We start from the raw sequence: 56729 nt of genomic DNA, 5'->3' as shown, positions 1-56729 counted from the left end.
GGCTACGGTGCAATCGTTTACCTTCGCGATCACCGTGCTGTTCGGATTGCCCGTGTTGGGCGTCGTCTTCTTCAACCCCTTCACCGACCTGCAACCACAGTGGGCAGCATTCATCGTGGGTGTAGCCCTCGGTCTTGTCGTGCTCCTCATCGGCGTGTACGGGGGCGGGCGAATCATGGTCCGCCGCGGCCCCGAACTGCTCGCACTCTCCTCACAGAACTGATCCAGCACATCCCAAGCCACCTTTGCGGAAGCAAAGACAACGGCTTACGGCGACGGAAGTAGAATCGATCCATGGCTGACACCGATAGCACTGGCGGCGGAACCGACACGCTCGACCGCGAACTCGAAGAACTGCTCAACCAAGAGCAGGTTGAAGAGGGCGACCACGAGCGCTTCTCGCACTACGCACCCAAAAACAAGATCATGGAATCGGCGCTCTCGGGCAAGCCGATTCGTGCCCTGTGCGGAAAACTCTGGACCCCAGGCCGCGACCCCGAAAAGTTTCCCATCTGCCCGACCTGCAAAGAGGTCTACGAAAAGATGAAGGGCTAACGCTCAAGCTTTTTCGCTCGGCACACAGCCCTAGCGGTAGACCGTGGGCAGTACAGGTTCTCCGCGCGACAACCGGAACGCGGTTTGCGGCAGTTCTGACATGGCCGTTTCGCAGTGATCGCGGGCAGCAAGCGTGCCACCATCACCGACCCACTGGTGATCGGCAATGCCTGCGGTCATGAGCGGAACGTTGAGGTCTCGGCCCTCGACATCCGGGCGTCCTTCGGACTCTTGATAGATAAGTTCCATGGATGCGACGCCATTGTCGAGAGCGCGCACCGCCGCCTTGTGACCGCCAATGGTGGCCTTCGCCGTCGACTTCTTGGCGACGGAAACCCATTCGCCCGCATCGTTGTGGTGTGCGACAAGCTTGTAGACCATGCCGGCGGCGGGAAAACCTGAACCGGTGACCACGGAAGTGCCGACGCCGAATGAGTCGACAGGGGCAGCGCGCAGCGCTGCGATCGCGTGTTCGTCGAGGTCGTTCGTCACGGTGATGCGTGTTTTCGTTGCTCCCAGCGCGTCCAGTTGGGCTCGAACGGCAGCGACTTGAACGGCAAGGTCACCAGAGTCGATGCGCACAGCGCCCAATCCGGTTCCGGCGACCTTCACGGCCAGCTCGACCGCAGTCTCGACGTCGTACGTGTCGACCAGGAGGGTTGTCGAGGGGCCGAGGGCGTCGACCTGCGCTTGGAATGCTTCTTCTTCGGAGTCGTGCAGCAGCGTGAACGAGTGCGCTGCGGTTCCCATCGTGGGCACGCCCCAACTGCGCCCTGCCTCAAGGTTGCTCGTTGCGCTGAAGCCGGCGATGTAGGCGGCGCGAGCGGATGCCACGGCAGAGCGTTCTCCAGTGCGGCGTGATCCCATCTCTGCGATGGGTCGCCCGTCGGCGGCAGACACCATGCGCGCAGCAGCGGAGGCGACAGCGGAATCGTAGTTCAGCACGCTTAACGCGAGTGTCTCCAGCAGCACAGCTTCGGCGAAGGAGCCCTCAACGGTGAGCACGGGGGAGCCCGGGAAGTAGGCGTCACCCTCCCGGTAACCGCTGATATCGCCGGTGAAACGATAGTTGGCGAGCCAATCGATCGTGGTGGGGCTCACGATCGCATTGCGCGAAAGGAACCCGAGCTCGTCGTCGCCGAAACGGAACTGTTCGATGAGTTCGAGAAGGCGTCCGGTTCCGGCAACAACGCCGTAGCGGCGGCTGTCGGGAAGGCGGCGGGCAAACACTTCGAACACACACTGGCGTTCGTGGCGGCCACTGCCGATAGCGGCGTCGAGCATGGTCAGCTCGTATTGGTCTGTTAGCAGAGCGGTACTCACCCGACCAGAGTACGCGACAGTCCCTCAACGCTGTCGGGGAGAGTGTGGGCATCCACCACTACGATTGAAGACGTGACTGATGCACCTATTGGCGTTTTCGACTCTGGAGTCGGTGGCCTCACCGTAGCCCGAGCGATCATTGACCAGTTGCCGCACGAATCGATTCTGTATGTGGGCGACACTCTGCACTCGCCGTACGGCCCCAAGCCGATTGCCGATGTGCGTCGCTATTCGCTCGAAGTAATGGACCGCCTCGTTGACGACGGCGTGAAGTTGCTCGTGATTGCCTGCAACACGGCCTCCGCTGCAATGCTGCGGGATGCCCGCGAGCGGTACACCGAGGCGTACGGCATCGAAGTGGTCGAAGTGATCCAGCCCGCCACGAGGGCGGCAGTGCGTCAGACCCGCAATGGTCGCGTCGGAGTGATTGGCACCGAGGGCACGATCAAGTCGCGGGCTTACGAAGATGCCTTTGCTGCAGCATCCGGCATCGAATTGTTCACGCAGGCCTGCCCCCGTTTCGTCGAGTTCGTAGAAGCCGGCATCACAACTGGGCCAGAAGTTCTTGCTGTTGCCGAAGAGTATTTGGCGCCGCTCAAGGCCGCCGAGATCGACACTCTCGTGCTCGGCTGCACGCACTACCCACACATTTCGGCGGCGATTCAGTATGTGATGGGGCGGGATGTCACACTCGTCTCGAGTGCGGAAGAAACCGCCTACGACGTGTACAGCACTCTCGTCGCTCACAACTTGCTGCGCGAATCCACGGCACCCGCTCGTCATGCCTTCGAAGCGACAGGCCCAGACAAACAGGGCTTCACCAGTCTGGCCTCCCGTTTCATGGGACCAAACATTGTGAGCGTCGAGACTTTTGAGACCGGCGCGATCAGCCTGCCACCGCCTTCCTAGCGAGCCCCCCACCGCTTACGACCACCAGACTTCACCGATAGACCGATAGAGAGTAGAAACATGACCCGTCACGATGGCCGCGAAAACAACGAACTGCGCGAAGTAACAATTGAGCGTGGATGGAGCGACCAGGCTGAGGGTTCAGCACTAATCTCCTTCGGTAAGACCAAGGTGCTGTGCACGGCATCCTTCACCAATGGTGTTCCGCGCTGGATGGCAGGCAAGGGCAAAGGCTGGGTTACGGCCGAGTACTCGATGCTTCCCCGCAGCACGAACAGCCGCATGGACCGCGAAGCCGTCAAGGGCAAGGTCGGCGGACGCACCCACGAAATCTCGCGTCTCATTGGCCGCAGCCTTCGCGCTGTCGTTGACATGAAGGCGCTCGGCGAAAACACCATCGTGATCGACTGCGACGTTCTTCAGGCCGACGGCGGAACCCGCACGGCAGCGATCACGGGGGCGTACATCGCGCTCGCTGACGCCATCGAGTGGGGCCGTGAGAAGAAGTTCATCGGCAAGAACTCGAAGGCTCTCTTCGATTCGCTCGCCGCAGTGAGCGTCGGAATCATCGACGGTGAGCCGATGCTCGACCTCGCCTACGTCGAAGACGTCCGTGCCGAGACCGACATGAACGTTGTTGTTACCGGTCGCGGTCTCTTCGTTGAAGTTCAGGGCACCGCCGAAGGCGCACCCTTCGACCGTAGCGAACTCGACTCGCTGCTCGACCTCGCTCTCGCGGGCGGCACGCAGCTCACCGCGATTCAAGCTGCCACTCTCGGCCAGAGCAGCACCACCCTCACTGGCGCGTAGTCGTGCGCATCGTTCTCGCCACCCACAACGCTCACAAAGTTGCTGAGCTGCGCCGCATCCTTGGCCCAGCACTCGATGGCCTCGAGCTCGTCGCCTACGACGGCCCTGAGCCGGTTGAAGACGGCGACACGTTCCAAGCCAACGCGCTGATCAAAGCGCGGGCCGCCGCTGCCCACACCGGGCTGCCGGCGCTCGCAGACGATTCCGGAATCTGTGTTGATGCGCTGGGCGGTGCCCCCGGCATCCACTCGGCTCGGTATGCGGGAACCCGCAACGACGTCGACAACCTTGAACTTCTGTTGGCCAACATGGTTGGCACGGATGACCGCGCCGCCCAGTTCGCGTGTGCGGCAGCGTTCGTGGTGCCGGCCGGTGTTGCTGGCACAGCCGACGCTGCTGGTGCCTCCACAGCAGAGGCTCACGAGTTCGTGGAGCTCGCACTCTGGCCGGGCACTGTCGCAACCGAGCGGAGCGGAACTGAAGGGTTCGGCTACGACCCGATTTTCTGTCCGGATGGCCAGCCGGGAACATCCGCCGACCTCACCTCTGACCAGAAGGATGCGCTCAGTCACCGTGCTCAGGCATTCGCCGCGATCATGCCGATCGTGCGCACTCAGCTGCTTGGCAACTAGTCGTCGCCTGCCGATCGTCGGCGAGTATGTGCGCTGCGGTCTCGGCGTCGGGCGCAACAACGTAGGGTTGAGGCGTGTCTGAACATGATGATCCCCACGCAGTAGATCTTGAACTCCCCATCGCAGCCCGCATTACGGCCGCGAGCGAACGCCATGGCGAAGCCGTCATTGTCGAACGTGCCGTCTCTCTTATCGAGGGCAACAACGAGGGCAAAGAGTTCCTGCTGATTGTCGGTGGCGAACATGCTCAGGGCATCCTCGACGGCGCTCCGGTGCTCTACTGGCCTGAGCTGTGGGGAACGCGCGCGCTACTGCACGCCTGGAACGACAGTGCTGCGGATGCCGTACGCGCCGCTCTCAGTAACCAAGCGTGGCGTGTGCGCGAGATGGCAACGCGTGTTGTCGCTACTCGTCGACTCGACGCTCGCGAGCAGCTTGTGGCGCTCCTGACGGACGACACTGCCCGCGTTCGCGCGTCGGCAGCTCGCGCCCTCGGAACGGTCGGTTCGCTCGATGTCGTTGAGACGATCTCCGAGCTCGTAAAAGACGAAGACATTGAGGTCCGTCGCGCTGCTCAGCAGGCCGTGACCGCCATCCGTAAGCGTTCGCCTCAGGAATAGCGGCTTCTGGCCTAGTCGTCGAAGTCTTGGTTGAAGTCTTTGGGGTGCAGGGCTAGCTTTTCTGCTTCGGCATCGTCGAGAGCCTCGGCGCGGCCAGTTTCGCGCGCCTTTTTCGCTTTGTAGGACGAGCGGAAGTAGTGGTACGCCGTCGGTAGCACGGTGAGGGTCACAGCGGCGAGCAGGATCAGGTCGATGTACTCGACGATGAAATCGCTAAGCCAGGGAATGTAGCCGAGCAAGTAGCCGCCGAAGGTGAGCCCAGAGCCCCAGATGAGGGCGCCAATCGCGTTGTAGAGCGAGTACTTGCGGTAGTCCATGTGGCCAACGCCCGCCGCGACCGGTGCGAAAGTGCGCACGATCGGCACGAAGCGCGCCATGATGACGGCGAGACCGCCGAAGCGGGTGAAGAAGGCATTGGTGCGTTTGACATTTTCGACGCTAAAGAGACCTGTCTCTTTGCGTTCAAAGATCTTGGGGCCCACTTTGTGCCCAATGAGATAACCGACCTCACCGCCGAGGAAGGCGGCAAGGCTTATAGCCAAACAGACCCACCAAATGTCATATTCGATGACGCCGGCAAAGGTGAGAACGCCGGTGATGAGAAGCAGAGTATCGCCAGGAAGAAAGAATCCGACGAGGAGCCCGGTCTCGGCAAAGACGATGAAGGCAACGCCCAGCAGCGCGAAGGCCCCAAAACCGGTGATCAGGTTTTGGGGATCGAGCCAAGGGATAAGGGCGGTGCCTACCAAGGGGGTTCTCCAGAATCGTCGGCTAGGTGCGCGTAGTCGGCGACGTTAGCTATGTACGTCACAGAGTAACGCGTGCTGGAGGGGCCTCGCTGTGGGGGATACCCCCGGTTCTGCGTAAAACTGCGTATTCTTGCTTTCCTAAGGAAAGTAACTATCAAGGAGTGGGAATGAGTCTCGAACCCAGCACCGATCATGACCATGTGCACCTAGGTAACGTTTTCTCGGCCACGTGTCCGTGCCGCGATTTGCTGGATGTCGTCGCGAGCAAGTGGTCAGCCCTCGCGATCGGTGCCCTCTTAGGTGGTCGGATGCGCTTCGGTGAACTTCAGCGTCACCTCGATGGGATTTCGCCGAAGGTGCTCACGAGCACGCTGCGCAAGCTCGAAGACTACGGAATCGTCGATCGCGAAGTCTTTGCCGAGGTTCCTCTTCGCGTGGAATACACCCTGACCCCACTCGGCCACGAAGCCGGTGTTCCTCTCGAGGCATTGCGTGTCTGGGCCGAGTCACAACTCGAGCATGCGCAGCGCACTGAGGCAGCGCGCGCACTCGTCTAGACACTTACCTCGGGGTAACTTGCCTCCCTTGCGGGTCACCACTATGAGCGGTTTAGCGTGGTGGCACACGCCAGCGATCACGCAAAGGACCCCATGAACACGTCAGCTCCCTCCCCTTTCAGCATCGGCTCAGTAGCCCCCGCCGTCATTACCCGCACTGGCGGACCGATTGAGAGCGAGGGAAGCCTGGTCGACGCAGAACTGACCGTTGACGCACCAACCGGCCACGACATCCTCGTGGAAGTCGCTGCAGTTTCGGTGAACCCCGTTGATGTGAAAGTGCGGGCCGGCGGAGAAGTAGCCGATCGTGTTCTCGGCTGGGATGCCTCCGGTGTTGTTGCCGCTGTCGGCCCCGACGTGACACTGTTCCAGCCGGGCGATGAGGTTTGGTACGCCGGCGACATCACTCGCCCCGGAACCTATTCGCGGATGCACCTGGTCGATGAGCGCATCGTCGGCCGCAAGCCGTCGAGTCTGAGCCACGCTGAAGCGGCAGCAATGCCGTTGACGACCATCACCGCCTACGAGGCGCTCTTTCACAAGCTCAAGCTCACGAGCGCCAGCACGGGCACTCTGCTCGTTCTGGGAGCCGCTGGGGGAGTGGGGTCGATCCTCATCCAGCTCGCCAAGGAACTGACCGGCGTGCGCGTGATCGCCACGGCGTCGCGCGACGAAACCCGAGCCTGGGTCACCGAAATGGGGGCGGATGCTGTGGTCAACCACCGTGGCGACCTCGCGGCCAACGTCGCCGACGTTGCACCAGAGGGCGTGGACTGGGTCTTCACGTCGCACACAGGCAAGAACCTGCCCGCAATCGTGGAACTGCTCAAGCCGTTCGGCGAGATCGTGGCCATCGACGACGAGGCCGGGCTCGACCTGCTGTCGCTCAAGGCAAAGGCGCTCAGCTGGCACTGGGAACTCATGTTCACTCGCTCAGCCCAGCACACCGCCGACATGGTGCTGCAGCACGACCTGCTGGGCGAAGTGGCCGATCTGGTGGATGCCGGACGGATCCGCACGACGCTTACGCACACGTTCAGCCCGCTCAACGCAGAGCAGCTGCGGGCCGCGCACGCACTCGTGGAAACCGGCGGAGCCATCGGCAAGACGGTAGTCGCTGTCTGAGCGAGCACTACGCAGAGTGCTCTATGTGGTGCGGAAGGCGGGACTTGAACCCGCACGCTCGAAAGCACAGGAACCTAAATCCTGCGTGTATACCAATTTCACCACTCCCGCTGGCCGGATTATCTTATCGCGACTGGAGCGGTTGTGTTTGCGCCTATGGGATTGCTTCAACTTTGCTGTGCACGGCCCCGTCGGCCCCGCCATCCTCGTGTTTTTGGAGGTGGAGGGTGTAATTTATGAAGTGTCTTCCCTATGGAGACGATGTCCGCGATTGCGCCTTCCAAGAGCCCTGTGAGCCACAGCTAGCGCATCGCACGAAGCAAGGAGAGCGACATTACCGTTCACGAGCTCCAATCGAGCCTGTTCACCCTCGACTCGGCCACTGCCGAAGCGATCCGTACCGCTGCCGAGCGCATTACTGCGCACCCTAATGAGAACCCGGATGACTTCGGTCGCCAAGCTCTCGCTGCAGCGTTCAGTTTGCCTGAAGAGGTCCGTGCGGCTGTTTTGAATTTTGCTGAGGTCGGCTCCGAAGCCGGCATCATGGTTGTGCGTGGCCTGTATGTCGACGAAGACCTTACAGATACTCCGCTCGACAACAAGAGCGGCCTGGGCGCCGCCACCATCTTCGCGAAAGAAATGGGCATGCTTGCTCACCTCCTCGGCAGCATGGTTGCCTACGAGGCTGAGGGCAACGGCCACCTCATTCAAGACATGGTCCCCAACCCGAAGCTTGCTGTAACTCAGCAGTCGCAGGGCTCGAAGGTCGAGCTCGAAGCTCACACCGAGCAGTGCTTCTCTGACTTCAAGCCTGACTATGTGATCCTCGGTGCCCTTCGCGGTGACGAGAACGCGAAGACGTATGCATTCTCGGGTCGCAAGCTTGTTGCCCAGATGACTCCTGAAGAGGTTGCCAAGCTGCGCCAGCCGCTGTGGGCAACCACGATCGACGAGTCGTTCCAGCCATACATTCCTCGCCCGGATGCCGTTCGTGGTCCGTTCCCGATCATCACCGGTCCAGAGGACGACCCGTACATCCTCGTTGACCAAGACCTCATGCACGGCATCACCGCTGAAGCTCAGCGTCTGCTCGGCAAGGTCGTCGAGACCTACATTGAGCACCGCGACGCCCACGTGCTGCAGCCGGGCGACCTGCTGATGCTCGACAACCTGCGCGCCATGCACGGTCGTTCGATGTATGCCCCTCGCTTCGATGGCAAGGACCGCTTCATTGCGCGTGGCTTCGTCGTGCGCGACCGCCGCAAGCTCTGGCCACAGCTGCTCGAAGACCGCCGCACTCTTGCTGCGGTTCACAGCTAAGACGCTCAGCGAAAGCTAGCTAGTTCGTAACGACGCGGGTCGTCTGCTCCGGCAGGCGGCCCGCGTTTGTGCGTTTTGGGGTGATGGCGAGGAAGAGCGCGGCGACGGCGAGCAGCTGCCCGAGAATGCTGAGCAGCATGCCGGGGCTCGCGGCATCACCGCCACTGACGAAGAAGGTATCGGCCAGCCCCATGCCCATCGAGAAGCCGGCGAACCAGTGGAAGAAGATCGCCACGCTCAGAATTACGCAACTAAGGATGAGCATCCCGCGCACGGTGATGATATTCGCGAAAGTGGGCAACGCCGTGAGGCCCGCGAAAGCGAGTGCGACGAGGGGCCAGAAAATGGCCCAAATCCAAGGGAACGGGTCGGGCCCGAGTTCTCCCGCCGCAGTCATGGCTGCGTAGATCTCGTCAAGCGTGAGCCCGGGAGCTTTGGTCAGCGGATTCCAGATAAAGATATTCAGTATTCCGATCGTGACTACGGCCATCATCGCCACGACGGTACCGGTGCTGATCGACAATCGCGTTCGACGTGAGAGCGGCGCGGTCGCCGGCGGATCGAGAGTGTAGCGGCGGTCGCCGGCCGTCTCTGCGGTGGTCTCTCGCGCAGGCTGTGAACGAGCGCTCCATCCGGCTTTGATCGCGAACCCCGTCATGACCACGGCGAATGCGAGCAGCACGATCGCAAAAACTCCGACCGCGGCGCCAACGACGGTGACTAAGACGGGAAACTCTGCCGGAGCTGTGCCGACTGCGCCGTAGGCGCCGAAGAAGAACTGATTAGCGCCCAGAAGTCCAGCGCTGAGATAGGCGGCGGTAGCCCACCGCGCGAAATGGGACGCGGGCGACGAAAACGGAGTCATGCCGACACTCTAAGCCAGCGGCATCCGAAATCAAGGATTATTCAGTCGAGGGGTGAGCCGGGCAATATGCCCACCCTCTCGGCTGAGATCGTTAGCGCTTGTGGCGTCCGCGGAGTCGTGCGAAGAGGCCCTGAGGTGCCGGCGCTGGTGCCGGAGTGTCAGTTTCGTCTTCGCGGGCACCGGGAAGGATGCGCAGGATGTTCATGAGGCTCAGCGCCGCAAGGAGTGCGTGTGCTGCAGTGGGCAACGTCTCGGCAATCGCCGAAAGTTCCTTCGCCGACAGCGGTGCATGGCTCAGGATCGAGGTCATGCGCAGCTGGTCAGCATCGTGCGGAAGGTTGGTGATATTCGGCCAGCGACGCAGACGGTAGCGGGCACCATCGACGAGCCACGGTGCGGGAGTGTGAGCGTAACCGGTGTTGCCGATCATCCACAGCAGCGGGTTGAGGTCGAAACCGGCACCCGTGGGCATAATCACTTCTTCGCGGATGTGGCTACGCACGTTGATGCTGACCGGGTGCGTCGGGAAGTCGGTGATTTCAGCTTTCCACCAGTAGGCGCGCTCGTTCACATCGATGACGAGCATTGGGAAGCTGGAGGAGGTGATCGCCAAAACGGTTGGTTGCGCGCTGCTCGAGGCGATCTTGATTGCTTCAGCAACCTGCGCCCACTCTGAAACGAGAATCGACGGATCGAAGTCGTCATTCGAGGGCTCGCCCATGAAGCCGACAGTCGGGTCGCCGGCGGTAGCCGAGTCAACGGCCTGCTCGGGCATGGGGGCTTCGAGCTGGCGGAGCGTGCTCGCCAAGGTCGGCTCCGGTGTCGTTTCGCGGCCGATCGGCGTCGTCGCGGTGGCGGGCTGGACGTGATCGTCGAGCTCGTCGTCGGTGGGGTCGGCAAAGTCGACATCGACCAGCTGGTGCACGAGCGGTGCGCGTGCTCCAGAGATCTGGTCAGTCCAGGTGTGGTTATCCCACCAGCGCAGCTGGGGGAGGCCAAGCGGGTCGGGGTACCAGCCGGCGGGGATGTTGGTTGCGTATGTAGTCATCTTCACGCCTCCTGCGTGAATTGGTGTGCGGTGCCGAGGGTGCATCGCGGTGGTGCTTCGGGTAAAAATCCTCGAGTCAGAATGTGATCTGCGGGTTAGACAAGTGATCGCGTTCTGTTCGTAGTTCCTGGTCCTACTGCGGGTGTTTCGGGTCGTGCATGCTCAGGTACTGCTTGTGTTGCTTGCGGGTTAGTGCGGGTTAGTGCGGGTTAGTGCGGGTTACGCGGGTAGTTCGGGGCCAGCGGGTTTTCGGTTTGTACTACTTCGCCATCAGGAGGGTTGTGAGCCTTCGCGCGGTTCGGCGCGCAGCGGTCAACGACCCGCCAATGGTTTCTCGATCGGTGAAAAGTGCGGCGAGTACCAGCGGGTGGCCTTGGACTCGTACTTGTACGACGTGGCCTTGTTCAGCCGCGACGATCACAAACTCGTTGTCTCCGAGCTGCAATTCTCTAGCGACAGCGTCGGCGAGGGCCTGAGTGGAACTGGCCATGCTCGCGAATCGATTGCTGTCAAATTCTTTACCGGCTACCGAAACGACGCTGAATCCGTCTTCTGTCAGAAGGGATGCGTAGCGAAGCGACGGTGCTAGGTCGCGAAGTCCACCCAAGGCGAGTTCGCCTCGGACGATGTACTTGGAGTCGAGGTGGGGCGCGAGAGTCATCGTGCCCTCCGTCCACCGGAACCGACGCCGACACCGATACTGTCGGCGACGGCTTGCTTGAGCTCGATGTTGGCGATGAGGGTCATGAGGAGCGTCATCATCTCTTCCTGGGAACGAGCATCCACGGTAAGCACCGGGATCATCACGTCAGGCATTTCATCGGCAAGAGCGTTGGCGTATTCCTCGATCAGCGCGCGGGGCACGAGGTCGGCCCGTGTGAGGCCGATGACGATTCCGCCGCGCTCGTAGAGAGCGAAAAATTCTTTGACGTATTCGATGGCGGTCTCGACAGGGTTGTCGGCATCCGCATTCACCAGCAGCAGTACGCCCTCGGCTCGTTCGGCGAGAATCGTCCACATGAAGTCGAATCGACGTTGACCGGGAACGCCATACAGGCGAACTTTCTCGGCCTCGTTGATGCCGATTTCGCCGTAGTCGAGAGCCACCGTGGTGGTGGGTTTGTCGGCGACGCTTCGGTCGCTATTTGCGGCCTCCGTGCTGACGACATCGATCTCGCTGAGGGCGCGAATAGCGGAGGTCTTGCCGGCGCCCATTGGCCCGGCAAACAGGATTACGTGCTCTGCCATCTGATCCCTCCCCCAGGAGTTCGTTCTACGGTTCTTTCTCACTGAAGCATGCAAGCCCCCGAAGCGGGGTAGTAGACCCCCGTTTGGGTGTCGTTAACAATTGCCCCCATAAATGCTGACCAGAACGTTCTGTCTGTCCCCTCAAGACGTGCCGTGTTCTCGGGGAAGTCGGACGATTTTCTAGACCAATTCGGCGCTGGTCTCGACCGCGGCAGGGGTCATCGAGAGGGGATTGGGGTGGGTGTGCGAGAGGGAATTTGTGCCCCGACTATTGCCGCAAGAGCCAGCCCAAACCCGAGTAGTTGGAGTGCGCTAAAACGTTCGCCAAGGAGGAGTGCGCCGAGCGTGGCTGCAGTGAGGGGGGAGAGTAAACCGAGCACGGCGAGTGATGAAATCGGCACGATTCGAACGCCTCGAAACCAGAGTGTGTAGGCAACGATGCCGCCGACGATCCCTAGCCACGCATAGCCGGCGATAGCGGGCCCGCTGAGCGTTGCCGGAATGCCCTCTGCGAGCAGTGTGATGGGGAGGAGGAAGAGCCCGCCGGCGGTGAGAAGCCAGCCGGCATAGCTGAGTGCCGATACCTCGGGCGGTTTTCCCCAGTGCTTTGAGAGAAGCACTCCGAGCGCCATGGATGCCGTGCCGGCGAGCCCGGCGATGAGGCCGAGGGTGTCGAGTTGAGCACTCGCCCGCAACATAACGAGGGCAACGCCGAGTGCGCCGATGATGCCCCAGATCACGAGTCGCCAGGGAGCGCTTTGGCGAAAGGCTACGACGATGAGCACGGCAACGATGAGGGGCTGGGCGGCGCCAAGGGTGGCGGCGACTCCGCCGGGGAGGCGGTAAGCAGCGATGAAAAGCAGGGGAAAGAAGGCGCCGATGTTGAGCACGCCGAGCACGAGGGATTTCCACCACCAGGCGCCGTGGGGCAGCTGACGGGCGATGGCGAGGGCGATCAGGCCGGCGGGCAGCGCGCGCACGAGGGAGGCGAAGAGGGGGTGCCCGGTCGGCAGCAGCTCGGTGGTGACGATGTAGGTGGTGCCCCACGCGATGGGCGCAATGGCGGTGATGAGAGTGTCGCGCAGCCGCATGAGAACTCCTTAGCATTGAATAGTTGAACGTTAAACAATCTAGCGGGGTTATGCTGGATTCGTCAAACAATTCAACGTTGAGGGATTCTGAGGCATCATGACAGACAGCGTCGATCGCATCCTCGCCCAATGGGCCGCGGTGCGCCCCGACCTCAACGTCTCGGCCATGGGCGTGCTCGGGCGACTGTCCCGCCTCACCCGACTCCTCGAGCGCGCGCAAAGCGACGTCTTCGAGACGCACGGTCTGCAACCGGGGGAGTTCGACATTCTCGCGACCCTGCTGCGAACGGATGCCGGACCACGCGGCCTCACCGCGGGCGCGCTTTCGGCCAGCGCCATGGTCACCTCGGGAGCGATCACCAATCGGCTTGATCGACTCGTCACGAAAGGGCTCATCTCGCGCGACGTCGATCCCGAGAACCGGCGCACCATCCGTGTTGCGCTCACCGCTCAGGGAGCGGAGGTGGTCGAAGGCGCACTCGCTGCCCATCTTGAGAACGAGGAACGCCTACTGGAATCACTCAGCGCAAGCGAGCGAGCCCAGTTCGAGAGCCTGTTACGTGGCCTGTTGACCGTGCACGAAAGTGAGCCGAATCACACCGCGTAGCGGGCGTACTGCTCCCGAATAATCGGGTGGAAGTCGGATGCCGGCTCCGCCACAGTGGCGATAGCCCAGTCGGGGCGTGTGCCGTCGAGCACCCACGCCGCCTGGGCTGCGGCGCCCAGCGCGACATACTCTGCGGGCTCGGGAACCACGACCGGCACCGCAAACACCTGAGACGCGATGGTCGACACTGCGGGGTTTTGGGCGGCGCCACCGATGAGGAGGATGCGCTCGGCGGAAACTCCTTGGCGACCGAGAGCGTCGAGGCCATCCGCGAGCGCACATAGCAGTCCCTCGACGGCGGCGCGCGCGAGTGACGGGCGGGTTGTGGAGGCAAGCGTCATGCCGAAGAGGGTTGCTGTGGCATCCGGAAGGTTGGGGGTTCGTTCGCCTTCGAAGTAGGGCTGCAGCACGAGTCCGCTAGCGCCGGGGGCCGCTTCGAGCGCGAGAATGCCGAGCTCATCGTGGGTGACGCCCAGAAGTGTTGCGGTGCTGTCGAGCACGCGGGCGGCGTTCATGGTGGCGACGAGGGGCAGGAAGATGCCGCTGGCATCGGCGAAGCCTGCCACGGTGCCGGTGGCGTCAGGAACCTGAGTTTCGGTAACAGCGAAGACGGTTCCGCTGGTGCCGATCGAGACGACGACATCGCCTGCTCGTGCGCCCAAGCCGAGTGCTGCTCCGGCGTTGTCGCCAGCGCCGCAGCCAATCTCGATGGCGGTTCCCGCGACAGTGCCTGCGGTTTCACCTGGCGCGACGATGCGGGGCAACACCACGCCATCGGTCACGGAACTGCGCCCGAGTGCTGCCGTGAAAACCTCGTCGTCGTAGGTATTGGTGACGGAGTTGAAGTAGCCGGTGCCGCTCGCGTCAGAGCGGTCGGTCACCAACTCAGTCAGTTCAGGATTCTCGGGGCCGAAGCCGCGCAAACGCCAGGTCAACCAGTCGTGCGGCAGGCACACGGCGGCAACAAGGGCGGCGTTCTCGGGCTCGGCATCGCGCAGCCAGCGCAGCTTCGTTGACGTGAACGACGCAACCGGCTTCGAGCCGGTGCGCTTGGCGAGGTCGGGAAACTCGGTGCTGAGGGCGTGAGCCGCGGCAGCAGAGCGGGTGTCATTCCACAGCAGGGCTGGGCGGATGACCCGGCCGGCGGCATCCAACACGACCATGCCGTGTTGTTGGCCGCCGACCGAGATCGCGGAGACGTCATCCAGCCCGCCCGCCTCGGTGATGGCGTCGTTGAGAGCCACCCACCAGGCATTCGGATCAACCTCGGTGCCGGCCGGATGGGAAGCGCGGCCGGTGCGCACGAGTGCGCCGGTCGCGGCATCCACGATCACGATCTTGCAGGACTGGGTTGAGGAGTCGATCCCCGCGACGAGGGTCATTTAGCGGGCGCCCATGAGGTGCTCGGTTGCGAGCTGCTGCAGGCGAACAAAGCCGAAGCCCTTGCCATTGAAATAGGCCTCGTAGTCGAAGTCTTCGTACGAGGCGCGGTCTGCCAGCAGGTCGTCATAGCTTTCATTCTCGCCGAGAGTGTTCTCGGCCAGTTCGAAGACGCGCGCAGCTTCAAGAGCTTCTTGCACATCGGGGTCGGCGCGGAATGCGGCTGCGCGCTCCTTGAGGAGCAGGTAGGTGCGCATGTTGGCGGCCGCGGAATCCCAGACGCCGGTCGAGTCCTCGGTGCGGCTCGGCTTGTAGTCGAAGTGACGCGGGCCGGTGTAGCTCTGACCTCCGCCGGGGCCACCGTTTTCGAGCAGGTCGACGAGCGAGAACGCGTTGTGCAGGTCGCCGTGACCGAAGACGAGGTCTTGGTCATACTTGATTCCACGCTGGCCGTTGAGGTCAATGTGGAACAGTTTGTCTTGGTACAGCGCCTGAGCGATGCCCGAAGTGAAGTTCAAGCCAGCCATCTGCTCGTGGCCAACTTCGGGGTTCACGCCGAACAGTTCAGGGCGCTCAAGAGTTTCGATGAAGGCAATCGCGTGGCCGACGGTCGGCAGCAAGATGTCGCCGCGGGGCTCGTTGGGCTTGGGTTCAATCGCGAAGCGGATGTCGTAGCCCTTTTCGGTGACATGGTCACCAAACAGGTTGAGAGCTTCGCGGTAGCGCTCCAGGGCGGAGCGAACGTCTTTCGCGGAGTCGTACTCTGCTCCCTCGCGGCCGCCCCACATGACGAAGGTCTTGGCGCCGAGCTCTACGCCGAGTTCGAGCTGACGCATTGCTTTGCGCATAGCGAAGCGGCGAACACCGCGGTCGTTGGAGGTGAATCCGCCGTCTTTGAAGACGGGAGCGCTAAAGAGGTTGGTGGTGACCATCGGCACGATGAGGCCGGTGTCGCTGAGTACTTGCTTCAGGCGGTCGATCTGCTTCTGGCGTTCGGCATCCGTCGATCCGAAGGCGAAGAGGTCATCGTCGTGGAAGGTAAGACCGTAGGCGCCGAGCTCGGCGAGCTTCTCGACGCCGTGAACGACATCGAGCGGGGCGCGAGTGGGGCCACCGAAGGGGTCGGCTCCGTTGTAACCGATAGTCCAGAGCCCGAAGGAGAACTTGTCGGCGGGGGTGGGTTGTGTAGGCATTGAGGCTCTCCGTTGACAGCGTTGGCAATAAGTTATTGAGAACAACATACTTCGGTAAAGCAGTCACGTCAATCTCGGAACGCAAAAGAAGATCCATGTATTTACTGACTTGAGGCATCAATTTGACGAAAGTTTTCGAAAGTTGTTGCATTCAACGTATGAAGCAATATAAGTTCGCTCTATCAACAAAACGGGGCGCTTACCGCTGCCCCTCGCGATACAACGAAGTAGCGCTCCACGGCGCTGGTAATCCGGCCCGTGCTCTTCGTCTCTCGTGAGGACCGCAGCCAAGCCCCGGCCGGTCATCCCCCCGTGTGGCTGGCTTGTTGCCCGGCAATCACATTTGAAAGGGACAACACGATGTCAATGAAGAAGATAATTGCGGTCGCAGCAGTGACTGTAATGGCTTTCGGACTCGCCGCCTGCAGCAGCGACGACGCAGGAACTGGCGGCGGCAGTGAAGGTAGCGTCGGTATCTCGATGCCTACCCGCAGCCTCGAACGCTGGATCAACGACGGCGAAGGCCTCAAGGCCCAGCTCGAAGATGCTGGCTACTCGGCAGACCTGCAGTACGCGGACGACAAGGCCGATACTCAGATCAGCCAGATTCAGAACCAGATCGCTTCGGGCGTTGACGTCCTCGTCATCGCGGCAATCGACGGAGAGCTTCTGGCCCCGGTGCTCGCCGATGCGGCAGCACAGGACATCGCCGTCATTTCTTACGACCGTCTGATCAACGGCACTCCCGACGTCGACTACTACGCGACGTTCGACAACTACAAGGTTGGCCAGCTTCAGGGTGAGTTCATCGAAGAACAGCTCGGACTTGCTGATGGCGCCGGCCCGTTCAACCTTGAGCCTTTCGCCGGTAGCCCCGACGACAACAACGCCAAGTTCTTCTTCTCTGGCGCGTGGGATGTCTTGCTTCCTTATGTAGAGAACGGCCAGCTGGTTGTTCCCTCGGGCAAGGCTCCGGCGAGCAACGATGACTGGGCAAGCATCGGAATCCTCGGCTGGAAGTCTGACTCGGCTCAGTCCGAACTCGACAACCGTCTTGGTTCGTTCTACACCGGTGGCGAGAAGATCGACGTCGTTCTTTCTCCCAACGACAGCCTCGCTCAGGGTATTGCCGCTTCGCTTCGCAGCGCCGGTTACACCGCAGGCACCGACTGGCCGCTCTTGACCGGTCAGGATGCCGACAAGGCTAGCGTCGTCAACATCCTCGCTGGAGAACAGTCGATGACGGTCTGGAAGGACACCCGCGAGCTGGGCAATGTTGTCTTCGGTTTCATCGAGGCGATCATGGCCGGCGACGAGCCGGAGATCAACGACACCGAAACGTACGACAACGGCGAGAAGGTTGTTCCCGCATTCCTCATTGCGCCCGAGGTCGTTGTGAAGGATGACGTGCAGTCGAAGCTCATCGACTCCGGCTTCATTCAGGCCTCAGACGTAGGTCTCTAGCTCCGGCTAGATCCCAGTAATACGATTCGACGATCGGGGGACGGCACGGTAGCCGTCCCCCGAAAGTCACTGCGAGCGGAGCACACTCATGACTGCCATCCTCAGCATGAACCAGATCACAAAAGACTTTAGCGGCGGTGTTCGTGCCCTCGATGGCGTAAGCCTCGAGGTGGAACGCGGACACGTGCACGCCATTTGCGGCGAAAACGGCGCCGGCAAATCAACCCTCATGAAGGTGCTGAGCGGGGTCTATCCCGTCGGCAGCTATGGCGGCAGCATCACCTTTGAGAACCACGAGACCGCGTACCGGTCGATCAACGATTCCGAGGCCGACGGTATCGTCATCATTCACCAGGAGCTCGCGTTGAGCCCCTACCTCTCTATTGCAGAGAACATCTTCCTCGGTAACGAGATTGCCACCCGCGGTGTTGTCGACTGGCCCAAGACCAACCGCGAAGCAACTATGTTGCTCGCGCGCGTCGGTCTCGATGAACTTCCCAGCACGCCCGTTCTCGAACTCGGTGTCGGTAAGCAACAGCTTGTGGAGATCGCCAAGGCCCTCTCTAAGCAAGTGAAGCTGCTGATTCTGGATGAGCCCACGGCGGCCCTCAACGATGAAGACTCGGCACACTTGCTCGACCTCATCAATAGCCTTCGTGGCCAGGGCATCACGTGCATCATCATTTCGCACAAGCTCAAAGAGATTCGCCGTATTGCGGATACCGTCACGATCATCCGTGATGGCCAAACCATCGAAACCTTCGAGATGAAGGAAGCGGATGCCACGGAAGCGCGCATCATTCGCGCGATGGTCGGCCGTGACCTCGACAGCATGTTCCCGCCGCACACCCCAGAGATTGGCGATGAGCTATTCCGGGTGGAGAACTGGACGGTGCATCATCCGGTCGACACCACGCGCAAGGTTGTCGATGACGCCTCGTTCTCGGTGCGGGCGGGCGAGATCGTCGGCTTCGCCGGATTGATGGGCGCCGGGCGGACCGAGCTCGCGATGAGCATCTTCGGTCGCTCGTATGGCAGCCACATCAGCGGCACCGCTTTCAAAGAGGGCACAGAGATCTCGGTCAAGACGGTCAGCGAGGCGATCGGCCACGGCATCGCCTACGCCACGGAAGACCGCAAACATTTCGGCCTCAACCTGATCGGCAGCATCGCCGTCAATATCTCAGCGGCAGCGCTCTCGAAGCTCTCACGCTTCGGCATCGTCGATCGTTTCGCGGAGAACAAGGTCGCCGAGGACTACCGCGGCCAAATGAACATCAAAACTCCGAACGTGTCGGTGCTCGCCGGCAACCTCTCGGGAGGCAACCAGCAAAAGGTTGTCTTGAGCAAATGGATGTTCTCCGGCCCCGACATCCTGATTCTCGATGAGCCCACCCGCGGCATCGATGTCGGTGCCAAGTACGAAATCTACGGAATCATCAACGATCTCGCCCGTCAGGGCAAAGCGGTCGTCGTGATCTCCTCAGAGCTACCGGAGCTTCTCGGACTCTGCGACCGCATCTATGCGATCTCCGAAGGCACCATCACCGGCGAGATTGATCGCGCCGACGCTACCCAAGAACGACTCATGCACTTGATGACCGCGGGAAAGGACTAACCCGATGAGCACCACAACCCCCACTCGTAAGCTGCCCAAGATGCGGGTCGACCTGCGTCAGTACGGCATCCTCGCGGCGCTCGCCGTCATCGTCATCCTGTTCCAGGTGTTGACGGATGGCCGGCTCCTGCTGCCCGGAAACCTCAACAACCTCATCCAGCAGAACGCCTATGTGCTGATTCTCGCCGTGGGCATGGTCATCGTGATTATCGCGGGACACATCGACCTCTCGGTGGGCTCCGTCGTGGCGATGGTCGGTGCGGTTGCCGCGATCTCCATGAGTCAGTGGGGGATGCCCTGGTGGGCGGCCGTCATCATCTCGCTTTTGCTCGGCGCAGCGGTCGGAGCGTGGCAGGGATTCTGGGTGGCCTTCGTGGGTATCCCGGCCTTCATCGTCACGCTCGCGGGCATGCTGTTGTTCCGCGGTCTCACGCTCGTGTTCCTCACGGGCGGCACGATCAACGCGCTTCCCGGCGAGTTCAACGCGATCGGCGGCGGGTGGCTGCCCGAGCTGTTCGGCACGATTGGTGAGGGTCGCGGCAGTCGCGACATCCTCACAATTGTCTTGGGCGTTCTGGCGGTAGCAATGCTGATCACTCAGCAGGTGCGCAGTCGCGCCAAGCAACGCAGTCTTGAACTTCCCGTAGAGCGCAGCGTTTCGTTCTGGATCAAGAACGGTGTCGCTGCGGTCGTAATCTTGGCGCTCACCTTCCAGCTTTCTGCCTACCGCGGAACCCCGATCATCCTGATCATCTTGGCCGTGCTGATTCTGCTCTTCACGTTCGTGTTGAACCAGACCGTGTTTGGCCGTCACGTCTACGCGATCGGTGGCAACCTTTTCGCCGCGCAGATGAGTGGTGTGAAGACGTCGTGGATCAACTTCTTCGTCTTCGTCAACATGGGTGTGCTCGCGGGGCTCGCCGGGGTCGTCACGACGGCGCGTGCTGGTGGTGCTGTGGCATCCGCTGGTCAAAGCTTTGAACTGGATGCCATTGCGGCCGTCTTCATCGGCGGCGCGGCGGTCACCGGTGGTGTCGGTACGGTCATCGGTGCCGTAATCGGTGCGCTCATTATGGGTGTGCTCAACATGGGCCTGTCGATCCTGTCGGTGGATGCCGCCTGGCAGCAAACGATCAAGGGACTCGTGCTGTTGCTCGCCGTGGCGTTCGACGTCATGAGCAAGCGTCGCGCCGGACGTCGCTAGTCTTAGCATCAACGTTTTATCGCCAATCGAGTGGAACCGTCCGTGAACCAGAACACCCCGCCCTCGTCGTCGCTGTCGTCGCCGACCGGTACTGGTGGGCGCGGCGATCGCACTCGGCGGCACAACCTGTCGCGCGTGCTGACCCTGCTTCATCGCGGGGCTCAGCGCCGCTCACAGTTGACCTCGCAGACGGGGCTCAACCGCTCCACCATCGCGGCGCTCGTAGCTGAGCTGACCGAGCTGGGGTTGGCCTACGAAAGTGAGCCCGATCCCACTCGGCAGGTAGGTCGCCCGTCGCCGATGGTGAACGCGGATGCTCGTACGGTGGCCATCGCGGTCAACCCCGAGATCGACGCCATCACCGTCGGAGTCGTGGGCCTCGACGGTTCGCTCTTGAAGCGCATCCGCTACGAGACAGAAACGCCCCCTACTGTTTCCGAGTTCGTGAAGATCTCGAGCCTGATCATCGAGAGCGTGCGCGGGGAGTACGAAACGTCGGGCCGCATCGTCGGTATCGGTATTGCGGCGCCCGGTCTCGTCCGCGTCGAAGATGGCCTCGTGCGCTGGGCACCTCACCTTCACTGGCGGGATGAACCCGTCACGGAACTGCTGGCCGAGGCGACCGGCTACCCGGTCTCCACCGCCAACGACGCGAGTGTGGGTGCGCTCGGCGAGCACATCTACGGCGCTGGCCGCGACATCGATGACCTCATCTACCTCAATGGTGGTGCCAGCGGTATCGGTGGCGGCATCATCAGCGGCGGGCGGCCCCTCACCGGTCGTGCCGGCTATGCGGGCGAGTTCGGCCACGTGCGCGTCGAGAATGGTGTCGCCGAGAAGGGCACTCGCGAAGAGGGCAGCCTCGAGACCGAAGTGAACCGCGCTGATCTGCTTCAGGCGCTTGGCCTCACCAACGTTGATGCCGAAACGTTGGATGCCGCGCTGCGCGAATCCACGGATCCTGCGGTGAGTGAGTTGGTGCGCCGCCAGCTGCTCGCGCTCGGCACGTCGCTGCGCAACGCGGTGAATGTGTTGAATCCTGAAGTGATTGTTTTGGGTGGCTTCTTGGCATCCATCTTCGCGTTCGACCCCGAATTCCTGATCGAGCGCGTGCGCAGCCAGTCGCTCGAAGCATCATTCGAGGGCGTGCAGATCGTGCCCGCTCAGCTTGGCGCAGATCTGCTCATGATCGGTGCCGCCGAACTCGCTTTCGCTGCGCTTCTCGAAGACCCGGCGGCGCTCTAGCCCCACCGCTTCGTTACCTCGGGATAGTTTCGGCCAAATCGAAGCTCCCGGTCTTAGGGTTGCTAGATGAACTCCGATTACCGTGATTCTGGTCTCGTGTTTCCGCCCAACTTCATCGTCGGGTCTGCGACGGCGGCGTATCAAGTGGAGGGCGCTGCGCGTGAAGGCGGTCGCACCGAATCCATCTGGGATACCTTCAGCCACACTCCGGGCAAGACTTGGAACGGCGACACCGGCGATGTTGCCGACGACCACTACTACCGCTTAGAGTCCGACCTCGATCTCATGGCCGAACTGGGACTCGACGCCTACCGCTTCTCCATCTCGTGGCCGCGCTTTCAGCCCGGCGGGCAAGGGCCGATCAACCCGAAGGGAGTCTCGTTTTACTCGCGGCTCGTCGATGGGCTGCTGACCCGCGGCATCCGCCCCATCGCCACTCTGTATCACTGGGATCTGCCGCAAGAACTTGAGGATGAGGGCGGCTGGCCTGAGCGCGATACCGCCATGTGGTTCGCCGAATACGCCGAGCTCGCCGCCACTGCCCTCGGCGATCGCGTGCACACGTGGACGACCCTCAACGAGCCATGGTGTTCAACCTATTTGGGCTACGGCTCGGCGTCGCACGCCCCCGGTCGCGCGCGGGATGTTGACGCACTTGCCGCCGTGCACCACCTCAATCTCGCGCACGGAATGGCCGTGCCGCGCATCCGTGCCGCCGCGACGAACTCGCCGGAGGTGTCGGCGACCCTCAACTTTCACGTCATTCGGGGTGAGGATGCCGAGGCCGCGCGTCGCATCGATGCGCTCGCGAACCGCGCCTTCACGAGCCCGATGCTGCTCGGCCGCTACGACGATGACTTCATTGCCGATACGAGCGAGGTCACCGACTGGTCGTTCGTTCACGCGGGCGATCTGGCGACTATCCATCAACCGCTCGATTTCTTGGGAGTCAACTATTACTCCACGGTCACGGTGAAGATGTGGGATGGCGTGAGCGAGCGGGCGATGAACGACGGTCACAAAGACATGGGTGGCTCCGCGTGGCCGGGCAGCCGCAACGTCGAGTTTCTCAAGCAGGATGGCCCTTACACGGCGATGGGGTGGAACATTGCCCCCGATGGTCTTGAGGAGTTGCTCGTTGATCTGAGCGAGCGGTTCCCCGACTTGCCGTTGATGATCACTGAGAACGGTGCCGCGTTTGACGACGAGGTGACGGATGGCCGGGTGCACGATGCCGACAGGGTCGACTATCTCAACCGGCACTTCACGGCCGCGCATCGAGCGATGCAGCGCGGGGTGAACCTGCAGGGGTATCTCGTGTGGTCGCTGCTCGACAACTTTGAGTGGGGCTACGGCTATTCGAAGCGCTTCGGCATCGTGCGGGTCGATTACGACACTCAAGAACGCATCGTGAAAGACAGCGGGTTGTGGGTTTCTGGGGTCGCCAAGAACAAGGTGACGCCCGCTCTGAGCTAGCCGAGTTCGTGAGCGGCGCGCTGGGTTAGCGCGCTAACTCTGCTCGACGAATGTGCGAGCGCGCGTGCTCGATCGCGGGCTCGAGGTCTGCGAACAAATGGTTGGGGTGGCGCAGTGAGCTGATCACTCCGAGTCGTTTCAGCACATCGAGATGTTCGGGGCGGATGCCCTTGATGATCACGGTCACGCCGCGCTTTTCGAGAGCAGTGATGAGTTCGGTGAGGGTGTGGGCGCCCGTGGCATCAACGAGGTGCAGTTGCGACAGCCGCACGATCACGACTTCGAGGCCTTCGTGTTCGTTGATGCGGTCGATGAGGCGTTCCGCTGCTCCAAAGAACAGGGACCCATCGATACGGAACAGCGCGATGCGTTCGTCGCCGGGTTCGGGGGAGCCCGGAAGCTCTTCGCGGTGAACGCCGCTGGCTTTGCTCATCGTGCGGAGAGCGAAGAAGGCTGCGGCGGCGATTCCGATGCCGACCGCAATGATGAGGTCGAAACTCACGGTGATGATGCCGGTGATCACGAACACAGCGGCTTCAGATTTGCCGGTGCGCAGCATTGTCTTGATCAGGGTCGGCGACATCATGCGGGCCGCGGTGGCCATGAGTACGCCCGAGAGCGCTGCCAGCGGGATGACGGCGACAACTTGAGCGGCCAGGTAGACGACGGTCAGTAGCGCGAGGGCATGCACGACTGCCGAGAGGCGAGTGCGACCGCCAGACCGCACGTTCACGGCGGTGCGGGCGATGGCGCCGGTGGCCGGCATCCCGCCAAAGAAGCTGGAGGCGACGGATGCCAACCCCTGGCCCACAAGTTCGCGATCGGCGTTGTAGGGGCCAGTGTCGGACATGCCGGCGGCGACGCGGGCGGAGAGCAGGGATTCGATGGCGGCGAGGGCGGCGACGGCGAACGCCGGCCCGATGAGGGTGAGCAGATCAAAGTCGAATGACGGCACTGTCGGTGACGGCAAGGATGCGGGAAGCTCGCCGATGGTGGCCAGCGGAAGGTTCAGCGCCTGGGCAAGGATGGTGACGATCGCAATGGCGATGAAGGATGCCGGAAGGCGCCCGCTGATGCGCGACAGCAACAACATGATGGCAATTACAGCGGCAACAACGGCGAGGGGCAGCAGGGCGGCGGGCCACTGGGCGGCAGTGACGAAGGCGATGGCGGCGAGCACGGCGTTGGTGGGGTGTTCGGTACCTTCGGTGCCGAGCGCGGAGGGCACTTGCTGCAGGAAGATGATGATTCCGATGCCGACCGTGAAGCCTTCGATCACTGGCCAGGGAATGTAGCTGACGGTGCGGCCGAGGCGCAGAACGCCGGCAATGACAACGATGATGCCCGCGAGCAGCGTGACGATCGCCACCGCTTCAACGCCAGAACTAACCACGATGGGGGCGAGCACCACGACCATGGCGCCGGTGGGGCCCGAAACCTGCACGTTCGAGCCACCGAAGACGGCAGCGACGATTCCGGCGACGATCGCGGTGATGAGCCCCGCTTCAGCGCCCACTCCCGAGCTCACGCCAAAGGCGAGGGCGAGGGGGAGGGCGACGATGCCGACGGTGATTCCCGCGATCAGATCTCCCCGCCAGCTGGTGCGCAGTAGGCGGTAGTCCTTCGTGCTCGGCAGGAGCTCTTTCCAGGAACGTTTCATTGGGCATCCGGAATCGTGGGTAGTCCGGCAACGAGATCGCGTTGGCTGTCGGTGTCGGCAAGGATTTCGCCGAGCAGCACGCGCGCGACACGGAGGAGTTCAGAAATTTGGGGGTGAGCGAGGCGGTAGTACACGACACTCGCGCGGCGTTCGGAGACGACGAGCCCGTAGCGGCGCAGCACGGCGAGGTGTTGCGAGAGGTGGGAGGCTTCGAGGCCGGTCGCGGTCAGCATCTCGGTGACAGAGGCTTCGTCGGCCGCTGACAAGATTTCGAGCACCCGGATGCGGTGAGGATGCGCGAGCCCCTTGAAGAGGTTCGCCTTGATTTCGTAGAGCGGCCTGCGCTCATCGAGAACGGCCATTCATGTGCTCCTGATCGGTGCGTGCGCTGTGCGGGCGATGTGGTTGCGCTGTAGTTGCGCCAGCAAGCAATCGCTCACTTGCTGAATTGATGTAATCATCATATCAGGAGAACGGCTATCGGGGAGTCGCCGTGAAGCAACCTCCTCTGCTTCAGAGGGATTGCGCTTGCCTCAACTCTTCTTGAGTTACGGCTGAGCCGAACTCGCACTCACGCTAACGTTGTCGATTCCGACTGGCGAAGCGTTGGAGCTTGCGATTGACACTCGGGTGGTGTGGCCGGTTGCTGTGAAGTTGAGTGATCGGTGGTCAATGGCGGAGTCGCTCAAGGTCACAAAGGTGTCGACTAGCTCCCCTTCGATATAGAAACGGCCGCCATCGCCGCCAGGCCATCCTGCCTGTCCATCCGCCGTCGGTGCTCCGGAGGCTCGTGTGTCGTACGTCAGCACGTAGCTCTGACCGATCACGGTCGGAACCTCCTGGTGGATCACCCCAGCGATGCTGGCCCAGGGGCCATTCGTGAATGGTGCGGCGAATGACGACCCGAGCTCCGGTGACCAGATTTGCATCGCAACGTCGCCCGGGGGGCCAAAGCGGCTGATCACTAGCCAGCCGCCGAAGTTGTCGCCGGGGTGAAACTGGCCGCCCGCGTTGGCGTATCCGCTGGAATCGAAAGTGCCGTTGCTGACCGGATCGGGCAGAGCCACTATCGGGGCTGGATCCGTGGGGGTCTGTGACGGGGGCGTGCTGGAAGAACCTGCTCCTGATTGTGGTTCGGGGGTGTTCGTGGCGACGGCCGATGGCGTCGAGGGAGCGGGAGTAGTCACCGCATTAGTCCCATCACCCGACGCAGCATCGCCCGCGAGATCGATGCCGGTTTCCCGGCCTTCGCGCCTACCCTCGTCGAGTTGGCTCTGAGTCATTCCGTCGTCAACGGAGTTGCCCGCTAGTACTGTCTCAGTCCAGCCGGCTCCGGCGCCGGAGATGATCACGGCGGTCGCTAGAACCGCGGCGCTTGCTGCAGCCACTGTCGCCGCTAGTCGCGAGATATAAGGAATCGCGCGCGCCGCGGTCGCAGCCGCCGCGGGCGCACCAATGGCGGCATTATAGCCAGTGGCTTGGTAACCCGCCAACACGTCAGAATCGGAGCTTGCGGTGACCGCGTGAACGGGAGCTGCTCGAACAAAATCGAAGGCGGAGCCACCCAGAATGAGCACCGCGATTACTCCCAAGAGGCCGCGGTTGACGTCGCGCAGCTCAGCACAAATGGCGGCACAGTTCTCGCAGCCCGCAACGTGTGCAAGGACCACTTCGCTTTCTCTGCGGCGGAGCGTCTGGCGGGTAAATGACCCCAACTTTTTGGCGATCTCTTGGCAGTCGCGGGCGGCGTCGCTTGCCACCAGTGGCTCGAGTTCGTTGAGATGCGATTGCAGATACAACTCGCGAAGCCCCTCGCGTGCTCGAAGCCGAAGCATCGATACCGCCTTCGGCTTCATCCCCATGATGGAGGCAACCGCCGTGGGGGTAAGCCCTTCGACGTCGAGATACCAGAGCACTGCTTGCCAGTTCTCTGAAAGGGCGCCGAAAGCGCGGACTACGACTCTGCTCTCGAAATGTTCGATCGTGGGATCGGTCTCGCCGTGTTGACGTGTGATGACTTCGCGCTCGACAGGCTCGAAATCATCCACCAAGACTGAGTTCGCATCAGCCTTCGCACGGGCGTGAAAGCTATTGCGGATAACGGTGTAGAGGTAGGCGCGGAAGAACTCCTCTGGGCCTTTTCCGCGCTGAAGAACGCCGAGTATTTGTTCGAATGCTTCGGCGACGAGATCGTCGGCGTCTAGTGTCGTGCTTGATGAGAGCCGGCGTGCATAGTGCAGGGCGCACTCGTGATGGCGAGCGAAAAGAGTGCCGAAAGCCTCTAATTCGCCTCGACGCACGCTTGTGATGAGGTCAGCATCAGAGCTGTCAGTTTCGATGGTTGGTGCTTCAGACAATGCTGCCCCCGCAGACTCGTCCCTGTGGTGCACATGCCTGTAGCAGGAGGGTCGGGAAGTCCCTCGGTCTTGTTCGGATTGATCCATTTTTAGCAGATTTGGGGTTTCTCCGTTACCCCCGGCTATTTTTCGACTCTCACCCAACGAGAAATGAAGAGCCAGCGAAGAATAACCATCTTCGAGCTGGCTAACGAAACGACTACGTCGGCGCGGGTTTCAAGCGTTGGTGTTATCGGTCGGATGGAGGACATTGTGGTTGGTAGCAGTCTTGCGGTGCTTCGCGTCGATCCGAGTGATCTTCCTAGACAGGGCGCGGGCTCTCACACGCTGGTGACGGAGCCGATGGATCTCTCGTCGCTAGTTCCCGATTCAGCGTCGAACCCGACGGCGTCGCCGGGGAGTGCCCAACTGTTTCCGTGGCGTTTGTCGCCGCGTTCTAGTCGACATCCGCGAAGCCCAGAGGAAGATCCCAACGAAGTCTGACCCCGCTGTAGTCCCCAGTTTTAGCGCGAACCCGATTAACGCACCCAGAAAGGCCACCATGCACACGACAAGTGCCACACCGCGAAGAGGAAGTCGGAATGCTTTCTCGAGAGTGGTTTCCACGATCACAACCCTTACCCTTAGCCTCGCTATGGCTGTCGCAGTAGCTACGCCGGCTGCTGCAGCACCAGGCGATCCTTTCGACCCGAACCTGTCTACGGTGTTCCTTGCGCAAGGCCCTAGTGGTGGCGGTGCGGTCACTACCCTTAACGCCATAGTCGCGGGTCCCGCCGGGTCCACATTTCAGCAAGTGGGCGTCGCTCAAATTAACTACAACGCGATTGCATTCAATACCGCGGACAATTTCGTTTACGCAGTTGCGACTCGTGGCGGTCTCGCATCGGACGGCGTTACCGTAATTGTCGCGAATACAGTGGTAAGAGTCGGTGAAGGTGGGTATGTCACGCCAACGTCCTTGGTGCTTCCCGCGATTCCCGGCATTAACGCGAACGGTGACCCCTTTGCCTATAACTCTGCGGCAATCGATGCGGCTGGTCGTTTCTGGGTAAACCACGGTCTGTCGAGCGAGTGGCAAGTCGTCGATCTTGCGACGCTCCAGACGACGCCCCTTACGATGACCCTCAATGGTGCTCCCTATGACAATGCCGGCGTGAGTGACATCACCTACGCAGACGGCTTTATGTGGGGCGTTGATGCTTCACGCCAAATCGTCCGTATCGCATTGGACGGCTCCGTGTCTTTATTCCCGCCGCTATGGCAGCAAGTAGGGGCCGGCGGAGGTTTTGGTGGCGCTTGGACTTACGGCAACGGCAACCTCGGTATAATTCATAACGCCTCCGGAATCATCTACCAGATCGCCGTGTCAGATCCGGGCGCAACAGCCCCGACCTTCACGCTAGTCTCGACGAGTTCGGCGCCGTCCTCCTACGACAATGATGCAACCTATCTTGGCGGTATTGCAGACTTGAGCATTGTTAAGACTGGCCCGGCAATTTACACCCCGGCATCAACGATTCAGTACGACCTGACCGTTACCAATAACGGTCCGGGAACTTCGACGGGTCACCAAGTGGTTGATGTCGTGCCCGGGCCGTTGACTGCGGTCTCCGCTTCCGGCTGTGCTGTGTCCGGAAACACCGTGACCTGCCCCGGTGGTCAGCTTTTGGCCGGGGAATCTGTCACGTACACCGTTGTCGCTGCGGTACCGAGTACGTCCGGCGACTGCATCACCAATGTCGCGAACGTGGTCGGCAACGAAACGGATCCTGTCACGGACAACAACACCGACGACGCGATTTCGTGCGTTGGATCAACGACCCCCGAGAAAACGTCGGACCGGGCTTACAACTCGGTCGTGCATCCGGGCGACACGATCAACTACACCTTGACGTTTGAAAACAACACCAACTTCGAGTCGACCGTCGATTACTACGACAGCCTGGCCGCAGTGCTCGACGACGCGACGCTCACTTCGGCACCCGTATCGAACTTTGCCGGAGTGGTGGCATCGGCGGTCACCAACGATGAGTTCACTATCAATGGCCTTCTGCCGGCAAACAGCGTAGCAACGGTCACCTACCAAGTGACGGTCAGCGATTTCGCTGATCGAAACGACAGCATCCTCACCAACTACCTGATGGCAACGGGCGATCCGATTCCTGCGGAATGTAACGCTGGCGATGCGTTGTGTACTCAGCACTTGACCGAAGAAGTGCCTGTCGGCACGATCATTGCGGTCAAGACTTCGGACCGTGCATTCGCGTCATTGGTGAACCCCGGAGAGACCATCAGCTACACGCTCACGTTCTCTAATAACTCCGCATTCGATGCGCCCGTCGCTTACACGGATGACATGAGCGGCGTGCTCGATGACGCCGACCTAGGCCAGAGCCCAACAGCAACATCGCAGCGCCTTACCGTGTCTGCGATTGCGAACGGCCGCTTCACAATCACAGGCGTTCTCTCGCCGGGAGAAAGTGCGGATGTGACCTACACGGTTATCGTTCGAGCTCCCGCGGATCGTGGCGATAGTCAGCTGAGTAACTTCCTCTTCGTCTCCACCGAGACGGTTTCGACGGAATGCGTCGAGGGCGACCCGCTCTGCACAACCGCAGTAGGCGGACCGGGCACGACCACGAGTCGTCTTGCTTGGACGGGAAGCAGTGCAACGAACTCCACTACTGCTTCTGCGCTTGTGTTGCTCTTGGCTGGTTTGCTACTGATGACCGCACATTTTGCACAGCGTCGAAGCGCCATCATTCGTGAGAACGCGAAGCTCCTCAGCTAGGGAGGATTGAGAACAGACGCTCGAGGCGGTGTGGCGTAATGCTGCACCGCCCTCAGCCTTTGGGCCGGGATCGAACCTGCCGCAGCGTGGTTCCTGTGGACAACGGCCGAAGCGCTGGCCGCTCACTCCGCACAATATGAGCATGTCTAACGCTCTGACGACCATCGCCGATCAGGTTCGCCAGAGGGTTCGCCGTGACGGCGTTGATCTGTCGCGGGACAGCGAACTTGCCTCGCGGTATGTGCGTGATGAGGTTCGCCGCTACAGCGAGCGTGCGCTGGGCGGGTCGGTGCCGTTGCTGGCGGATGAAGCTCAGGCCGCCCGCGAGGTGGTGGCGGCGCTGACCGGGTACGGTCCGCTCCAGCCGTTCTTCGACGATGACACCGTTGAGGAGCTGTGGATTAACGGGCCTGAGCAGATCTTCGTGGCCCGCAACGGGGTTCCCGAGTTCACCGGCATCCGTCTCACTGATGGTCAGGTTCGTGATCTGGTGGAGCGCATGCTGCAAACCTCGGGCCGCCGCGTTGACTTGAGTTCACCGTTCGTCGACGCTTCGCTGCCCGATGGTTCGCGACTGCACGTCGTGATTCCGGATGTCACCCGGCGCCACTGGGCCGTCAACGTGCGCAAGTTCAGCCGGAGCATCCGCGATCTTGATCGCCTTGTCGAACTCGGCAGCCTCACCCAGCACGCGGCCGACTATTTGCGGCTGTGCGTGCTGTCGGGGCAGAACATTGTGGTTTCGGGCGCAACGCAGAGCGGCAAGACCACCATGCTCAACGCCTTGCTGGCGGCGGCCCGACCGAACGAGCGAGTCGTTACGGTCGAGGAAACCTTCGAGCTGAGCGTTGCCAGTCACGACCACGTCGGCATGCAGTGTCGCCAACCCAGCCTCGAAGGCACGGGCGAGATCAGCCTGCGTCGCCTCATCAAAGAAGCGTTGCGCATGCGTCCCGAACGACTGGTCGTGGGCGAAGTGCGCGATGCCGAATCGCTCGACCTTCTTATCGCGCTCAATAGCGGTTTGCCGGGCATGTCGAGCATTCACGCCAACAGTGCGCGCGAGGCTCTCGTGAAACTGTGCACACTTCCGCTGCTTGCTGGCCGCAACATCGACTCCAGCTTTGTGGTGCCAACGGTGGCCAGTTCAGTGGATGTCGTGGTGCATTGTGAACTGACCGCCGACGGCACGAGACGCGTGGTCGAAATCTCCTCGCTCACCGGTGAGGTCAGCGACGGGGTTATCGACAGCAGCCTGCTCTTCCGCATCGTGGACGGCACGCTCGCCCACACGGGTGCCGTGCCCGCGCGGCTCTCCAAATTTCAGGCCACAGGCATCGACGCTGTCTCGCACTTGTTGAAGGTTGTCGCATGAGCCTGATGTTGGGCATCGTGCTCGCGGTCGGTGTCGTCCTTATCGCGGCTACCTTTCTCTGGCCGGCTACGGGCGAACTCCGGGTGCGTGGTCGTTCGGCGTTCTCGCTTCGCCTGAGCGAGCGACTCGTGCAGGCGGGGCTCCCCACCACTAGTCCGGTAGTTGTCGTGATCGTGTCACTCGCATTGAGCTTCGCTGTAGCAGCCATCACCTTTGTGCTGACATCGGTGATCGCCGTCGTGCTGTGTGCTGCCACGGCCGCCCTTGTGATGCCGACGCTCGGAATTGGCTGGCGTGCTCGCATGCGTCGCCGGGCCACTCGCGTGGTGTGGCCCGATGTCGTTGACCAGTTGGTGTCGGCAGTGCGGTCGGGGCTTGCTCTTCCCGACAGCCTCATGACACTCGCCCAGACGGGGCCAGCGGTAACGCGCGCCGCCTTCGTCGCCTTCGCCGTTCGCTATCGGGCAACAGGAAACTTCTCGGTAGCCGTCGACGAACTCAAAGTGGCGCTCGCCGACCCGGTCGCCGACCGCATCCTTGAAACCTTGCGGATGTCGCGCGAAGTGGGCGGAAGCGAACTTACGAACGTTCTTCGCAGCCTCAGCGTCTACTTACGCCAGGAGGCAGCTATTCGTTCGGAGATCGAAGCGCGCCAATCATGGGTGATGAATGCGGCGCGGCTTGGTCTGGCCGCACCATGGGTGGTGCTGTTCTTGCTCACCACACGGCCTGAAGCCGCACTCGCTTACAACTCAGCGGGCGGTGCTGCCCTGATTGTCGCCGGGCTGGTTCTCTCTGTTGTTGCGTATCGAATCATGGCGGGCATTGGTCGCCTTCCCGATCAGCCGCGGTGGTTCGCATGAGTGACGCGCTGGCCTGGGCACTTGTCGCCGGAATCGCCGGCGGGCTCGGTCTGTGGTCGATTCTGAGTCTCATCCCGCGGCTGAGCCGACCCACCTTGGCGACAAGAGTGGCGCCCTACGTCATTGACGTCTCCGCCGGCGCACGGGAACATTTGGCCCCCCGCTCGGTCGGGCCGCTGCCGGTGTTGGGCGTACTGCTCGTTCCTGTTGCGCGCTGGTTGCGCGAGACTCTCGCGTCGGTGGTGGGCGGCAGCGACCAGATTCTGCGACGGCTCCGCCAATCTGGCTCCGAGCTCACCCTCGAGGCCTACCGCTCGCAGCAACTCCTGGCCGTTCTCGGCGGTGCGATGGCGGGCGTCGCTTTCGATATTGCCGTCGCGAATCGGCAACAGGTGCCATTCGCGGCCCAAGCAGTGCTGGTGGTTGTCGGCGGAGTTGCAGGCATCACACTGCGTGACTATCTGCTGCAACGCGCAGCCAAGAACCGAATCCGTCGTCTCACTGCAGAGCTACCGGTCGTGCTCGAGTTCTTGGCCCTCAGCCTGTCGGCTGGCGAGGGAATCTTGGATGCTGTCCGTCGCGTTTCGCACGTCGGCGGCGGTGAGCTGTCGCGAGAGCTCTCTCGCGTGGTCTCCTCGGTCAACACGGGCCTTCCTTTTGGCGAGACGCTGGGTGCGCTCGCCCGCGAGTTGGAACTCGCCCCGTTCTCGCGCTGTGTCGACCAAATCTTGGGAGCCCTCGATCGCGGTAGTCCGCTGTCTGAAGTGCTGCAAGCTCAAGCTCAGGATGCTCGTGAAGAGTCCAAGCGTGAACTGCTCGAGCTCGCCGGCAAGAAGGAGGTCGCGATGCTCTTCCCGCTCGTGTTCCTTATCCTGCCCATCACGATTGCTTTCGCGATCTTCCCCGGCATCTTCGTGCTGCAGGTGGGGTTCTAGCACCGCTGACGCTGACGCGCTAGCGACGAGCGATCTGCAGCGCGGCGGACACCGCACGTGCCTGCTCAAGTGCCGCAACCACGGGAGCCACAACATCCCGCTGCACGACTTCGTCGACGGCGGTGAGAAGACGGCGGCGAGCCCGGCGGCGACGGCCGCCGGCAGTCAGAGCGCTGAGAACGGCCGAGATCAGGCCGAGCAGAATTCCGATCAGCACTGCGGCAATGAGCAGCAGCGTCGGTATCGCCCACCCCGTCAGCGGGCCTTCCTCAACGGCGGGAAGCGGGAATGCTGGCAAGCCAAATGTCGGTAGCAGCGCGGCACCGACGAGCCAGAGGGCTCCACCCAATCCGATCACGACGGCGATCCACTGCACGATGCCGACCAGCACCCACCACCACGAACCCTTCGCGGGCAAGGGCGTGCGGGCGATCGTGAGATCGAGAGTCGAGGGCAGAGCATCGAGAGTCTGCTCCGCGGTGGCGCGGGCGGCAGCCCGCCACGGAGGCGAAACGCTGGCAACGGTTTCGTCGGTGAAGGTGCGCACGGCCATCGACATCCGAGCCTGGGCGCCGGCACTCAGTAGCGGCATGCTCGTGCGGTGAACATCGGGGTCATCGCCGCGACGCTTCGGGCCAAGACCTAGCCGAGTGAGCGGGTCAGCGCGCAAGCGACCAATCCACGACACGAGCGGCCAGCCTGTCGCCTGCCCGGAACGCTTGCGGTACGAGCGTGCGACCGCGGATGCCACGATATCGACCCCTGCAGCGGTGCCAACCTCGTCACGCAATCGGGCTGTGCTCTTCGCGGTGACCTTCTGCGGAGTGCCGGGATCCTCGATGCGCGCAGCGATGGTCTGCACGTCGGCGCTCAGCCGCGCATCCCGCACCGCCTTCGAAGCGGCAAGGTCGCCAATCGCCGTGCGCAGAGCATCAACACCTTCGCCGGTGCGAGCACTTACGGGAAGGACGCGGGCACGGGGGAGACCATCGCGCTCGACAATCGCCTGCAGCGACGTCACGACGGCGGCACGATCTTCCGTGCTCAACAGGTCGACCTGGTTGAGCACGACCAGCGTCACGGCAGCATGGCGAGCGTGCGGCGCAATGAACTGCGCGTGCAACACATCGTCGGCATACTTCTGTGGATCTACGACCCAGATCAGAGCGTCCACTTGGCCGGCTAGTCGTTCGGCGACGGCACGATTGCTGGCCTCGACCGAGTCGACGTCGGGAAGATCAACGAGCACGAGCTTGCAGGCGCGAGGGTCAATCGGAGTGGGGCGTTCGACACGCTCGCGAATATCTAGCCAGTCGAGCAGGGCGGCAGAACCCGCGGCATCCCAGAGCACAGCAAGGGGCTGCGAGGTAGTCGGGCGGCGCACATGAGCGACCGCCACCTCAGCGCCAACGAGCGCATTCACGAGACTTGATTTGCCTGAACCAGTCGCACCGAAAACGCCAACCACAGTGTGTTCGGAGGAGCGCGAGCGACGTGCCTCCGCCTGCCGCAAGAGCGCGCGGGCGTCATCCATAAGCTCGGAGGGGATGCGCCCGACCCCCGCCTCGGTTACGGTGCGCAGAGCCGCAATTCGCTCATCGAGGCTCGGCTTGGCCGCGCTCACGAGTCGTTCCTCGCCGCGCGCGCCACATCGTCGATGAGCACCTGCGATTCGCGTCGCAAGGATTCAGGGTCAGCACCGAAACGCAGCGACTCCATCGCCGCATCCACGCGTGCGATCTCGGTATCGAAGAGGGCGCGCACGCGCTCCTGCAAATCGAGGCGTGCTTGGCTCGCAAGGTGGCGCACGGCATCCTCGCCGAAGACGGTCTCCAACAGTTTTTGGCCGAGCACAGCGGAGCCACCGGCGATCGCAATTTCGCCGCCCGTCAGGCCACCGGTTGACGCAAAGACGACAATCATGAGCGCCACCGTCACGACATTCAGGCCGAGCGAAAGCACTCGTGCCCGGATGCGCTTGTTGCCCGCATTGTCATGGATGAGCTGCATCAGCGCACCCTGCCAATCACGAATCATCGCCGTCGTGGCCTGACGCAGCTCCGGGCTCTCCGCTGACAACGTCGGATGCTGCTCCGCGATCGAGCGACCGGGAGCGCTGCGCTCGAGGTCGGCCCACACAGCCGCAGCCGCCCGCCCGGCTTGGTCAACGATGACAGCCTGCAAACCGGTCTCGATCTGGGTTTCGACGTCAACAACGGGGCTCGGTTTGCCCGTGATCCAGGCGGTCGCTTTGTCGCGGGTGCGCGAGAACCACGAATCCACTTTGCGAAAGAAGTCGGATGTTCCCACGAAGTCTTGCCACCGTGCCAGCACCTCACCGCGCATCAGTGCGCCGTTCTGGGTGGCTTCGTCCACGGCCTTGATCGCGGTCTCGTAGTGCGCAGCGGTGGCCGCGTGCGCAGAGTCGAGCCAGTCGAGTTGCTGCTGCCGGGCATCCGCAATGAGGCTCACGTGTCGGTCAAGGTCGCTGATCGCGCCGCTCAGGGTGCGGGCGGCGATGCGCGTGCGGGCTTCGCGATCGCTGGCGATTCCTTCGAGCCAGGCGCGCGGGCCATCGACCGCACTGGCCGGGAGCATTCCGAGCTCGTCGAGTTGCTGCTCGTCGATGGTGAACACGGGAGCGTCAGACAGACCGCGCGCGGTGAGCATCTCGCGCAGGTCGGGCAGCACTTCGTCAACGGCGCCGGGGGGCACGCGGTTGAGCACGATCCCCACCGTGATCGATCGTGCTGCAGCGCTTTCGAGGAGTCGCCACGGCACAGCATCGGCGTAGCGGTTGGCGGTCGTAACAAACAACCACAGGTCGGCGGCAGCGAGCAATTGGGAGGCCAGAGCGCGATTCTCGTCGGCAACCGAGTCGATGTCGGGCGCGTCAATAATCGCGAGCGAACGCGGAACGCTCTCGTGTTCGAGCAGCATGAGCTCGCCAATGCGTGACTCTTCGGGAATGTCTCCGGCGTTCGATGCGGGCGTACCCGGCGCGCTCACCCGCCCGCGCACTCGCGCGAGCCCCGGCAAAATACGGTCGCTCGCAAACCAACCGGCATCGACGGGCGCGTGAACAAGAATGGGCTGACGCGTCGTGGGGCGGATGACTCCGGCACGAGTCGTGGCAACACCGAGCAGGGCGTTTACGATTGTGGACTTGCCCGAGCCCGTCGAGCCGCCCACGACAGCCACCAGCGGAGCATCCAAATCAGCTAGCCGTGGCCGAATGTAGTCGTCAATCTGACGCACGGATGCGGCGGCCAGCTCCCGCTGCGCCACAATGCCCTCGAGCGGCAGCGTCAAGCCCGCATCGGCAAGGGAGGCCCGCAGGCGCTCGAGCGAGAGGATCGCGGGCGCACTTTTGTCGGTCACCGCTTAAGCATGCCGGGTGCGGGGCCAGTTTGCTAACTTTTGCTGCACAGACAGGTTCCGCGGTCGAGTATCTCCAGAACGAAAGTCGTTCTGGAGACACTCTCCCTGAGCGTCAGCGCGGTTCAGTGCTAGCCGCAGCTAGTCGTTTTCGTCCAGCTATTCGCGGAGACCTGCGAGAGGCTCGTGATGGTCGAGTCACCCTGGCCGAGGTAGCTCAGCGACCCTTTCGCGTAGTACGGGTTGTAAGGATTGACCCCGTAGGCAAATGCGCGCCCGGCCGCAGCATGTTGAGCGTTGGTGGCGGTGAAACACGTCGCAGGATCCGGCGTGGGCGTGGGCGTGGGCGTGGGTGTCGCTGTAGAGGTCGGTGTTGGCGTGGGCGTCGGGTCCGGATCTGGCGTACCAGTCCGGTCGACGCGGCGGTTGTTGTCGAAGAAGAACTCGGTCACGTACGCCGGGTAGTCAAGGCTATTGGCGTTGATGTACGTTCCTCCCGTGCCTGCGCCCGCTGGCCAGTTGTGGCCGAGGTTCGAGTTCTGAATCACCGAAACCCGTGGCCCCGCGGCATCCGAATAAAGCGTGCCCGAGCCAGCAGTGTTGTTGCCAGCTAAGCCGCTCAAACTAAACGTTGACGTGCTGGATGCCCCATAAATGCCGGCCATGATCTGGCCGTTCAAGGTGTTGTAGCCGGTCGAGACGGTGGAGTCATTGCTGCCGTAAATCACCGAGGTGAGTTGTGTGGAGAAAGCCGCAGTGTTGCCGCTGCCGAAGGTGGTGCACGTGTTCGTACCCTGCGCCTTCGACACTGCGACACTCGAGATCTGGCCCGACGTGGTGCCCACCGTGGGGCCCGCATTGATACCCATGCCCGCAAAAATGTCGGGGGCGAGGCATCCCATCACCATGGTTTCTCCGCCACCGGATGACAACCCAGAAATATAGACCTGGTCGGCATCGATGCCGAGAGAAGCACGCGCGCTCAACGTTGTGGCGAGGTTCAGCAGATTGTCATCGTGCCGCGCAGGGTTGCTGCGGGAGTGATTGGAGTCGTAGTAGTCCCAGCAGCCGAACACGACGCCACCGTTGGGCGCATCGGGGAGGGCGACGATCATTCCGTAGTCTTCGGCGGCGGCCACCCAGTTGGCGTTCGCTTGGAAGTCGCTCGCTTTCTGGGCGCAGCCGTGGAGGCTGATCATGAGGGCGCGTCCGGCCGGCAGTTCGGCGGCAGTGGATGGCGTGTAGATACGAGTGCTCATCCCGGCAACCGTTTCGGTGGACCACGTTCCCGGAACAGCGTTGGAGCCGCCGGGATCGGACGAGTTGCTGCACCCCGGCAGCATCTCGAAACCGGGTGGACACGTGATCGCTTGGGCCGCGAGTGGCGCTCCGGCCAGCGTGGCGCTGACGAGGGCGAGAGAGGCGAGTACTGCCGGGATGGTGAGCCGGCGTTTAACAGTGGACATTCGGAATACCTCCGCACGTCGCAATGCGGTCTTCGCTCCGTGCGTCATTGCGCGGATGTCCCGGCCGCATTGCGCGCCGCGACAAAAGCGCGACGCTGACGGCAGCCGCCGTCGAGCGACGCACCGTCAGAATCACCGTACAGTGAAACCTGAATCATGTCTCAGGTTTTCCACAAGTTGCGTTACTGGGAACGCAGCGCGGGTTCGCGGGGGACTCGTGTTGCGCTATCGCTGCCGGGCGGTGACGCGTCGGCGAAGCACGAGGAGGGCGAAGCCGGCCACGAGCAATGTTGCACCTACGGAGAGGTGGGGCGCTAACGCAAAACCTGTAGCGGCGAGCGTGACGTCAGCGGTGGGGGCGCCACCGGTCGCGGGCACTTCTGTCCACGTCGCGGTTAGCGTCAGTGGCGTGGTCACCGGGGTGGTGAAGTCGTAGGCGGCGCCGCTGACTGTCCAGCCGGCGAAGGTGTAGCCGGTGCGGGTGGGGTCGGTGGGTGCGCTGAGGGTGTCGCCATCGGAGACTGACGCGTCTGCTGTGGTTGTTCCGTTAGCGGCATCGAAGCTAATGATGTAGCTGGCGGGCACTTCTGTCCACGTTGCGGTCAGCGTCAGTGGCGTGGTCACCGGGGTGGTGAAGTCGTAGGCGGCGCCGCTGACTGTCCAGCCGGCGAAGGTGTAGCCGGTGCGGGTGGGGTCGGTGGGTTCGGTGAGAGTGTCGCCGATGGCAACAAATGCGGTGTCGGTTGCCGTTCCGCCGGCCGCGTCGAAGGTCGCGATGCGCACGAATTCGACACTGATCTGACCGCCGGAGCCAACAGTGGCGGTAGCGGCCGTATAACCGATCCCTGCCGGAGTCGTGGAATTGGTGATGAGGGCACCGTTCGGGTCTCCACCATTAGTAGCTGCCCCTGGTGCGCCGATGCCATGAATGTCGAGTACTCCAGAGGAGAAGCTGTTCTGGCCGCCGCCGATGCCTGCGCCTGAGTTGTCGCCGGTAGCGGTGGTGGTGCCTCCGGTGAGGATGGTGGTGCCGCCGTTGCCCTGATATCCGCCGCCGATGCCCGCGCCACTGCCGCCTCCGGTTGCGTCTAGCGTGCCACCGCTAACGGTCGTGGTGCCGCCGTCGCCTTCCTGGCCGCCGCCGATGCCTGCGGCCGCGAAGCCTCCGATCGCGCTGATGGTGCCGCCGCTCTGAGAGGTGGTGCCGCCGTTGCCGTTAAGGCCGCCGCCGATGCCTGCGCTTCTGTTGCCGCCGGTTGCGGTGATGGTGCCGCTGTTGGTGGTGGTGCCGCCGTTGCCGTTAAGGCCGCCGCCGATGCCTGCGCCGTGGTAGCCGCCGGTTGCGAGGATTGTGCCGCTGTTGACGATGACGGAGCCGCCGTCGCCTTCCTGGCCGCCGCCGATGCCTGCGCCGTGGTAGCCGCCGGTTGCGGTGATGGTGCCGCCGTTGACGGTGGTGGTGCCGCCGTCGCCTCCGTCTCCGCCGCCGATGCCCGCGCCGAAGCGGCCGCCTTGTGCGGTGATGGTGCCACTGTTAACGATGACGGAGCCGCCAGCGTTGCCTTCATTGCCGCCGATGCCCGCACTGTACCGGCCTCCGGTTACTGTGAGCGTTCCGCCGCCGGGGGCAACGATGGTGAGCGTGGAGGTGCTGGGAACCTCAATCGCCGCCAGAGAGTCAGGGACGTCATTGTTGACGGTGAGGTCATGCCCGTTGAGGTCAAGCGTGATCGATTCGCCCGGTTTGACCGTTATTGACCTGCCTGCCGGAGCAACGATATCGGCAATGAGTTTCACGGTGCCGCCATCGGACGCGTAAGCGAACGCGTCTGGCATGCCGCCCCAACTGTTGACGAGGTACGTTGCGGCGGCGTTCGCTGGCAGTGCGCCGGCGAAAGTCAAGGCAAGCGCAAGGGCGACAGCGGTAATGCTGGGCAAGATTTTAGGGCGAGGAATCACGATAGTTCTCCGGTTGGTCGGGTGGAGGAGCTGCAGGAGAGGTAATCCCAAGCACAAAGGGCTGACGCTAGCAGAAGCAGTCCTAGCCCCGGGTCGTTCGGGCGGAGATCGCTCTTCTGGGCGCCCACTTCGGAGGCCAACTGCGCACATGGGCCTACGCCTGTTCGAGTCCTAGACTGGTCGAGGCCTGCGCCGCCGCAGTCCTCCCCAACGAGAAGGATGCTTGTGTTCCCCACCACGTTCCCGGCCCCGATCATTCCCGCAGCAGACTCCGTTCCGGCACTGCGCTGGGGCATCATGGCGCCCGGTGGAATCGCCGCGACGTTCGCGGAGGCGGTGCACGCACACACTGAGCAGAAGCTCGTGGCCGTGGCATCCCGCAGCCTTGATCGTGCCCAAGACTTTGCGAACACCTGGGGCATCGAGAAGGCCTACGGCGACTATGCCGAGCTGTTGGCCAACCCCGACGTCGACGTGATTTACATCGCCGCGCAGCAACACGTTCACCGCGATCTAGCGCTGCAGTCGATCGCCGCGGGCAAGCACATTCTGGTGGAGAAGCCGTTCGCCATGACCGGTGCCGAAGCGCGCGAGATTGTGGCCGCAGCCCGGGCCGCCGGGGTGTTCGCGATGGAAGCGATGTGGACTCGCTACCTGCCCCAAACCTCAATCATCAACCAACTTGTTGCTGACGGAACCTTGGGCGATATTCACCTCGTCACCGCCGACCACGGCCAGCACATTCCTGAGGGGCACCGGGTTCGCTCGCTCGACAGCGGGGGAGGAGCCCTGCTCGACCTCGGCATTTACCCGATCGCCTTCGCATCACAGATTCTGGGCGCACCTTCTGCCGTGCACAATGTGGGGTCGCTCATCGAGAGTGGGGTGGATGCTCAATCTCTCCTTACCCTCAGCTATGCGAGCGCGGCTCAGGCCCAGCTCAACACCACGTTGCTCGCGCGCACCCCCATCACGGCATCCGTCGCCGGCACCGAGGCGCTGCTGGAGGTCGGCAACGGCTTCTTCACGCCCACTTCGCTGACGCTCTCAAAGCCGGGCTTCAACGGCGAATCAATTCACTGGAAAGACGAGACCGGAGTAGTTGGCCACCGCGGTCTCAGCTACCAGGCAACGGCGCTCGCCGGATTTGTGGCGCAGGGGCTCACTGAGTCGCCGGTGCACTCGCTCGACGAAACCGTCGCGATTCTCGACACCATTGACAGCGCCCGCTGGCAGCTCGGTTACCGCTTCCAATCGGAGCAGTAGCGCGAAAGAACCCTCGTCGCAGTGTGATTTACGCGCAATCGCTCTGTACTGTTGATGCAGCAATTGCCACGCGATCGGAGATCTCATGACCGCAGAATCGACAACCCCCACAGAGACTGATCTGCCGCAGAGACCTATAGCGACGCGGATGCTCGCCCCCTGGGTTTTCTGGCCAGCAGCAGGGCTGATCATCGCGATCACGGCGTTCTCGATCATCGCTCCGAATCTCGCGAACGCGGTCTTCACGTCGCTGCAGTCGAGCGTTATCAACTCTTTCAGTTGGTATTACGTGCTCATCGCGGCCTTCTTTGTGGCCTTCGCGCTGTATCTGGGGTTTAGTCGCTACGGCGATATTAAATTGGGAAAGGATGACGACGAGCCTGAGTTCTCGATGATCGCCTGGATCTCCTTCCTGTTTGCCGCGGGCATGGGCATCGGCCTCGTTTTCTATGGTGTTGCCGAACCGCTCAGCCATTTCGCGAACCCGCGTCCTGGTGTTTCGGGCACGGAGATTCAGCTCGCCCAGCAGGCGATGAGTCAAACGTTCTTGCACTGGGGTGTGCACGCCTGGGCTATTTACGTGGTGGTCGGCCTCGCCCTCGCGTACGCCATTCATCGTCGCGGTCGCCCCATCTCGATACGCTGGACTCTTGAGCCGCTGCTCGGCAAGCGCGTTCGGGGCGGCTGGGGCAACCTCATCGACGTCATCGCGCTCGTCGGTACCGTGTTCGGTGTTGCTACGTCTCTCGGTCTCGGCGTGCTTCAGATCTCTGCCGGTCTCGAAAAGACTGGCATCGCCGAATCGAACCTCACCACCCAGATCTCCGTCATCGTCGTCATCATCGCGTTCACCATCCTGTCGCTGGTGTCGGGTATCGGCCGCGGCATGAAGTGGCTCTCCACTACTAATCTCCTGCTCGCTGCGGTGCTTTTGGTATTCCTCCTGATCGTCGGTCCCACGGCGTTCCTGTTCCGCGAGTTCGTTCAGTCCATGGGTAACTATCTCCAAGGCTTCATCGGCCTCGCTTTTAACGTCAGCGCCTACCAGGGCGATGCTGGCGAACAGTGGCAGGCAGGCTGGACCACCTTCTACTGGGGCTGGTGGATGTCGTGGGCACCGTTCGTTGGCGTCTTCATTGCGCGGGTGTCAAAAGGTCGCACCGTGCGCGAGTTCGTGGGCGGCGTCATGCTCGTCCCGACCGTGCTTACCTTTCTCTGGTTCAGCGTTCTCGGCGGAAATGCCATCTACCGTGAGCTCTACGGTCAGGGCGGGCTCGTCGCCGCAGATGGATCGGTGGATGCCGATTCGGCGTTATTCGATCTTCTCGCGGGGTTGCCAGCGGGAACCGCTCTCACATTCGGAGCGATCCTGCTTATCGGCATCTTCTTTGTCACCTCGGCGGATTCTGGTGCCCTCGTGATGTCGATGATCGCAACCGGTGGCTCGGCAGAACCACCCAAGCGCATCCGGATCTTCTTCGCGCTGCTTGCCTCATTCTTGGCAATCGCTCTCCTGGTGACAGGGGGGCTGCAGACTTTGCAAACGGCGGCAATTCTGTCTGCATTGCCCTTCAGCGTCGTGATGCTCATGATGTGTGCAGCCACGGTGACGGCGTTCAGCCGAGAGCGGCGTGCCTACGATCGCGCTCAACGCGCTCAGTTCGTGGACCAGATTGGCACGTTCTATGGCCTCGAGGTCGAAGAACCGCTGCTTCGCGAACCCGTGCACCCCCTTCGCGCGGCACTCGATCGCCTCCGCAAGAAAGCCGCGCAGTCTGGCGGCGGAATCTCGCAGGTCACCGAAGACGCGATTCTTGCCGACACCGGATTGGTATCGCCTGACAACATCGCGCAGGCAGACGCCATCGTCGAAGACGAGGTCGAGCGGTTGCAGGCGCTGCAAGCCGAGTTGCAGGACAAGGCAAAGCGAGACGCGCCCGAAGAATAGCGAACGGGGGAGCGGCCCGCGCGGGGAGTCGCGCCGCGTCGTCTCTGGTTAGTCGCTCCCGCTCGTTGTGGAAAATCTTTACGCACAATTGTGTTTCGCTCAATGATTACAGAGTGAAATCATCTCAATTCAATCTGAAGAGCGGGCTAACCCGAAGCACCCGAGCGCTCACGTCAGAGCGAGGAGACGTACCGGGCTGGGTGCTGATTACTCTCATGACCGCAGGTCTTGTGGTCATTATTTGGGGTCTTGCGGGTCCAGCACTCAGCTCGGTTTTTGAACAGGCAATTGATCGCGTCACCGGCTTCTAATGCGTGCGCGCTGGCGCGAACGCGGCAGACGGCTAGGCGCTGACGAATCCGGGTCCGCCGTGGTGGAGTTCGTTCTCGTTTCGGCTCTGCTGACGGTGTTGACACTCAGTGTCATCCAGCTGGCTCTTGCCCTGCACATCCGCAACACGGTGTTGGATGCCGCGGCCGAGGGTGCGCGCTACGCCTCCCTTGCCGACACCTCGTTGGGCGATGGCGTCACTCGCACTCGTGACCTCATCTCAACCGCGCTGTCGCCCGGCTATGCGTCGGAGGTGAGCGCAAGCACCACATCCCACCTCGGGCAACCCGCCGTGCTCATCACCGTACGAGCTCCGCTCCCGCTCTTTGGCCTTATCGGTATTAGCGATGGCTTGGAGGTGTCGGCCCATGCGGCAATCGAGCAGGTTCGCTGATGAACGGGGTTCGTCATCCCTGGAGTTCATTACGGTCGGCATGGTGATGCTCATCCCGCTCGTGTATCTGGTGCTCACGATGTCCGCGATTCAGTCCGCAGCTCTTGCCGCTGAGGGCGCTGCCCGCCAGGCGGCGCGTGTGTTCGTTCAGGCTGACACTCTCAGCGAGGCAAACGCGGCGGCGTCGCGCGCGGTCGAGTTCGCCCTCGACAATCACAACGTGGATGCCGCAAGCGCGGCGGTCACCATCTCGTGCGCGCCCGATCCCAGCGATTGTCTTTCCCGCCACAACTTCGTCACCGTGCAGGTGGCAATTGCTGTGCCGCTCCCGCTGGCGCCGCCGGTCTTGACTGGGTCATTTCCTCTAGAGGTGCCGCTCGATGCGGCCGCAACGCAGCAGGTTTCTCAGTTTGCGGGGTCGCGCTAGTGAGCCGGCGCGATGGGCTGCGCGACGACGATGGTTCTGCACTCCTGCTCACCATCTTCTATGGCTTCCTCTCTCTCGTGCTCATCTTTCTGGTGGTCGCGGCAACCTCGCTCTATCTGGAACGCAAACGACTCTTCACACTGGCGGATGGCGCTGCTCTCGTCGGAGCAGAATCCTACGATCTCGACGATGTGCTGCGAACGCCCCAGGGGTTTCGCCCGCAATTGACGCCCACCAAGGTCGCGGACGCGGTGGGGGAGTATGTCGCTGCCGCCCCGACCGCAGAGTTCGACGGGCTCACCATCGAGCAAGCGACGAGCGTCGACAGTTCCAGCGCGACGGTCTCGCTGTCTGCCTATTGGAAGCCACCGTTCGTCTCGCTCTTGGTCCCGGAGGGGCTGCGTATCGAAGTTACGGCTAACGCTCGCTCGGTCTTTTCGTAGCGTTCTCTGGAGGTCGGTCGCGAGCACACCGCAATCCTCCAGCCCGCGATCACACTCCACCCAGCGAACAGGGAGTTTCGATCCGTAGCGTGGATGGTGCGCTTTTCGCAGGCGCATCACCGAAGCAAAGGAGTTAGCCATGAAACGAATCGCTATCGTCGGGGGCCACGGCAAGATTGCCCTGAGTCTGGCCGAGCTTCTCACCTCTCGCGGTCACCACGTGCACTCGTTGGTCCGCAAGCCTGAGCAGGAGGCTGACATCAGCGCCACGGGCGCCATGCCCGTCATTGCAGACATTGAGGCACTCAGTGCCGAAGAGCTCTCTGAAGTCTTTACGGGACACGATGTCGTTGTGTTCTCGGCGGGCGCTGGTGGGGGGAGCCCCGAACGCACCTATTCAGTTGACCGTGACGCGGCCATCCGCACCATGGATGCTGCTGCCCACGCGGGCGTCAAGCGCTACGTCATGGTCTCGTACAAGGGTGCCGGTTTTGACCACGGTGTTCCCGAAGACAACGCTTTCTTCGCGTATGCAGAAGCAAAGGCTGCTGCCGATGAACACCTCCGCACGGGCCCCCTTGAGTACACCATCGTCGGCCCGGGTTCACTCTCGAGTGAACCAGCATCGGGCATGATCGGCGTCGGCGATGACGCCACCGACGAGCACACGAGTCGCGACAACGTGGCCCGGGTTCTCGCCGAAGTGATTGATGCCGACAACACCATCGGTCAGACCATCGAGTTCACTGATGGGTCGACCCCGATTCCGGATGTTATTGCCGCTATTGCTTAGCATGCGGGATAAATAGAGATCCCACTCCCAGCGCAATCAACGCCACCCCACCGGTTGCGCTGAGGGTGGTGATTCTCTGCGGTGAGCGCGCGAACCAGTCGCGCGCAAAACCGGCAGCGATCGCCCACGACGTGTCTGTCACCACAGCAATCGCCATAAACAGCAGCCCCAAAACGAGCAATTGCAGTTGCACGTTCCCGGCTCCGAAGCTCACGAACTGCGGCAAAACAGCGACGAAAAACACGGTCGCTTTGGGATTCGTGATGCCGACAACGAAACCTTGGCCGAAGATGCGCCAGCGTGACTGTGGGCGGGGAGCTGCGTCATCCGTTGTCGTGTGAGCGTTGCGGTGACGAATCGCTTGAATACCGAGGTAAATCAGGTAGGCGGCGCCGAGGTATTTCACGACGGTGAACGCAATAACGGATTGCGCGATGATCGTGCCGACGCCAAAGGCGACGGCGAAGACGAGAGTGACGCCGCCGGTGGCATTTCCCAGCGAGCTGATGATGCCGCCGAGCTTTCCGAGCGAAAGCGAACGCCCGATCAAGAACAGCACACTAGGCCCGGGAATCAGGATGATCGGCAGCGCGATGAGCACGAAGGCAATCAGGTTGCTGTTCGGGATCATTTCGCCAGTCTAGGGCTCCGGGCTCGCCGGAGAAGACCGGCTGGTACCGGCTAGATCTCGGTGCCTAGCGCTGCGGTTTCGTGATGTAACGCGGCACGTACCGCACCATGATTCCGGCGCCGATGAGACCGAGTATCCCGACAGCCCCCGCAGCGAAAGAGATGGAGGCCACAGCCGTAATCCCCGCGATAAGCAGGGGAGAGGATGCTTGGCCGACGCCTCCGGTAAAGCGCCAGGCTCCGAGGAACGGGGCGGGGTTGGCTTGCGGAGCAAGGTCGGCACCGAGGGTCATCAGGATGCCGCTTCCCAAACCGTTCGCGAGCGACAGGAACATGGCGGCGAAGATGAACCAACCCACGTTCTGCGCTGAGTCGTGGGTTAAGGAGAGCACGAGGTGGCCGATGCCAAGGCCGACGAGGGAAGGCACGGCGGTCCAGAGTCGGCCGAAGCGGTCCATGATCTGGCCGCCCGTGTAGAAGAGGGCGAAGTCCACAGCACCGGCGATGCCGATGATGATGGCGGTGTTGGTGTCGGCGAGCCCAATGCTGACGGCCCACAGCGGCAAGATCACCTGACGACTCGCGCGCATTGCTCCGATGACGGCGGCACCAAGCCCGAGGCGTGAGAGCAGCGCACGATTGCGGCGCACGGTAGCGAAAAGCCCGTGCGATTCCTGCTCTACAAGCGCTTCACCGTCACGCAGTGTGCGGTTGTTGATGCGGGAAGTGTGTACAGCGCCGAAGGTCGTTGCTGGGTCGGGAAGGAGAAGGAGCACCGCGGCGGCGGCTAGTGCTGCCACAACATGAATCCAGAAGGCAGCAGTCACGGTACCGGTGAGGTGAATGACCCCGGCCGAGATGAACGGTCCGATGAAGACGCCGAGCCTGAAGGTTCCGCCGAGTGTCGAGAGTGCGCGGGCGCGATAGGCAACGGGAACGAAGCTCGTGAGAAAAGCATGTCGTGCCAAAGCAAACACGGCGGCGGCAAGGCCGAGCAGCAGCACACCGAATCCGAGTGCGACGGGGTTGGGGGCGAGAATCGCGATCACTACTCCGATGATGGAGAGTGCACTCGCGCCGATCATGGCCGGGCGTTCGCCAACCCGGGAGATGAGCCATCCGCTCGGGATGTTGCCGAACAGTTCGCCGATCGTCAGCACTGCAGCAACAAGGCCAGCTATCGCGAGGGTCGCTCCGAGGCTGTCGGCAGCGATCGGAATCAGCGGGATGATGGCGCCTTCACCGATCGAAAAAAGCAGTGTCGGCAAGAGAACGGGAAGCCCGATCGAGCGCCAGCTAAAGGGTTGTCCTGTTGTGCTCATCGCCGTCCATAATATGTCGTGCGGGCCAGAGGGTGCGTGCGAACGGGAACTCGGCCAACAGGTGTCGCGTGGGGTTCGCGGGTAGTCTGGTTGGTGACATGGATGAACTGGACTTTTCTGACGACATCGCGGCGCTTCGCTCCACCTTTGCGGACATTCGCCAGGTGGTCGACACCGACCGGCTCACGTCGGAGATCGCACGATTGAGCGAGGCGGCTGGTGCCCCCGATCTGTGGGATGACACCGATAAGGCGCAGAAGGTCACGAGTGACCTGAGCCACCGCCAGGCTGAGCTGGCCAAGATCAATTCCATTTCGAGTCGCCTTGACGATCTCGAGATCATGGTCGAGTTGGCCAACGAAGAGAGTGACGATCAGGCAGCGGCGGATGCTCGCACCGAACTCAGGGGCATCAAGAAGACTCTGGGTGACCTCGAGGTGCAAACCCTTCTCAACGGTGAGTTTGATCAGCGACCCGCTGTCATCACCATTCGCGCGGGAGCCGGTGGCGTCGACGCCGCCGATTTCGCTGAAATGCTGTTGCGCATGTACTTGCGGTACGCCGAGCAGCACTCGTATCCCACACGCGTGCTCGACACGAGCTATGCCGAAGAAGCCGGCATCAAGTCGGCCACGTTCGAGGTCGACGCTCCCTTCGCTTTCGGAACGCTCAGTGTCGAGGCTGGCACGCACCGTCTGGTGCGCATGAGCCCGTTCAACTCGGCAGGCAAGCGCCAGACGAGTTTTGCCGCGGTCGAAGTTGTTCCTCTTATTGAGACGACGGATGTTGTCGAAGTTCCCGAGAACGACATCCGTGTCGATGTCTTCCGGTCTTCCGGCCCCGGTGGCCAGTCGGTTAACACGACGGACTCCGCGGTGCGCATCACTCACTTGCCCACGGGAATTGTGGTGAGTTGTCAGAACGAGAAGAGCCAGATTCAGAACCGTGCTGCCGCCATGCGGGTTTTGCAGTCGCGGCTGTTGCTGCTGCAGCGTGAGCAAGAAGCGGCCACCAAGAAGGAAATCGCGGGTGTCATTACGGCGAGCTGGGGCGATCAGATGCGCAGCTACGTTTTGGCGCCGTATCAAATGGTGAAAGACCTCCGCACGGAGTTTGAGGTCAACAATCCTTCGAATGTGTTCGACGGTGACCTTGACGGTTTCATCTCGGCCGGAATCAAGTGGCGCAAGCGCACCATCGAATAACCACGACCGCCCGGTTTACCCGGGGCGCCACTGTTCCGTCTTTCGGTGCCGGTGTGCCCTGAACTGGGCCACCCTGTGAGTACGTGCCTGCGGTGCGTCGCTGCCGAGTTCTTGGGCACGGCTCCTTAGGCTGGCTCCAAATGATTCGTTTTGATTCTGTTTCGAAGTCGTATCCGGGCACGACACGACCGGCGCTGAACTCTGTTGACCTTGAGATCCTTAAGGGCGAGTTCGTGTTCTTGGTTGGCGCATCTGGCTCGGGCAAGTCGAGCTTTTTGCGGCTGATCCTCAAAGAGGAGAACCCCACGAAGGGTTCCATCCACGTGCTCGGTCAGCACCTGAATACGCTGTCGAGCCGCAAGGTGCCCTATTTCCGTCGCAACCTTGGTGTGGTCTTCCAAGACTTCCGCCTGCTGCCCAACAAGACGGTCTTCGACAATGTGGCGTTCACGCTGCAGGTCATCGGCAAGAGCCGGGGTTTCATCCAGGAGGCTGTTCCGGATGCTCTCAAAATGGTCGGTCTTGCCGGTAAATCGAATCGTTTTCCTCATGAACTTTCGGGTGGTGAGCAGCAGCGTGTGGCGATCGCTCGCGCTGTAGTGAACAAGCCAGCCATCATGCTTGCGGATGAGCCGACCGGAAACCTTGACCCGGCTACTGCTGCGGGAATCATGACGCTCCTCGAGCGCATTAACCTTGGCGGCACGACCGTGCTGATGGCTACCCACGATGCCGGCATCGTCGATCAGATGAAGCGCCGAGTGATCGAACTCATCGGCGGTCAGATTGTGCGCGACGAACTTCAGGGTGGGTATCAAACCCAGACTGTTCCGACTCAGGGGCGTATTCCGCATCCTGCTGCGAGCAAGCCAACGAGCGCCGCGCCGACTGCGACCCAGTCTCCGGCGCGCCCGATGACGTCGCCGTCATCTCAGGGTGAGGGGCTCGACGCATGAGGCTCGGACTGATCTTAGGAGAGGTCGGCAGCGGACTGCGCCGGAACCTCTCGATGGTGGTCTCCGTCGTTCTGGTGACCTTTATCTCGCTCACGTTCGTGGGCGCATCCATTCTTCTGCAGATGCAAATCGGGCAGATGAAGGGCTACTGGTACGACCGTGCGCAAGTGGCGGTCTACATGTGCACCGAGATCGATACGACCGGCAATTGCACCCTGGCTGAGGCGACTGAAGATCAAATCGCGTCGGTGCAGCAACAGCTCGATTCGCCGACTCTCGCGCCGTACATCAACGAGGTCGAGTTCGAGACGCACGAGCAGGCCTACGAAAACTTCAAGGAACAGTTCGCTGACACGACGTTCGAGGGCATCATTACCCCGGAGTCGTTGAACGAGAGCTTCCGGGTGAACCTCGTCGATCCCGAGCAGGCCGATGTGCTCATCGAGAGTCTGTCTGGGCTTGCGGGAGTCGAGAGTGTCGAAGATCAGCGGGCCTATCTGGAACCGATTTTTGCCATTCTGAACGCCGCTAGTTACACCGCGATTGGGGTCGCTGGTCTGATGCTGGTGGCTGCGGTGCTGCTGATTGCCACGACCATCCGGCTGAGCGCGTTCTCTCGACGGCGAGAGCTCGGCATTATGAGACTCGTGGGTGCGTCCAACAGATTCATCCAGACGCCATTCATCCTTGAGGGTGTTTTCGCCTCGTTGATCGGGTCAGTCCTCGCAGGCGGTGCGATTGTCGCGATCGTGCAGTTCTTCGTTCGCGGCTATCTGGCGTCAACGCTTCCCCTCAATACAAGCCTGCTCGGAATGGAAGAGGCGCTGCTGGTCGTGCCCATTCTCATCGTCTCCGGCGCTGCGCTTGCTGCGGTATCCGCCGGCGTCGCGATCAGTCGTTATCTCAAGGTGTAGTCGCCGGGCCACTCTCGCGCTAAACTGGTCTGCTGCACTGTCGGCATCCGCCGTAGCATTGCAGCATCCAACGTATCGAAGAGAGAAGTGAACCATGCCCAAGGAAGGTGACCGAAAGGTTGTTGCCAGCAACCGTAAGGCGCGCCACGACTACAGCATTGAAGACACCTTTGAGGCTGGTCTTGTGCTGTCGGGTACTGAGGTCAAGTCTCTGCGGTTAGGGCGCGCCAGCCTGATCGATGGCTACGGCTATATCGACGACCATGCTGAGGCGTGGTTGGATGCGGTGCATATTCCTGAGTTCTTCCAGGGGTCGTGGAACAATCATCCTCCGCGTCGCAAGCGCAAAATGTTGCTGCACAAAGAGCAGATCCTGAAGATTCACAACAAGATCAAGCAGGGCGGCTACACGCTCGTTCCCTTGTCGATCTATTTCTTGGATGGCCGCGCCAAAGTTGAGCTCGCTGTTGCCAAGGGCAAGCGCGAGTATGACAAGCGTCAGACGCTGCGTGAGCGCCAAGACAAGCGCGAATCAGACCGGGCGATTTCGGCCCGCAAAAACATGGGGGAGTAGCGGAACTTCGTTTCCGCTCTCGTCTCTGTACCCGTTTCCACGCCCGTTAGCGTGCGCTGAACCGCGCCTCGACGCGTGCCGAGATCGCGATCTTCTCGGGGTTGAGCGTCAGCTGGGCACCATCCGAGGGCGCACCTGACATCCGCATGGCTGCAGCGCTGGCAAAGCGATCGTGATCGCCTGCGGGACCGACGTGGTCGAGCATCCCTGGATCCGCAATGGCGAGAGCGGTTACCTCGGTGAGCCCCACACTCGCTGCGTACTCGTGTGCCTTGGTGAGGGCATCCGTAACGGCAAGGCGTCGGGTGTGTGCGTGTGCGGCACGAGTGGATTCTTCGGTGAGTTCCCACTCGACATACTTCACCGCAGTGTTGTCGACCGCACTGACGTATTCGATGAAGAGTGCGAGCGCGTCAAAGTCCTTGAACCGCGCGATGTAGTCGATCGCGGCGGAGTGCACGAGCGGCAGTTGTTGGCCGGCGTTATTCCACGGCCGTTGGGAGGTGACGCGCACGGTGTCAGATGACCACCGCGTAATTGCACCATCGTTCGAGGCGAGCTTGGCGAGGAGGGCATGCACCCGACTCGACGACTGCAGTGCAGCATCGAAGACCTCACTCCGGTCGGGACCGTCTATCGATACCGCCAGATGCACGATGCCGCGTTCGGCAGGGTGCCACGATTCATGCTCGCCTCGAACAGTGATGACGAGGGACATTGTTAGATGGCGCCGAGTTCTTCGAGCTTGGCCTTCAGCTCCTTGTCGCTGGGCTCCACTTGGAAGGTTCCGTCAGTGAAGTGCACGACAGGAATGTTGAGGCGGCCGCTGATGGCGTGGGCGCGATCTGCTGCCGTGGGATCTTTCTCCACATCGACTTTTTCCCAGTCAATGTTCAACGAGTTGAGAAGTGCTTCGGAGCGCACGCAGTCGCGGCACCAGTCTGCGCCAAACATAGTGATTTTGGCGGGGAGGGCTTGAGTTGTATCGGTCATGAACCAAATCTACTTCGCCGATACTGGATGCGGGCGTTGCGTTCGCTGGCAGCGTTCGCTGCCTGGGTGCAGGGCTGGCTACTGCGCCGAATCCGACCTACACTAGAGGGCTACCTGTTCATTAGGTAGCAATTGATAACTCCACAGCGCGACAACGACCCACACGGGGGGATGATCGGTTTCGACATTGCCTGCAAAACTGTGAGAAGCGGGTCGAGAATGCAGCCTTATCTCGTTAACGATGACTGCAAACTATAAGTGCCAATTCAAAGCGCACTGACTTCGCCCTCGCTGCCTAAGCGAGCGCACTAAAGAAGTCCGTCAGGCCGGGAATGCTCTCTACCCGGATTCTGGCGCAATTTAGAGAGATTGCTGCGTAGTTACGCCTGAGGGCTACGTGGGACTTGCACTCTGGCTGGGCTTGTTGATCTAGGTGCTTGTGGCAAAGATCAGAGCCGAGTAGAACGTCTGCACAAGATACACCCGTAGAAGGCACAGAATTACAGCAGTGGACGGGGGTTCAATTCCCCCCATCTCCACCACCGGTCGTTGTCGCGTTGTGAGTTTCAGAGACTCTGCCTAGTTGGCATCGTTCCGTTCTGCTCCCTGAGAGGGAGTCACGGTAAACGTCATGGGTTCGGTGAATCCGCGGGCTGCAAAGGCTTCCTTCACCGCGACTTCGACTTCTGACACTCGGGCGTGCGGAACGAGAGCGATTGCTGCTCCGCCGAAGCCTCCTCCGGTCATCCGTGCTCCAATCGCGCCGTGTTCGCGTGCTGTTTCGACGGCAAGATCGAGTTCGGGGATGGAGATTTCGAAGTCGTCGCGCATCGACACGTGCGATGCATCAAGCAGCGCACCAATGGCGAGCGGGCCTTCTTCGTTGAGGGCGCGAACGGTGTCCAGCACGCGCTGATTTTCGGTGACCACGTGACGGACTCGGCGGAACGTCACATCGTCAAGAATTTCTTGAGCGCGTTCCAGATCGGCGACGCTCACATCGCGCAACGACGAAGCACCCAGGGCGGCAGCGCCAGCTTCGCAGGATGCACGGCGTTCGGAGTAGCCCCCGGTGGCGTGAGAGTGCGAGACGCGTGTGTCCATCACGAGAATGCTCAATTCCGCTGGTGCAAGCCCGAGCGGTACGACCTCGACATCAAGGGAGCGGCAGTCGAGAAACACTGCTGAATCTGTAGCGCCTAAGAGAGACGCAGACTGGTCCATGATTCCGGTGGGGGCGCCGACGACTTCGTTTTCGGCGAGCTGCCCTACCTTCGCCAGTTGCTCGCGCGAGAATCCGAGCTTCCACAGGTCGTTGAGGGCTAAGGCTACGGAGCTTTCAATTGCGGCCGACGACGACAGGCCTGCGCCGACGGGCACGGTGGAATCGATGAGGATATCGACGCCCGGCACACCGTTCAGGTCGGCGCCGTGTTGGCCGAGGGCCCAGGCAACGCCGAGCGGGTACGCGCTCCAGCCAACGATTTCACCCGCGGAACGCGTTGCGTCGAGTCCAGAAAGCGGAACCTCAATTGACGTGTCATCGAACGTGCTGGTGACGCGGATGACGCCGTCGGCGCGCAGCCCAACGGCGGCGCGGGTGCGGCGATCGATAGCGAACGGCAGCACAAAGCCTTCGTTGTAGTCGGTGTGTTCACCGATGAGATTGACGCGGCCCGGTGCTGACCAGACCCCGTCCGGCTCGTGTCCGGTTAGTTCGCTGAATCGTTTGCGTAGCTGCTGCACTGTGTCGCTCATGCTCGTTCGATTGCCTTTCGGATGTTCTCGGCTGCGGCCTCTGGAGTGACGTCAGCGATCCAGGCGCCCATTGCCGATTCGGAACCGGCAAGGTACTTCAGTTTGTCTGCCGCGCGTCGGGGCGAGGTCAGTTGGAGGTGCAGGCGGAAGGCGTCGCGCGCACGGTTCACGGGTGCCTGATGCCACGCCGCGATGTAGGGCGTGGGGGTGTCATAGATCGCATCGATTCCACGGAGCAGTTTCAGATACATTGTGGAGAGTTCGTCGCGTTCTTCAGTGGTTGTTGCAGCGAAGTCAGGAATCTGGCGGTGTGGCAGCATGTGCACTTCGATGGGCCAGCGTGCCGCAAACGGCACGAAAGCGGTCCAATGCTCTCCGCTCAGCACGACGCGGTCGCCCGCGCGTTCGAAGTCGAGGATGCGCTGAAACATGTCGGGGCTGGTGCGATCAATCGCATCCAGAGTTCGCTGTGTTTTGGGCGTGATGTACGGGTACGAGTAGATCTGCCCGTGTGGGTGAAGCAGTGTCACGCCGATCGCTTCTCCGCGGTTCTCGAAGGGGAAAACCTGCTGCACGCCGTCGAGTGCCGAGAGCGCCTCGGTCCGATCCGCCCACGCTTCAATAACGGTGCGAGCGCGGCTCGGGGTTTGAGTGCCGAACGATCCTTCGTGGTCGGGGCTAAAGCACACCACTTCACAACGCCCGATGGAGCTGCGGGTGCGGCCGAGGCCGAGGTCGGCAAGGTCGTCGAGCCCGGTCGGGCTGTTTTCGCTTCCGGCGAGGTCTGGCCCGAATGATGGCGAACGGTTTTCAAAGACCGCCACGTCGTAGAGTGCGGGAACCTCTGACGGATTCTGGGGAGTTTGTGGCGCCAGCGGGTCTTGATCTGCGGGCGGGAGGAAGACTCGGTTCTGTCGGGCCGCGGCCACGGAGACCCATTCTCCCGTGAGGATGTCTTGTCGCATCGTCGCGGTAGCCGGTCGAGGGTCGAGCACCCGGCTGTCGACCGATCGCTCCTCGCCCAGCGTGGTGTCGGCGTCGTCGAAGTAGATGAGCTCGCGACCATCGGCAAGAGTTGTCGGTCGTTTGGTGATCTTCGAAGTCATTCTGCACTTCCCTGGGTAGCGCTGTCATTGTCGGCGCGAAGGCGAGCATCCCAAGCACTTCGAACCATTTCTTCTGCGGTGTGCCGCATTTTCCAGTCGAGGTCGCGGGCGGCAAGGTCACCATTAGCAACGATGCGGGGCGGGTCGCCGGGCCGACGCGGTGCGATCTCCGGGGTGAAGTCGATTCCGGTGACGGTCGCGATAGCGGTCATGATCTCTGCGACGGAGAGTCCGTTTCCGCTGCCGAGGTTGTAGGCAGGCTCGATTGATTCATGAGCGTCAAGCCGGCGGGCGGCAGCGACGTGGGCGGCGGCGATGTCGGCAACGTGTACGTAGTCGCGCACGTTGGTGCCGTCTGGCGTGGGGTAGTCGGTGCCGTTGATCCGCGGTGTCTTACCCGTGACGAGTGCTTCGAAGACAAGGGGGAACAGATTATGGGGGCTCGTGTCGTAGACAACGGGGTCGCCGGAACCGACGACGTTGAAGTAGCGAAGCGAGGTGTGCCGCAGTCCAGTGGCAACGGCTTCGTCGCGCAATAGCCATTCGCCGATCAATTTTGATTCTCCGTAGGGGGAGAGGGGATCTTTCGCTGTGTCTTCGGTCACCAGATCGACATCCGGTGTCCCGTACACGGCGGCACTCGAGGAGAACACGATTTGGTCGATCTTCGATTCCTGCATTGCTTCGAGTAAGGCGAGTGTGCCGGTGACATTCTGTGCGTACGTGTGGAGCGGCCGCTGCACGGAGACGCCGGCGTACTTGTAGCCAGCAACGTGGATGACGCCGGTTACGTCGTGGGCGGCCATCGTTTCGATGAGTGCATTTTTGTCTCGGATGTCGGCCTGCACGAATACGGCGTCCTGCGGAATGAATCGCGTGAACCCACTGGAGAGGTCATCAACGATCACTGTTTTCATTCCGGAATTCAGTAGCGCGCGAGCTACGTGGGCGCCGATATAGCCGGCGCCGCCCGTTACCATCCAAGTCATTGCAGTCCCTTGCGTTGAAGCAGCGGTGGGGCCGCGAATGCAGCTCTACACCCTGTGATTGTCCAATAATATGATTATTGGCGTGTTGCGTCTAGTCGCCACGAGGTCCGCGGGGGAGTGTCTTCGCTATGAACGAGCGAGTCGGAGTTCGCGGATGTTCGGATTGAAATCCATTTCGCGAACGGTGCCGTCGTACATGAAGCGGTTTCTGGCATAAAAGGCGCGAGCGCGCGGATTCTGTTCAAGCACCCAGACGCTTGCGGCTGCGCCTCCCAGCACTGCGTCGATCAACGACTGGCCTGCGCCCGTGCCATGAGCACTGGCGAGAACATAGATCATGGCGAGCTCTTCGGAGGGCAGATCGGGGTCATCGCGATTGTGGTGCGCCTGGGCGAATCCGATGATGTGGGAACGAACCTCAGCCACCACTGTTGTCGTGTTCGCGTCGGTGAGGAGCTCGTTCCACATCGCTTCGCGTCGCTGCCGAGCCTCATCGCTCCAGGCTTGTTCAGGAAACAATCCGGTGTAGGTCTCTTTCCAGGATTGCGTATGCACGCTAGCGAGCTCTTTGGCGTCGTCGAGCCGTGCGGCTCGTGTGGTGAAACTGGGCACGAAACCATCTTTGCGTACGCACACGTCTCGAGGGTGCGGCTCGCGAAAAAGGTGGAGAGAGTCGGATGTGGCGAGGGCCTGTGCATCAGGGCACGGCGAACGAGGTTGGTGAGTGGTGCACATCCCCATGTTTCAGGGGGTGCAACGGTGCGACGCGCCCGGGATGCACGCGGTGTTGGCGAGGGGGGCAAAATGCACGTAATGTTTCCTCTTGTCACCCCAAAGGTGCGGAAGTCCCGGGCAGTT

54 protein-coding genes, 1 tRNA gene and 1 other RNA gene (1 of these 56 running past the window's edge) are annotated in these 56729 nt (G+C 61.9%); 31 read left to right on the top strand and 25 right to left on the bottom strand.

Features of this window, described 5'->3' with window-relative positions:
* Both I6E81_RS09915 and I6E81_RS09910 read left to right on the top strand, forming a co-directional pair.
* Positions 1-223, top strand: the end of a protein-coding gene (locus I6E81_RS09915) for a hypothetical protein (protein WP_197107290.1). It extends 1271 nt beyond the left edge of the window; only the last 223 of its 1494 coding nucleotides appear in the window; its start codon lies beyond the left edge, outside the window; the stop codon is at positions 221-223.
* Positions 224-294: 71 nt separating this feature from the next.
* Positions 295-555 (top strand): DUF3039 domain-containing protein, encoded by a 261-nt coding sequence (locus I6E81_RS09910; protein WP_197107289.1) that lies wholly within the window; start codon positions 295-297, stop codon positions 553-555.
* A 30-nt stretch (positions 556-585) separates the two neighbouring features.
* On the opposite strand, the gene I6E81_RS09905 is transcribed toward I6E81_RS09910, so the two are convergent.
* A complete protein-coding gene (locus I6E81_RS09905; RefSeq protein WP_307784138.1) occupies positions 586-1878 on the bottom strand; it encodes a nicotinate phosphoribosyltransferase in 1293 nt (430 codons plus the stop codon).
* 72 nt (positions 1879-1950) lie between these two features.
* Here I6E81_RS09905 and murI point away from each other — a divergent pair, with 72 nt between their 5' ends.
* The 4 genes from murI to I6E81_RS14620 all read left to right on the top strand — a co-directional run bounded on the left by murI (position 1951) and on the right by I6E81_RS14620 (position 4849).
* On the top strand, positions 1951-2787 hold the full coding sequence (gene murI / locus I6E81_RS09900; protein WP_197107288.1) for a glutamate racemase: 837 nt from the start codon (positions 1951-1953) through the stop codon (positions 2785-2787).
* A gap of 60 nt (positions 2788-2847) precedes the next feature.
* The gene (gene rph, locus I6E81_RS09895) at positions 2848-3597 is read left to right on the top strand and encodes a ribonuclease PH (RefSeq protein ID WP_197107287.1); all 750 of its coding nucleotides are present in this window, start codon (positions 2848-2850) and stop codon (positions 3595-3597) included.
* A 2-nt stretch (positions 3598-3599) separates the two neighbouring features.
* A complete protein-coding gene (rdgB, locus tag I6E81_RS09890; protein ID WP_197107286.1) occupies positions 3600-4229 on the top strand; it encodes an RdgB/HAM1 family non-canonical purine NTP pyrophosphatase in 630 nt (209 codons plus the stop codon).
* Between the two features lie 74 nt (positions 4230-4303).
* Positions 4304-4849, top strand: a complete 546-nt coding sequence (locus I6E81_RS14620; RefSeq protein ID WP_197107285.1) for a HEAT repeat domain-containing protein — start codon at positions 4304-4306, stop codon at positions 4847-4849.
* 11 nt (positions 4850-4860) lie between these two features.
* Here I6E81_RS14620 and I6E81_RS09880 read toward each other — a convergent pair whose 3' ends face one another.
* Positions 4861-5598: a DedA family protein gene (locus tag I6E81_RS09880; RefSeq protein ID WP_197107284.1), complete on the bottom strand. Its 738-nt coding sequence runs from the start codon at positions 5596-5598 to the stop codon at positions 4861-4863.
* 167 nt (positions 5599-5765) lie between these two features.
* Here I6E81_RS09880 and I6E81_RS09875 point away from each other — a divergent pair, with 167 nt between their 5' ends.
* Both I6E81_RS09875 and I6E81_RS09870 read left to right on the top strand, forming a co-directional pair.
* Positions 5766-6155 (top strand): helix-turn-helix domain-containing protein, encoded by a 390-nt coding sequence (locus tag I6E81_RS09875; protein ID WP_197107283.1) that lies wholly within the window; start codon positions 5766-5768, stop codon positions 6153-6155.
* Between the two features lie 93 nt (positions 6156-6248).
* On the top strand, positions 6249-7280 hold the full coding sequence (locus I6E81_RS09870; RefSeq protein ID WP_197107282.1) for a zinc-binding alcohol dehydrogenase family protein: 1032 nt from the start codon (positions 6249-6251) through the stop codon (positions 7278-7280).
* Positions 7281-7306: 26 nt separating this feature from the next.
* On the opposite strand, the gene I6E81_RS09865 is transcribed toward I6E81_RS09870, so the two are convergent.
* A tRNA-Leu gene (locus tag I6E81_RS09865) sits at positions 7307-7391 on the bottom strand.
* Positions 7392-7760: 369 nt separating this feature from the next.
* On the opposite strand from I6E81_RS09865, the gene I6E81_RS09860 reads away from it, so the two are divergent.
* Positions 7761-8600, top strand: a complete 840-nt coding sequence (locus I6E81_RS09860) for a TauD/TfdA family dioxygenase (RefSeq protein WP_197107281.1) — start codon at positions 7761-7763, stop codon at positions 8598-8600.
* A gap of 19 nt (positions 8601-8619) precedes the next feature.
* Here the strand turns inward: I6E81_RS09860 and I6E81_RS09855 are convergent, their stop codons facing one another.
* The 5 genes from I6E81_RS09855 to I6E81_RS09835 all read right to left on the bottom strand — a co-directional run bounded on the left by I6E81_RS09855 (position 8620) and on the right by I6E81_RS09835 (position 12852).
* Positions 8620-9465, bottom strand: coding sequence for a hypothetical protein (locus tag I6E81_RS09855; RefSeq protein ID WP_197107280.1), 846 nt, complete (start codon positions 9463-9465; stop codon positions 8620-8622).
* Between the two features lie 91 nt (positions 9466-9556).
* Positions 9557-10513: a DUF2510 domain-containing protein gene (locus tag I6E81_RS09850; protein ID WP_197107279.1), complete on the bottom strand. Its 957-nt coding sequence runs from the start codon at positions 10511-10513 to the stop codon at positions 9557-9559.
* Positions 10514-10772: 259 nt separating this feature from the next.
* A complete protein-coding gene (locus I6E81_RS09845; RefSeq protein WP_197107278.1) occupies positions 10773-11174 on the bottom strand; it encodes a roadblock/LC7 domain-containing protein in 402 nt (133 codons plus the stop codon).
* Positions 11171-11761 (bottom strand): ATP/GTP-binding protein, encoded by a 591-nt coding sequence (locus I6E81_RS09840; protein ID WP_197107277.1) that lies wholly within the window; start codon positions 11759-11761, stop codon positions 11171-11173. The genes I6E81_RS09845 and I6E81_RS09840 overlap by 4 nt, the downstream gene beginning before the upstream one ends.
* Positions 11762-11979: 218 nt before the next feature.
* Entirely contained in the window at positions 11980-12852 is an 873-nt protein-coding gene (locus I6E81_RS09835) for an EamA family transporter (RefSeq protein WP_197107276.1), read from the bottom strand.
* Positions 12853-12949: 97 nt separating this feature from the next.
* Between I6E81_RS09835 and I6E81_RS09830 the strand changes: the two genes are divergently transcribed.
* Complete coding sequence (locus I6E81_RS09830; RefSeq protein WP_197107275.1) at positions 12950-13459, top strand: MarR family winged helix-turn-helix transcriptional regulator; 510 nt, start codon at positions 12950-12952, stop codon at positions 13457-13459.
* On the opposite strand, the gene xylB is transcribed toward I6E81_RS09830, so the two are convergent.
* Together xylB and xylA are read right to left on the bottom strand one after the other, a co-directional pair.
* Positions 13447-14841, bottom strand: a complete 1395-nt coding sequence (xylB, locus tag I6E81_RS09825) for a xylulokinase (RefSeq protein WP_197107274.1) — start codon at positions 14839-14841, stop codon at positions 13447-13449. The two genes, I6E81_RS09830 and xylB, sit on opposite strands and share 13 nt — an antisense overlap.
* Entirely contained in the window at positions 14842-16032 is a 1191-nt protein-coding gene (gene xylA, locus I6E81_RS09820) for a xylose isomerase (protein WP_197107273.1), read from the bottom strand.
* Positions 16033-16392: 360 nt separating this feature from the next.
* Between xylA and chvE the strand changes: the two genes are divergently transcribed.
* From chvE to I6E81_RS09795, 5 genes are all read left to right on the top strand, one after another.
* Positions 16393-17496: a multiple monosaccharide ABC transporter substrate-binding protein gene (gene chvE, locus I6E81_RS09815; protein WP_197107272.1), complete on the top strand. Its 1104-nt coding sequence runs from the start codon at positions 16393-16395 to the stop codon at positions 17494-17496.
* An 88-nt stretch (positions 17497-17584) separates the two neighbouring features.
* Positions 17585-19114: a multiple monosaccharide ABC transporter ATP-binding protein gene (gene mmsA / locus I6E81_RS09810; RefSeq protein WP_197107271.1), complete on the top strand. Its 1530-nt coding sequence runs from the start codon at positions 17585-17587 to the stop codon at positions 19112-19114.
* A 4-nt stretch (positions 19115-19118) separates the two neighbouring features.
* Positions 19119-20318 (top strand): multiple monosaccharide ABC transporter permease, encoded by a 1200-nt coding sequence (gene mmsB / locus I6E81_RS09805; RefSeq protein WP_197107270.1) that lies wholly within the window; start codon positions 19119-19121, stop codon positions 20316-20318.
* Between the two features lie 42 nt (positions 20319-20360).
* Positions 20361-21563 carry an ROK family protein gene (locus I6E81_RS09800; RefSeq protein ID WP_197107269.1) on the top strand — a complete coding sequence of 401 codons (1203 nt, stop codon included), beginning with the start codon at positions 20361-20363 and terminating at the stop codon, positions 21561-21563.
* A gap of 66 nt (positions 21564-21629) precedes the next feature.
* Positions 21630-23039, top strand: a complete 1410-nt coding sequence (locus tag I6E81_RS09795; protein ID WP_197107268.1) for a GH1 family beta-glucosidase — start codon at positions 21630-21632, stop codon at positions 23037-23039.
* Positions 23040-23064: 25 nt separating this feature from the next.
* On the opposite strand, the gene I6E81_RS09790 is transcribed toward I6E81_RS09795, so the two are convergent.
* The 3 genes from I6E81_RS09790 to I6E81_RS09780 form a co-directional block, all read right to left on the bottom strand.
* The gene (locus tag I6E81_RS09790) at positions 23065-24699 is read right to left on the bottom strand and encodes a SulP family inorganic anion transporter (RefSeq protein WP_197107267.1); all 1635 of its coding nucleotides are present in this window, start codon (positions 24697-24699) and stop codon (positions 23065-23067) included.
* Positions 24696-25061 carry a metalloregulator ArsR/SmtB family transcription factor gene (locus tag I6E81_RS09785; protein WP_197107266.1) on the bottom strand — a complete coding sequence of 122 codons (366 nt, stop codon included), beginning with the start codon at positions 25059-25061 and terminating at the stop codon, positions 24696-24698. The genes I6E81_RS09790 and I6E81_RS09785 overlap by 4 nt, the downstream gene beginning before the upstream one ends.
* Positions 25062-25247: 186 nt before the next feature.
* Entirely contained in the window at positions 25248-27056 is a 1809-nt protein-coding gene (locus tag I6E81_RS09780) for a sigma-70 family RNA polymerase sigma factor (protein WP_197107265.1), read from the bottom strand.
* 634 nt (positions 27057-27690) lie between these two features.
* Between I6E81_RS09780 and I6E81_RS09775 the strand changes: the two genes are divergently transcribed.
* The 4 genes from I6E81_RS09775 (at position 27691) to I6E81_RS09760 (ending at position 33020) form a co-directional block, all read left to right on the top strand.
* The gene (locus I6E81_RS09775) at positions 27691-29847 is read left to right on the top strand and encodes a DUF11 domain-containing protein (RefSeq protein ID WP_197107264.1); all 2157 of its coding nucleotides are present in this window, start codon (positions 27691-27693) and stop codon (positions 29845-29847) included.
* Positions 29848-29983: 136 nt separating this feature from the next.
* Complete coding sequence (locus I6E81_RS09770) at positions 29984-31222, top strand: CpaF family protein (protein WP_197107263.1); 1239 nt, start codon at positions 29984-29986, stop codon at positions 31220-31222.
* Complete coding sequence (locus I6E81_RS09765) at positions 31219-32085, top strand: type II secretion system F family protein (protein ID WP_197107262.1); 867 nt, start codon at positions 31219-31221, stop codon at positions 32083-32085. The genes I6E81_RS09770 and I6E81_RS09765 overlap by 4 nt, the downstream gene beginning before the upstream one ends.
* Entirely contained in the window at positions 32082-33020 is a 939-nt protein-coding gene (locus tag I6E81_RS09760) for a type II secretion system F family protein (RefSeq protein WP_197107261.1), read from the top strand. The genes I6E81_RS09765 and I6E81_RS09760 overlap by 4 nt, the downstream gene beginning before the upstream one ends.
* A 19-nt stretch (positions 33021-33039) precedes the next feature.
* Here I6E81_RS09760 and I6E81_RS09755 read toward each other — a convergent pair whose 3' ends face one another.
* From I6E81_RS09755 to I6E81_RS14560, 4 genes are all read right to left on the bottom strand, one after another.
* Complete coding sequence (locus I6E81_RS09755; protein WP_197107260.1) at positions 33040-34644, bottom strand: GTPase; 1605 nt, start codon at positions 34642-34644, stop codon at positions 33040-33042.
* Positions 34641-36401, bottom strand: coding sequence for a dynamin family protein (locus I6E81_RS09750; protein WP_197107259.1), 1761 nt, complete (start codon positions 36399-36401; stop codon positions 34641-34643). Before I6E81_RS09750 ends, I6E81_RS09755 begins: the two co-directional genes overlap by 4 nt.
* A gap of 128 nt (positions 36402-36529) precedes the next feature.
* Entirely contained in the window at positions 36530-37864 is a 1335-nt protein-coding gene (locus I6E81_RS09745; protein ID WP_231604123.1) for a PHB depolymerase family esterase, read from the bottom strand.
* A 225-nt stretch (positions 37865-38089) separates the two neighbouring features.
* Complete coding sequence (locus I6E81_RS14560) at positions 38090-39823, bottom strand: InlB B-repeat-containing protein (protein ID WP_197107257.1); 1734 nt, start codon at positions 39821-39823, stop codon at positions 38090-38092.
* A gap of 219 nt (positions 39824-40042) precedes the next feature.
* Here I6E81_RS14560 and I6E81_RS09735 point away from each other — a divergent pair, with 219 nt between their 5' ends.
* The 7 genes from I6E81_RS09735 to I6E81_RS09705 all read left to right on the top strand — a co-directional run bounded on the left by I6E81_RS09735 (position 40043) and on the right by I6E81_RS09705 (position 45424).
* Positions 40043-41089, top strand: coding sequence for a Gfo/Idh/MocA family protein (locus I6E81_RS09735; RefSeq protein WP_197107256.1), 1047 nt, complete (start codon positions 40043-40045; stop codon positions 41087-41089).
* 85 nt (positions 41090-41174) lie between these two features.
* Positions 41175-43037, top strand: coding sequence for a BCCT family transporter (locus I6E81_RS09730; RefSeq protein ID WP_197107255.1), 1863 nt, complete (start codon positions 41175-41177; stop codon positions 43035-43037).
* Positions 43038-43150: 113 nt separating this feature from the next.
* Positions 43151-43348, top strand: coding sequence for a hypothetical protein (locus tag I6E81_RS09725; protein ID WP_197108612.1), 198 nt, complete (start codon positions 43151-43153; stop codon positions 43346-43348).
* Positions 43348-43761 (top strand): TadE/TadG family type IV pilus assembly protein, encoded by a 414-nt coding sequence (locus tag I6E81_RS09720; RefSeq protein ID WP_197107254.1) that lies wholly within the window; start codon positions 43348-43350, stop codon positions 43759-43761. Before I6E81_RS09725 ends, I6E81_RS09720 begins: the two co-directional genes overlap by 1 nt.
* Positions 43736-44188, top strand: a complete 453-nt coding sequence (locus I6E81_RS09715; RefSeq protein ID WP_197107253.1) for a hypothetical protein — start codon at positions 43736-43738, stop codon at positions 44186-44188. The genes I6E81_RS09720 and I6E81_RS09715 overlap by 26 nt, the downstream gene beginning before the upstream one ends.
* Entirely contained in the window at positions 44188-44631 is a 444-nt protein-coding gene (locus tag I6E81_RS09710) for a Tad domain-containing protein (protein WP_197107252.1), read from the top strand. The genes I6E81_RS09715 and I6E81_RS09710 overlap by 1 nt, the downstream gene beginning before the upstream one ends.
* Before the next feature lie 139 nt (positions 44632-44770).
* Positions 44771-45424 (top strand): SDR family oxidoreductase, encoded by a 654-nt coding sequence (locus I6E81_RS09705; RefSeq protein ID WP_197107251.1) that lies wholly within the window; start codon positions 44771-44773, stop codon positions 45422-45424.
* On the opposite strand, the gene I6E81_RS09700 is transcribed toward I6E81_RS09705, so the two are convergent.
* Both I6E81_RS09700 and I6E81_RS09695 read right to left on the bottom strand, forming a co-directional pair.
* Positions 45414-46055 (bottom strand): LysE family translocator, encoded by a 642-nt coding sequence (locus I6E81_RS09700; protein ID WP_197107250.1) that lies wholly within the window; start codon positions 46053-46055, stop codon positions 45414-45416. The two genes, I6E81_RS09705 and I6E81_RS09700, sit on opposite strands and share 11 nt — an antisense overlap.
* 64 nt (positions 46056-46119) lie before the next feature.
* On the bottom strand, positions 46120-47376 hold the full coding sequence (locus I6E81_RS09695) for an MFS transporter (protein WP_197107249.1): 1257 nt from the start codon (positions 47374-47376) through the stop codon (positions 46120-46122).
* 98 nt (positions 47377-47474) lie between these two features.
* Here I6E81_RS09695 and prfB point away from each other — a divergent pair, with 98 nt between their 5' ends.
* The 4 genes from prfB to smpB all read left to right on the top strand — a co-directional run bounded on the left by prfB (position 47475) and on the right by smpB (position 51025).
* Positions 47475-48581: a peptide chain release factor 2 gene (gene prfB / locus I6E81_RS09690; protein WP_197107248.1), complete on the top strand. Its 1107-nt coding sequence runs from the start codon at positions 47475-47477 to the stop codon at positions 48579-48581.
* Between the two features lie 140 nt (positions 48582-48721).
* The gene (gene ftsE / locus I6E81_RS09685; protein WP_197107247.1) at positions 48722-49537 is read left to right on the top strand and encodes a cell division ATP-binding protein FtsE; all 816 of its coding nucleotides are present in this window, start codon (positions 48722-48724) and stop codon (positions 49535-49537) included.
* Entirely contained in the window at positions 49534-50451 is a 918-nt protein-coding gene (ftsX, locus tag I6E81_RS09680) for a permease-like cell division protein FtsX (RefSeq protein WP_197107246.1), read from the top strand. Before ftsE ends, ftsX begins: the two co-directional genes overlap by 4 nt.
* Before the next feature lie 94 nt (positions 50452-50545).
* Complete coding sequence (gene smpB / locus I6E81_RS09675) at positions 50546-51025, top strand: SsrA-binding protein SmpB (RefSeq protein WP_009771737.1); 480 nt, start codon at positions 50546-50548, stop codon at positions 51023-51025.
* A 46-nt stretch (positions 51026-51071) separates the two neighbouring features.
* On the opposite strand, the gene I6E81_RS09670 is transcribed toward smpB, so the two are convergent.
* Entirely contained in the window at positions 51072-51743 is a 672-nt protein-coding gene (locus I6E81_RS09670; RefSeq protein WP_197107245.1) for an SIMPL domain-containing protein, read from the bottom strand.
* 2 nt (positions 51744-51745) lie between these two features.
* Positions 51746-52018 carry a glutaredoxin domain-containing protein gene (locus I6E81_RS09665; protein WP_197107244.1) on the bottom strand — a complete coding sequence of 91 codons (273 nt, stop codon included), beginning with the start codon at positions 52016-52018 and terminating at the stop codon, positions 51746-51748.
* Between the two features lie 167 nt (positions 52019-52185).
* On the opposite strand from I6E81_RS09665, the gene ssrA reads away from it, so the two are divergent.
* Positions 52186-52560: a transfer-messenger RNA gene (gene ssrA / locus I6E81_RS09660) on the top strand.
* Between the two features lie 37 nt (positions 52561-52597).
* On the opposite strand, the gene galK is transcribed toward ssrA, so the two are convergent.
* From galK to I6E81_RS14490, 4 genes are all read right to left on the bottom strand, one after another.
* Positions 52598-53776, bottom strand: coding sequence for a galactokinase (galK, locus tag I6E81_RS09655; RefSeq protein ID WP_197107243.1), 1179 nt, complete (start codon positions 53774-53776; stop codon positions 52598-52600).
* Positions 53773-54882: a galactose-1-phosphate uridylyltransferase gene (gene galT, locus I6E81_RS09650; protein ID WP_197107242.1), complete on the bottom strand. Its 1110-nt coding sequence runs from the start codon at positions 54880-54882 to the stop codon at positions 53773-53775. Before galT ends, galK begins: the two co-directional genes overlap by 4 nt.
* Positions 54879-55871, bottom strand: a complete 993-nt coding sequence (gene galE / locus I6E81_RS09645) for a UDP-glucose 4-epimerase GalE (RefSeq protein WP_197107241.1) — start codon at positions 55869-55871, stop codon at positions 54879-54881. The genes galT and galE overlap by 4 nt, the downstream gene beginning before the upstream one ends.
* A gap of 126 nt (positions 55872-55997) precedes the next feature.
* Positions 55998-56483 carry a GNAT family N-acetyltransferase gene (locus I6E81_RS14490; RefSeq protein WP_197107240.1) on the bottom strand — a complete coding sequence of 162 codons (486 nt, stop codon included), beginning with the start codon at positions 56481-56483 and terminating at the stop codon, positions 55998-56000.
* Positions 56484-56729 lie beyond the last annotated feature (246 nt).

Origin of the sequence: Salinibacterium sp. NG22 (assembly GCF_015864925.1) — a bacterium.
Lineage (GTDB): Bacteria > Actinomycetota > Actinomycetes > Actinomycetales > Microbacteriaceae > Rhodoglobus.
This window is presented reverse-complemented; position numbering and strand designations above follow the sequence as displayed.

Excerpts from the sequence above, each read along its gene's own strand:
- I6E81_RS09910 (WP_197107289.1), top strand. The coding sequence starts at position 295 with ATGGCTGACACCGATAGCACTGGCGGCGGAACCGACACGCTCGACCGC.
- rph (WP_197107287.1), top strand. The coding sequence starts at position 2,848 with ATGACCCGTCACGATGGCCGCGAAAACAACGAACTGCGCGAAGTAACA.
- I6E81_RS09875 (WP_197107283.1), top strand. The coding sequence starts at position 5,766 with ATGAGTCTCGAACCCAGCACCGATCATGACCATGTGCACCTAGGTAAC.
- I6E81_RS09870 (WP_197107282.1), top strand. The coding sequence starts at position 6,249 with ATGAACACGTCAGCTCCCTCCCCTTTCAGCATCGGCTCAGTAGCCCCC.
- I6E81_RS09855 (WP_197107280.1), bottom strand. The coding sequence starts at position 9,465 with ATGACTCCGTTTTCGTCGCCCGCGTCCCATTTCGCGCGGTGGGCTACC.
- I6E81_RS09850 (WP_197107279.1), bottom strand. The coding sequence starts at position 10,513 with ATGACTACATACGCAACCAACATCCCCGCCGGCTGGTACCCCGACCCG.
- I6E81_RS09845 (WP_197107278.1), bottom strand. The coding sequence starts at position 11,174 with ATGACTCTCGCGCCCCACCTCGACTCCAAGTACATCGTCCGAGGCGAA.
- I6E81_RS09840 (WP_197107277.1), bottom strand. The coding sequence starts at position 11,761 with ATGGCAGAGCACGTAATCCTGTTTGCCGGGCCAATGGGCGCCGGCAAG.
- I6E81_RS09835 (WP_197107276.1), bottom strand. The coding sequence starts at position 12,852 with ATGCGGCTGCGCGACACTCTCATCACCGCCATTGCGCCCATCGCGTGG.
- I6E81_RS09830 (WP_197107275.1), top strand. The coding sequence starts at position 12,950 with ATGACAGACAGCGTCGATCGCATCCTCGCCCAATGGGCCGCGGTGCGC.
- xylB (WP_197107274.1), bottom strand. The coding sequence starts at position 14,841 with ATGACCCTCGTCGCGGGGATCGACTCCTCAACCCAGTCCTGCAAGATC.
- xylA (WP_197107273.1), bottom strand. The coding sequence starts at position 16,032 with ATGCCTACACAACCCACCCCCGCCGACAAGTTCTCCTTCGGGCTCTGG.
- chvE (WP_197107272.1), top strand. The coding sequence starts at position 16,393 with ATGTCAATGAAGAAGATAATTGCGGTCGCAGCAGTGACTGTAATGGCT.
- mmsA (WP_197107271.1), top strand. The coding sequence starts at position 17,585 with ATGACTGCCATCCTCAGCATGAACCAGATCACAAAAGACTTTAGCGGC.
- mmsB (WP_197107270.1), top strand. The coding sequence starts at position 19,119 with ATGAGCACCACAACCCCCACTCGTAAGCTGCCCAAGATGCGGGTCGAC.
- I6E81_RS09795 (WP_197107268.1), top strand. The coding sequence starts at position 21,630 with ATGAACTCCGATTACCGTGATTCTGGTCTCGTGTTTCCGCCCAACTTC.
- I6E81_RS09790 (WP_197107267.1), bottom strand. The coding sequence starts at position 24,699 with ATGAAACGTTCCTGGAAAGAGCTCCTGCCGAGCACGAAGGACTACCGC.
- I6E81_RS09785 (WP_197107266.1), bottom strand. The coding sequence starts at position 25,061 with ATGGCCGTTCTCGATGAGCGCAGGCCGCTCTACGAAATCAAGGCGAAC.
- I6E81_RS09775 (WP_197107264.1), top strand. The coding sequence starts at position 27,691 with ATGGCTGTCGCAGTAGCTACGCCGGCTGCTGCAGCACCAGGCGATCCT.
- I6E81_RS09770 (WP_197107263.1), top strand. The coding sequence starts at position 29,984 with ATGAGCATGTCTAACGCTCTGACGACCATCGCCGATCAGGTTCGCCAG.
- I6E81_RS09765 (WP_197107262.1), top strand. The coding sequence starts at position 31,219 with ATGAGCCTGATGTTGGGCATCGTGCTCGCGGTCGGTGTCGTCCTTATC.
- I6E81_RS09760 (WP_197107261.1), top strand. The coding sequence starts at position 32,082 with ATGAGTGACGCGCTGGCCTGGGCACTTGTCGCCGGAATCGCCGGCGGG.
- I6E81_RS09745 (WP_231604123.1), bottom strand. The coding sequence starts at position 37,864 with ATGTCCACTGTTAAACGCCGGCTCACCATCCCGGCAGTACTCGCCTCT.
- I6E81_RS09735 (WP_197107256.1), top strand. The coding sequence starts at position 40,043 with ATGCTTGTGTTCCCCACCACGTTCCCGGCCCCGATCATTCCCGCAGCA.
- I6E81_RS09730 (WP_197107255.1), top strand. The coding sequence starts at position 41,175 with ATGACCGCAGAATCGACAACCCCCACAGAGACTGATCTGCCGCAGAGA.
- I6E81_RS09720 (WP_197107254.1), top strand. The coding sequence starts at position 43,348 with ATGCGTGCGCGCTGGCGCGAACGCGGCAGACGGCTAGGCGCTGACGAA.
- I6E81_RS09715 (WP_197107253.1), top strand. The coding sequence starts at position 43,736 with ATGCGGCAATCGAGCAGGTTCGCTGATGAACGGGGTTCGTCATCCCTG.
- I6E81_RS09705 (WP_197107251.1), top strand. The coding sequence starts at position 44,771 with ATGAAACGAATCGCTATCGTCGGGGGCCACGGCAAGATTGCCCTGAGT.
- I6E81_RS09700 (WP_197107250.1), bottom strand. The coding sequence starts at position 46,055 with ATGATCCCGAACAGCAACCTGATTGCCTTCGTGCTCATCGCGCTGCCG.
- I6E81_RS09695 (WP_197107249.1), bottom strand. The coding sequence starts at position 47,376 with ATGAGCACAACAGGACAACCCTTTAGCTGGCGCTCGATCGGGCTTCCC.
- prfB (WP_197107248.1), top strand. The coding sequence starts at position 47,475 with ATGGATGAACTGGACTTTTCTGACGACATCGCGGCGCTTCGCTCCACC.
- ftsE (WP_197107247.1), top strand. The coding sequence starts at position 48,722 with ATGATTCGTTTTGATTCTGTTTCGAAGTCGTATCCGGGCACGACACGA.
- ftsX (WP_197107246.1), top strand. The coding sequence starts at position 49,534 with ATGAGGCTCGGACTGATCTTAGGAGAGGTCGGCAGCGGACTGCGCCGG.
- smpB (WP_009771737.1), top strand. The coding sequence starts at position 50,546 with ATGCCCAAGGAAGGTGACCGAAAGGTTGTTGCCAGCAACCGTAAGGCG.
- I6E81_RS09670 (WP_197107245.1), bottom strand. The coding sequence starts at position 51,743 with ATGTCCCTCGTCATCACTGTTCGAGGCGAGCATGAATCGTGGCACCCT.
- I6E81_RS09665 (WP_197107244.1), bottom strand. The coding sequence starts at position 52,018 with ATGACCGATACAACTCAAGCCCTCCCCGCCAAAATCACTATGTTTGGC.
- galK (WP_197107243.1), bottom strand. The coding sequence starts at position 53,776 with ATGAGCGACACAGTGCAGCAGCTACGCAAACGATTCAGCGAACTAACC.
- galT (WP_197107242.1), bottom strand. The coding sequence starts at position 54,882 with ATGACTTCGAAGATCACCAAACGACCGACAACTCTTGCCGATGGTCGC.
- galE (WP_197107241.1), bottom strand. The coding sequence starts at position 55,871 with ATGACTTGGATGGTAACGGGCGGCGCCGGCTATATCGGCGCCCACGTA.